Raw genomic sequence first — 57671 nt, 5'->3', positions numbered from 1 at the left:
CCCTGGCATAGAATGTACTTTCGAACAGAGGGGCGCCACTCATAGAGGTCTGTCTTGCGTCACTTGCATCGCGAAAAATGTAAGTTGTCCTGCCAACATTTGCGCCAGGTGTTCCAATAAATTCACTTACCGACGGGTAAACAACGATTGAGCCATCGAAAGGAACAAGATCGTTCGTAGGATTGGAGTTGACGGTGTTGTAATTTTCGTAGCCTGAAATCTGACCGTTTATTATATGCCCACTTCCGTCAGATTGGCATAACCCCCAGTAGCGGTGCAACTGGGTGTTAGTAAAATATGCGTTTAGCAAATAAGAGTTGAAACGGGCTGTATTGTATTGGTACGTTTTAACAATTGGAGTCGCACTAATTCCATCATAGCTCTTAATGGAAGTGATACGAAGGCCGCCTGCCAATACTATATTGTTATTTATATCAAGATATCGGTTGGTCTGATATGTAAAGTCTGTATGACCGCCTGTTGGATAAGCGATGCTCGTGAGCATGCACGCCTGCATGTAGGTGGAGTCTGGATCCCGGTTGTTGGCCACGCTGCTACCGATTGTATAAGTATTGGTGCCGCCTGCCCAGGATGCCGTATACGTCATATGTGGAACAAGCGCATCGCTGGTTGTTTTGCCGTTGTAATAATCCCAATAGTCTTTCGCGAAAGAATCATAAGCAGGCATAGTAATACTTGTGTTATACGTGAACCTATAGTGCTGCATAATACTACCGCCGGCATCTAACACTTGTATCGAATCCAACCGTAGCCTCTTTTGATTTTCATTACCAGAAGGATTGAAATAACTTTTATAAAAAACGATACTCTTTTGCAGTTGGTAATTTTTAGTACTAAAATTAAACCCGTATATTTTGATATTGGCAAGCCCGTAGATCGAATTGGTTGTGGGCACGTCCTGACGTATGGAAGCGTCTTTTTGAAAAACTACTTTTCCGTTTTTGAAATTAATCTGTGATACGTCGTTTTCTACAATATTTGATAGTGTGGTAGAATTGTTATGCGCTCCCGGAGCGTAGTAATTATTATAAGGGTGCGGACCTTGTCCGCTTACATTATCGGTTATTACATCATATTGTGCGGTTAAACCCGGATTAGCGACAGCTTGAGTAGTGTAAGACCAGGTAACAGTATCCTTCCTGTCCTGCGACATCATACTTTCCAGCATCCAGGCGGAGGTAACCGTTTTGGTGACGTTAGGTGTGGTCGTCATTGTTGTTTCCCGGTTATTATAGCCGAATTTACTGACGTTTCCATGCTCATCGGTAATCGTGAAGTTAGGAGTCTTAGGATATGGTAAACTTGGGCCACCAACGGCATAGGCGGTGTTAACGATGGATATTGGTGAAAAAGGAATTAACGCCGGCTTGTAACCGTTACTGCCTTCAAAGAAAAATTTTCCGCTATAACCGGGAAAGTCATAAGAGAATATGTCCGGTCTCGAATCTGTGTTGCCTTGTACCACCATAGAAGCCCAAAGTATGTCGCTATTGTCAGTATTTAGGTCAATGGTGAGCGGATCTTTCCAATTACCCGCAAGGTATCCGGATGAATTTTCATCCTCGAGCCCCATTACCCGCCTCGTTATACTTCCTCCACTTGAGACCGACCATCCCAAACCCGCCCAGCTTGCCACATCAGAAACCCTGATGCCGGATGCATGATACGATAACGTAATCGGGATTTGCAGGCTTCCGGACTGTACGGTGTAAAGCGGTATTGAGATATCCGGAACCCCCGTAAAATAACTTACCTTGTAATCGCCATATTTGGCAAAAGCCGCGCTATTAGGCGAATTGGGAAAAGGGTTCGGAACAAAATACCTGGATCCGGAGATTTGCGCATAGGATTTGGCGCAGGTTAACAGGATAAAAAATATCCATAAAAGTTTAACTTTCATCGAAAAGGCTTAAGCGATTAGTGAATTGGTTTAGTGGTACATTTCAATTTGGTTGCTACAAAAAAGATGCTGCCTCTTTGCAATGTGCGGCGAACAGATAGCAGAATTCTTTATTACATGTTATACAAAATCAATATAACAGGTTATGCCGTCAACGATTGCTAATGTGGTCTGTTGAGAATATTTTCCATTGTGACTCGGTTTTTGGTTTTAGTAACTGGTAGCACTAATATAGATTATCGCAATGATATTAAAGGTCAAAACTTAACTTTTACTTTATTGATAGTCAATGGGTTAGTTTTTTACAAAAAGCGCAACGTTGTTTAATAAATAACTGTAAAATGATAATTTTACGAAGACGGAAAGAATAAATTAGTGCATAGTTTGCAGCTTGTGTAACAACGCCTGCCGATTTTTCACCTGCGTTTTTCGGAATGTATTATATATATGTTTTTTTACCGTTTCCTCCGAAATGAATAAGCTTTCAGCAATTGTTTTATTGTCCATTCCTTTAAAAAGCATTTGTACTATTTCAATTTCAGTTTTGGTTAATCCGTAACGTCGGAAGTTCTCCAAAAACATTTCGGGTGATTTACCATCCATAGATAGCTTCAGAAGATAGCTTCAGAAGACGCTGGTACTCATAGCGTGCTTTTTTGATCGATTTCCATATAAATAAGAAACTGATGGCAATTATACCGGTGTTTGTGCACAGGACTTCAACAAGTTGACTTTTTTCAACAAAACCAAATACGGTTAAAGCAGCCCAGGGACTTATAGCAAGATACATGGCTATCTCTTCAAGATATTGATTATTGTTTCTTTGGGTTTTATGTTTTTTCCTGATTGCTTTAAACATGACCCAAAGCAACACGAGCGCATAAATGAAGGGCACGATCATGCCGTATTTTATACTGATGTCGAGATTTCCATAGAGCGTATAGACAATTACAAAAAAAATCACATATGGCAGCATCAGGAGCAGCGGCACCCTAAATAACGCATGCCACCGCAATGACCGGAGATTGAACGCCTTATAAAAGTAGTATGGGAAGTATGATGCCATTAAAAAGCCGCTGCCGTAAGCGATCATTAGCTGGGTGGCGACTGAAAGGGTAAATTGCGGATCTGGAAAAAGGCCTCCTGTAATGTTATAAAAAAGCAGTAAAGCCAACAATATCAGGTATAGTAACCGGTTTTTATCTTCGGGCCGAAATAAGTAATAAGAGACCTGGAACACTAACATGCCGGGTTATTTAGATAGTCAAAAATAATTTCGCCTGTAATTTCGGTTCATTTGGAGGGGGCAAAAGCGATCAGGTCGGCCATTGCCCTGCGGTTATCCTTAATAAATTCCTTTGCAATTCAGAAGTCTTTTAATGTTTTTCGCCGAATGATATCATTAAACAGTTTTTTCAATTAACCGTCAGCTGATAATATTTTCATCAAAAGACATTTTTAGGAAGATGCAATATTTAGTATCTTTACAGCATGAGATTTGTAAATAATCTGCATCAAATAGTGGTGAGTAATTCGGTGCGTAGCTAAATTAAACACACATAAAATATTGTAAGCCAGTAGATAGTGAGTCGTGTTCGATTCCCCTACGGGCTACTAAAAGCAATATCGAAAGATACTAAAAACCTGCAATCAAACGATTGTGGGTTTTTTTGTTTATATCAAAACACCAACTTTTCTGGGATCCGGGATCAGGGATCAGTCCGAAAAGTTGGGGGTGGATAAATAGTTAAGCATATAATTTAGCAAGCCTGAATAGGAAGAAGGTGGTATCTCTAACGCCTCTTGAAGTAGCCCTGAAAGCTTTGATCTTGGCATTAAAGGATTCGGCAGAAGCATTTGTACTCCTGTTGTCGAAGAAGTTCAAGATAGACTCATAATGCGTTTGAACAGACCTTGCTACGGTTTTAAAAGCATCAATTCCATGCCTCTTCTATATCGTTATACCAGATAGCCAATATTTTGAATGCCTGCTGCTTGTCTTTACAGATGGTGAAGATCTGTCCCAGCCGGATGGACAGGTTGTAAGCTTTGAGCAGCAAGGGATACCTTGGAAACAACAGATCAGCTCTTTCTTTTTGTGATGCTGTCCATTTGGCCTGATGCTTAAATAACAGATATCTGCTCCTGGCCAGTAACTGTTTTAAAGTATCTCCATTGCTAAATACTTCGGGCTGATGACTTTGCTTATTCTTTTTAGCCTCCTCTATAGCTTTGTTCTCTTGTTCTAATGCTTCCCAACGATATTTGATCCTTGCTTCCTGCACGGCATCATAAGCCAGCTTTTGTACATGAAACCGGTCAATAACGCGTACTGCATTAGAAAAGCATCTGCGGATAGCTTTGATCATGTTCGCTGCCATGTCCATCGTCACTTCTTTTACCCTATTTCTTTTACGTACCGGGATTCGTTCCAACACGGTCATGATCTGTTCGGCCTGTGTACCCCTGAGCATCGCCACGATCGCTTTTTTACCGCCTTTTGCTTCCTTATTGGTCACAATCGTATACAGTTCCCCATTACTCAGAGCGGTTTCGTCTATGCTGAGCGAGGGGCCAATATTGTCAGCAAACAGCATCCATTCATCTGCATGATCTTTCTGGCCCCAACTGTGAAAGTTACTGAGATGGTCTTTATATTGTTGTTGTAACTGCTTGCCATCCAAAGAATATAAATGGCCTAAAAGGTGGCAACTGATCGGGCTATTATCCAAATATTCCTTTTAAAAAAGTGCCGAACTCTGTCGTCATCCGTGCGCCTTTTAGTACTAAATTCCAATCCCTTGTAATGATAGCCCCGGTTTGCTTTACTTCCCATCTCCGCCTTTTAATACAAAGCGCTACCTTATGTCCACGGATCGGAAAATCTTGTATAGCCGTTTCGGGTAAGAAACCTTTTGATTCCAGTTGTGACTTCTCATACCCCGAAGGCGGCAGGTTCTTTTCTTCCAAATGGATATTCAATTGCCCATTCTCTGACGAGCGGACATCGGTAAGTTCAAAGTATTCTAAGATGCCTTCAGGTAAAATCAGGCGGACAAGGGTTTCGTGTGCAGCGGATAAGTCTGTAAATATTTATTATCCTACAAAAAAACAAACTTTTTTTATTCATCCCCTCTACTATTCTGCTTGATCCCCAAAATCGGATCAAGCAAAAAAATCTTGTCAAATAAAAAAGCCTCAAATTTTTCAACTTGAGGCTTTCATTTTCAATGTAGCGGGAGCAGGACTCGAACCTACGACCTTCGGGTTATGAGCCCGACGAGCTACCAACTGCTCCATCCCGCACTGTATTGGTATATGTTGCATTCCGTCATAACCTCGGAAAGATGCTTCCAATCGTCAAAATGCAATTTTGCACTCCGTTTTAATTGGACTGCAAAGATATAATTCGTTTCTTTGCAGTCCAAATATATTTTTAATTATTTTTATATGAGTCACCAGGCAGGTTTTGTAAGTATAATTGGTAAGCCCAATGCTGGTAAATCAACCCTTATGAACGCCCTTGTTGGCGAAAAAATGTCAATTATCACCCCAAAAGCGCAAACCACCAGGCACCGTATTTTGGGAATTGTTAACGATGATAACTACCAGATTGTGTTTTCGGATACGCCCGGGGTTATCAAACCACATTACGCATTGCACGAAAGTATGATGCACCAGGTAGACGGATCAATTGTTGATGCCGACCTGATTTTGCTGGTTACCGATATTTACGAGGAGTTTGACGAAACCGACGTTTTAAAAAAACTGGAAGGTTCGCTGGCCCCAATAGCAGTGCTTATTAACAAGATTGACCAAAGCGACGAGGAAACCGTAAAAAAGAAAGTGGAGTTTTGGCAGGAGAAGTTAAACCCTAAAGCCATCTTCGCGATATCGGCATTGCTGGGTCATAATATTAAAGCCATTATGGATTTTGTGATCGGCAATTTGCCTGAGCACCCGGCGTATTATGAAAAGGACCAACTAACTGACAGGAACGACCGCTTCTTCGCTTCAGAAATGATCCGTGCACAATTGCTTAAACAATACAAGAAAGAGATCCCTTATAGTGCCGAAGTAATTGTAACTGCTTTTGTTGAAGGAGAAAAGCTGCATCGCATCAGCGCCGAAATTATTGTAGAACGCGATTCGCAAAAAAATATCATTATTGGCCAGGGCGGCAGCATGCTTAAAATAGTAGGCACGTATGCCCGCCGCGATATGGAAGAGTTTTTTCAGAAAAAAGTATTCCTGGAGATGTTTGTAAAAGTGATTCCCGACTGGCGCAGCAAAAAAAATTACCTTAAAAAATTCGGATACGAATCATAGATATGAGAATTGAGATGTGAGATTTGAGACAAAATTTAACATCCAATTAAAGCAAAAAAATTAATTTAGATGTAGAATAAGATCGGCGCAGACGTAACTCTCTGTCTCATATCTTAAATCTCACATCTCAAATCTAAACAAAAGCATGAGTAACATAGTAGCCATTGTTGGCCGCCCTAACGTAGGCAAATCAACTTTATATAATCGCTTAACCGAAACCCGCAAAGCCATTGTTGACGATTTTAGCGGTGTAACCCGCGACAGGCACTACGGTGTATCTGAATGGACCGACCACCAGTTTACCGTAATTGATACAGGCGGCTATGTAGCCAACTCTGCTGATATTTTTGAGGCTGCCATTCGTGAGCAGGTAGAAATAGCTATTGAAGAGGCATCGGTTATTCTGTTTATGGTTGATGTTACCACAGGCATTACCGACCTTGACGATGAAATTGCCACCATGCTGCGTAAAAGCAAAAAACCGGTTTTTGTAGTAGTAAACAAACTGGATAACAACGCGCTATTATCTGATGCTACCGAGTTTTACAGCCTGGGCCTGGGCGAAATCTACAGCATCTCATCCATGACTGGTTCTGGCACCGGCGAGTTGCTTGATGAAGTTGTAAAGCATTTTGACGACGAAGTACTTGAAGAAAATACCCGCCCTAAATACGCCATCGTAGGCCGTCCAAACGTTGGTAAATCATCTATCATCAATTCGTTAATAGGTAAAGACCGCAATATAGTAACCCCCATTGCCGGTACCACCCGCGATTCTATCCACATCCATTACAACCAGTACGGGCACGATTTTATGCTGATTGATACTGCCGGGATGCGTAAAAAAACCAAGGTTAAAGAAAATATCGAGTTTTACTCGGTGATGCGCACTATAAAGGCCTTAGAAGAAGCCGACGTAATTATTTTAATGATTGATGCTGTTGAAGGCATCGAATCGCAGGATATCAACATCTTCCACCTGGCCGAAAAAAATAAAAAAGGCATCATGGTTGTGGTTAATAAGTGGGATTTAATTGAGAAAAACAACAAAACCGTTAAGGTTTTTGAAGAGATGATCCGCGAGAAGATTGCACCATTTACGGATGTACCCATCGTATTTACATCAGTTACCGAAAAGCAACGTGTGTTAAAGGTAATTGACGTGGCCAACCAGGTTTACCAAAATCGCGCCCGCAAAATAGCTACCTCCAAACTAAACGAGGTAATGCTGCCCATTATCGAAAATTATCCGCCGCCATCTATCAAAGGCAAATACGTAAAAATTAAATACATTACCCAAATTGCAGGTTCATCGCCCATGTTCGCTTTCTTCTGTAATTTGCCGCAGTATGTTAAAGAGCCCTACTACCGCTTTATAGAAAACAAGCTGAGGGAAAATTTTGATTTCAGCGGTGCGCCGGTACAGGTGTGGTTCAGGCAAAAATAAAGCTTTACAGATGTGCAGATTTCAGATTCAAGATGTGCAGATGAGCCACAGCACTGTTATTCAGTCAGCCATCCAGACAAAAACATCTGCATATCTGAAATTTGCACATCTGCACATTTTATTCTGCACATCAAAAATTGTAAAATTTTGTATCATTTAAGGTTTTGCACGCGTAATATAGCTAAACCTTAAGCTGTTATGTTTGCTAAAAAATCATCCTGCATTGTTTTGTTGGCTTTGGCCCTTGGCTCATCATGTAAAAAATCGACCCTGACCGGGGTGCAAAATGATAATGGCTGCATAAGTCGTATCCAGCGCGATTACGCCGATACGAATAAACCCGAACTGACGGCGTCGATAAAGTTGTTAACGGATAACCACATTGCTACCAATGACCTTGTTGTAACAAGGGCAATTTTAAACGATACCATTACCACCAATGGGCCCCTGCATGTGCTTCAGCACGTAATTGCGCAGCAATACCGCAATGGCTTGCCCATACTATTTGCCCAGGTAGGTTATCATTTTAACAACGGCATTTATTATACCACCAGCGGGTACATATATAGCAATGTAACATTGAGCACAACGCCACGCACAACACTGCCACAACTACGTTATTTGTTTGTACATGCTGCTTTGAAAGATGCTTATTCGGTTAATCAAAAAATAGCCGACTCATGCCTGGCTGCCGAATTTGGCTATTATGATGTCAGTCCCGATTCGCACGGCCAGCTGATAAAAGCATGGCGGATTACCCCCGCAAACCACGATTATCCTTTTGCCATTATACAGGATGATAACGCCAAACTATTATTTTACAATAACGGGATACTTACATTAAACAAAAGCCGGAATTGAAATACAGATTTTAGATGTGCAAATTTCAGTTGTACAGATGATTGGTTTATAAGACATGGGGAACCATAAAAAGAGGGGATAATGATTTAATTGGCAAATCATTACCCCCTCTTTTTATCTGCACATTTGAAATCTGAAATCTGCACATCTCCCCTACTGCTCCAATGCTTTTTTATAAGCCACATCATTGGTGTTCATCACTTCCTGAAAGGCGTTATCGCCCCATTTAAACCGCGCTGCGCTGGCTTTCAGGATGCTTTTGATATAATCCCTTGATTGCAACAACTCGCGCGAATCCATTTCTTTTAGGGTATGGGATGAGTATAGGATGAAATTGCGGTAATCATCATCGCTGACGACGTAATGTTTCATAAAATCTTCGCCTGTGTTGTATTTGCCGAGTAAGGGTTGCATTTTATCAACCACATAGGCCGAAAACAGTTGCAGTTCGCCAAGGTTTTGCACCACCTGCGTATTTTGCGACGTATCAGCAGGTACAAAAACATCGGGCATAATGCCGCCGCCACTGTAAACTTTGCGCCCACCTGAGGTATGGTATGATGATCCTTTGAAAACCGTGTCGTTCCGGTTACTTTGTTCAGAAAACAGTTCGCCTTTTTGCATGCGCTGGGCCAGCTCGTTCCGGTAATTGCTTACGCCCTCTTTGTATGATTTTTGTATCGACCTGCCCGATGGTGTATAGTACCTTGCCACCGTTAAGTTAATGGCCGAACCATCGCCAAACGGGAATTGTTGCTGTACCAGCCCTTTACCAAATGAGCGGCGGCCAACAATGGTGGCCCTATCCAGGTCCTGAAGGGCTCCGGCCAGTATCTCGCTCGCCGACGCCGAATATTCATCTATCAGCACAGTAACCTTTCCTTGCTGAAACGCACCCGAATCGGTAGCAAAATAATCGGTGCGGGGTTCGTGAACTCCCTGGGTATATACAATCAGCTTGCCTTTACTCAAAAACTCGTCGGCCATGGATGTTGCCGCGCTTAAGTAACCGCCGCCATTGCCCCGCAAATCAAGCACCAGTTTATTCATGCCATCTACCTTAAGCTTTTTAAGCGCCGTACGGAAATCAACATCGGTAGTAGCGGCAAATTTGCTTATTTTAATATAGCCGGTATTGGCATTGGCCATATACGCCGCGTTTACACTGCTTATATCAACCCGGCCACGTTTCATCGCAAATGCCCTGGTGCCTTTGCCATCAGCGTTTGCCACATCCATTACAATGGTGGCATCTTTTTCGCCTCTGAAAATGTTATTAACCTTATCGGCCGTTAGTTTTGTGCCCGAGAATTTTTTATGATCAACATTAACAACCTTGCTACCCACAGGCAAACCCGCTTTGGCTGCCGGCCCTCCGGCATATACCTGGGTAATTATCAGTGTATCGCGCAGCAGCTGGTATTCAATACCAATGCCGTTAAAGCCACCTTCTAAACGTTCATTGATGTTTTGCGCCTGCTGCGGCGGCAGGTAAAGCGAATGCGGATCGAGGTTTTGCAGCAGTTCATTGATGGATGCGCCTTCAATGCTGTCAACATTTACACTATCTACATAGCTTTCGCCAACCAGGGTTAGCACCTTAGATAGTTTATCGTCGCCAGAAAATGAAAAACCAAGGTTACGGTCGCCACTGTTCCTACTAATGTATAATCCAATAGTAATCCCCACCAGCAACAGGATCAGCGTCCTGAAAATTACACCCGCAGTCTTTTTCATATTCAGCAAACAAAGTTAATCAATGCTTAACCAATAATTTTTATCGGCAGCCTTGCATTTGATGTTTTTTAACGAATTTTGTTATAAATTATTAAAAAAATAATGGAACGTACCACCGAAAGGGAATCGCATTATAAAAACCTGGAGCTGCAATCGGTAAAAGAAATCCTGGAAAACATAAACCGGGAAGACCAGACGGTACCGTTGGCTGTGGCCAAAGCATTACCCCAGATTGAAGCACTTGCCACCATAACTACCGAACGGATGAAGCACGGCGGCCGCCTTTTTTACATTGGCGCCGGTACCAGCGGCCGCCTTGGTGTAGTTGATGCATCAGAGTGCCCGCCAACATTTGGCGTTCCGTTTGATATGGTAGTTGGGTTGATAGCCGGGGGCGACGGTGCAATTAGAAAAGCGGTTGAATTTGCGGAGGACAATACCGAACTTGCCTGGCACAACCTATTGGAGTATAACGTAACCGAAAAAGACGTAGTTGTGGGTATTGCCGCATCGGGCACTACACCCTATGTAATTGGGGGCCTTAAAGCGGCCAACAATCATAATATGGTTACCGGCTGTATAGTTTGCAATAGCGGCAGCCCGGTTGCGGCCGTTGCACAATACCCGGTTGAAGTAGTTACCGGGCCCGAGTTTTTAACCGGATCGACACGGATGAAGGCAGGTACGGCCCAAAAATTGGTTTTAAATATGCTGAGCACCAGTGTAATGATTCAGCTGGGCAAGGTAAAAGGGAATAAAATGGTTGATATGCAGTTAAGTAATGATAAGCTGATTGACCGTGGCACCCACATGGTAATGGACGAAACCGGCCTTGCCGAAGCCGAAGCCGCCACCCTGTTAAAAAAATACGGCAGCGTAAGGGCTGCTGTTGATAATTATAAAAATTGATGTGCAGATATGCAGATTTCAGATGTGCAAATGATTGAATTTGCATTTTCTCATAATCTGCACATTTGCAACATCTGAAATTTGCACATTGGAAACATGCACGAGATAGAACCATATTACCGCTGGAGGGATGATTACATAGCAGCCGAAGACGAATATTCGCCTTTTTATGCTACGGAGTATAGTGAGTTTGAGTTTGATAAGCAGGTATACAACTATTTGTTGCATCCGCAATGGGATTCGTTTGGCTCCAATACGCTGTACATGAAAGTACTGTATGCCGATTATGAAAAAGGCTATACTATTATTGAGTTTATAGGCGAGTGGAATGATGCCATTAATAATGACATCATGATGCTGAAACGCGAGATACTGGAGTTGATGATTGATAATGGCATCAATCATTTTATACTGATAGGCGAAAACATCCTCAACTTTCACTCGTCAGATGATTGTTATTACGAAGAGTGGTTTCAGGAAGTTGAAGACGGCTGGATAGCAGGCATCAACTTCCGCGAGCATGTGATTGACGAATTTAAACGCAATAATATTGATTACTACATCAACTTTGGTGGCCAGTTAGATGATCTGGGCTGGCGTAGCCTTAAACCCATACAGGTGTTTAAAAAGGTTGAGGAACAGATGGTGAGGAGACTGAATTAACTGGGGGAAAAGAGTCAAGAGGTTAGAATCAAGAATTAAGACTTTTTTGTAGTGTTACTACAAATGGGACAACAAAAATTGCTTTTCTTTATAAAATAGCAGATAGCAACAAAACGCGGCACCTTACTGTTCAGCAAAGCCTATTGCCCTTCAAATTCCTCGTCTACGCTCTCGCGCAGGTCATATAGCAGCCATTGCTTGTTGGCTATGGCCTGGGTTTTTGATTGCAGCAGCTTGATAAAATCGTTAACGCCGGTAGGTTCGTTGCCGTTGCCATGTATCAGCACAATACTGCCAGCCTGGGGTTGCTGGCCTTTGGCCAGCCAGGCATCCGTTCCAACCGGGATCAACCCAAAATCGGTTATCTTGTAAACCAATTGCTGATCAGACACCAAACCCGGGAACCTGAAAAACACCGACGGCAGCAGTCCGTTTTTGAGCATGGCCTTTTCTGTTTCTAACACTTCGTAGCTAATATCGGTACCCGGTTCCAGCAAAAAGTTTTCCTTAAGCGGCGCTTTCAGGCTTACGCGATGGTTAAAGGAATGATTTATCCAGGTGATGTAAATTTCGCGTTTAGCCTGCATTTGCTTAAGCCATTCCAGGTCCTGTGGGTGCTGCCGCATCCAGATGCCTGTTACCGACAAAGCCACGGGTACCGGCCGTTCTACTTTTTTAAACTCGTTGAAAATATCTGTAAAAATACGTTTATCCAATGGCCGGTGAGATGGGCAAAGATCGGCCGTCAGGCTGATGCCTGTTTCTTTTGGAACGCCGCTTTCAATGCCCGCATCCTGTATGGTTACCGATTGTTTTTCGGCTTTTCGCAGCGCCTTTTGATAAGGTGTATTTTTAAAAAAAGCGCGGGCATCGGTTAGGCTCATTGGCTTTACCTGGTAAAAATTTGGCTCTTCAATTTTTGTTTCCAGGGTTTGAGGATTTACCAGCAGGTAATAGCTTTTGCCCTCGTTTTCAAACGAGCGGATAATCATCCAATCCTGCGGATAATGGTGCGCCCATCCATAAAAGACTTTATAATTTTCTATTTTACGATAGATAGCCTGGGCGTTTGCAGTGATTGATGTTGTGGTCAGTAACAAGATAAACAAAAAAGACCTGGTGAGTAACTTCATAATTAATTGCAAATAAATCAATCCTAAAATTGTTTCGGGTGTTTTAAGTAAATGGTGATATTTGCCGTTGCAAAAGTAATCATAGCCCATGACCCGTTTATCTGTCAATGTCAATAAAATAGCCACACTGCGTAATTCGCGTGGTGGTAACAACCCCGATTTGGTACAGGTTGCCAAAGATTGCGAACGTTTTGGCGCGCAGGGAATCACCGTACATCCACGTCCCGATGAAAGGCACATCCGCTACCAGGATGTTTTTGACCTGAAAGCAATAGTTACCACCGAGTTTAATATTGAGGGCAATTGCCAGGAACAAAAGTTTATTGACCTGGTATTAGCCAACAAACCAGAGCAGGTTACCCTGGTACCTGATGTATTAGGACAAATAACATCCAACCATGGCTGGGATACCATTACCAACTACCATTACTTAACAGATATGATAGCCGTTTTTAAAGAAGCCGGTATCCGTGTATCTATTTTTGTTGACCCGGTTGCCAAAATGGTTGAAGGAGCCGCCAAAACCGGCACCGACCGTATTGAGCTTTATACCGAAGGCTATGCTACCCATTATCACCAGGGTAAAGAACTGGCTATCGCGCCATATATCGAAGCTGCTAAAGTAGCGCATGAGGCCGGCCTGGGCATTAACGCAGGCCATGACCTTGATTTGCACAACCTGAAATACTTTGCCGAAAACATACCCGCTTTGGATGAAGTGAGCATAGGCCACGCCCTTATTTGTGATGCGTTATATTACGGATTGGAAAATACCATCCAGATGTATTTAAGGCAGTTGGTCTGAGGTGCGTGGTCTGTGGTCTGATAATTGAAATGCGCACCGTATTTTCCTTTCAGGCCTCCCACCTTTGGTTCCAGACTTCCGGCTTACCTCAAAATGGTTAAGCTGCCCGATAACAGGTTACAGTTTTTATTCAGGTTGATGATATAGTAATAGGTGCCTACGGGCAACGCTTTGCCATTATAGGTACCGTTGAACGGTGTTGCATATCCTTTTGATTCAAAGAGCTTTTGGCCGTTGCGGTTAAATACCTGTACCACTGCGGAAGGGTAGCTTTCAATATTGTTAATTTTCCAGTAGTCGTTATGACCATCACCATTGGGGGTAAAAGAATTGGCGATGCTGAGCGGAGATAAGCCTACCGACACTTTTACCTCTGTTTTTGGGCTTTCGCAGGTACCATTTACCTGGCTTACAAAAAAACTGCGGTTAGCGGTTACAACTATTTTAAACCGCCCACCGGTTTGTTCGCTTAATGGCGATGTGCTATCAGCCTGGTCGTACAAACGGTAAACTACGTCGGCCGCCGCGTTGTTTACCAAAAGAATGGCATCTCCCGGACTACAAACCTGGATATCACTTACCGACGGAGCTGCCAAATCCTGCGGAATGTTTTGAATTTGGTAGTTAACATTTATACTCCCGCATCTGCTATCAGCAATATTTAAGGTATACGCACCTGCCGCCAGGTTTGAAATGCTGCTTGTTGTACCTATTGATGCACTGCCGGCATTAAGCCAGGTGTAGGTATAAGGTGGTAATCCCCCTGCAACAGTTACGTTACTTACGTAACCGCTTTTCAACCCACATTGTTCGTTGCCTGTTTGCCCGTTATCCGTAACTTTTAACTCGGGCAGCTCATCTACCCGGTAGGTGTTATAATAACTTTCGCACCCATTTTGGTCGGTCAGATAAAGCTTGTAGTTACCGGCCGCCAGATCTGTCGCGCCGTGGTGCATGGCAACGTCAACCCCGGCAGCGTTAACCCATCTAACAGCCTTTATCAGGGCATCCTGGTTTACCTGTAATGCCCCATTAGCTTTTCCGTAACAGGCATCAATATGGTTAACGGTATAGGTTGACGGAAATACGGTACCTGACTGCTCGGTTACCTGGTAAACCTTTGATTGTTTTTGGCAAAAAGCGTTGGATACCGTTAACTGGTAAGCACCACCCGGCACATTTTTTAAATCAAGGCTGGTACCTGCCAGGTTTCCATTGGTGTCCCGCCATTCATATTTAGTTCCTCCGGTTGCGGTAACCCCGGTCACCGCGCCGTTTGCTTTACCGCAACTGGCAGGTGTTGTGGCATTAAGCGATTCTGTAATGCTTATGCCGTTAACTTCTGTTATTTCAATTTCTTTACTGTAAACGGGGCCGCATTGGCTATCGTCGGTTACCTGCAGTGTATATTTGCCTGCTGGCTGGCCGGTTAAATCCTGTGTATAGGCCACTTCCTGCTGTTGGACGTTTTTCCAGGTAAAATGCCGTGTGCCGGTACCGCCGGTAACAATAATGTTTGTTATGGAGCCTATGGTTTGGCCACAGTTGGTGTTGGTGACGTTGGGTTTTGAATCGTCGATAGTAGGGCCGGTGGTGTTTTTAAGTATAAATGGGCCATATTTTTTTACACAGGTTGCATCGAAGCTTTTGATAATCAAAGTATATTTTCCCGCCGGCAGATTACTTACGTCAACGTTGTTGCCCCAGATCTTGTTGGCTGCATCGGTCCAGGTTATTATGGGAGTCTGATTATCGTTATACGCAAATTGGATGCTTGAAATTGAACCTGTAGCGCCATTACAAGAAGGTTGCACTTTTATTATTTTAGTGGTATCAACCAAAAAACGCTGTTGAATTTCAAAGTATGATGTCGAATCGCCACAGCCTCCATTTTTTACTATTAACTTATATTTTCCGGGCTTTACACCTATTAAATCAGCATCGGTTGAAACCGTTTTCCCGTTTTCATTTACCCACCTTATTTCCGATGCGCTTTGGGGTACAGCGCCTATTATCGAGCCTGTATTATCGCATGCATTTATCACTTTAACATTGTCCACATTGATAGTCGTCTTCGTAAAATCTGATGTGTTTTTATCATTCGTAGCCGACGCTATTATGGTTCCATGAATACTAGGCCCCGTATATTTCCAGTTTCCCTTTGCATCTGCCGTGGTTGAAGCAAAATAAGTTTGCGGCGAACAGGTGCCGCATTTATCATCATAAAAAAGCTCAATGGTTGAATTGGGTGTTGCAGTACCACTAATTACGGTTGGCAATATTTTGGTAATGTTTACCTGGGGGGCATCAAATTCCCCATAGCCAACGTAATGCATAGGTTGCACATAAGTTGGGCAGTAAAAGCTGTTTTTATTTATTTTGGCGTTAGTGTAGGGCCATACTATTACCGGTACGCAATTGGTTATATAGTTAGCATCGGCAGGGTCGCTGCTACCTATAGAAACCTGACCTGTACACGAATATAAAAATATTCCTCCCGTTTTAAAAGTCCTTGTACGTGTTTTGTCTGTTCCTATATAATTTCGCCTGATATTTATCTGGCGCCCCATGTTAATGGGATAGATAGCGTCGCCAAAGATCGCGTTACCTGTAATCACGTTATCGTCAATATCTAAGTAATTGGAGCCGTCAGGATCTACCGTTGAGGCAAAGATTCCTGCTGATGTGAGTATTTCTTTAGTAACGCTATAATTAACACCTATCTTGTTATTTCTGATATAAAAATGAGCGGTAATGGTATCATACGATGCATAACTGTTTTGCTGGCTAATTACCACGCCATTAGCTAATACATTACCTTCTATCTCGGTCCCGCCAACTTTTATCGATCCTGTCAGGTACGCAAGCCCAAGGGCTTGTTCCTGTTCAACAGGCAATGTTTCTCCATCTGCATCAATACTGAAAAAGCTGGCTTTAATGGTGATATTGCTGGAATAATTGGCATTGTTTGCGGGTAAATAACTGGTTGTAAGGGATTGCGAAAACCCAATGACTACATTACCTTTTAAAGCCTGCCCGAAAATAATATTATCACTATTTACAATATAAATGCCTGTACGGTAATTTAAGCCGGCGGAATCGGGGCCGCTGCTTTTAAAATATTTAAGGTAAAGTCCTAATATCGTGACGTTATGTTTGTTGATAATGCTTAAACCGTTTAGAGGGCCATTATTACCCGGATTAAAGAAAAGGGCTACTTTAGCAGTACTTACGCCAAAATAAGTGCCCGTTTGTGTACTCCCATCAATAACCAGGTTAGAGGAAATATCCGGAAGCTGTGATTTAAGATATAAAGTTCTACCGGCCTCACTAATATCAGTTAAGCTAAAATTAATATAGTCGGTTTGGGTACTGTCATTAGCAGCTGCCAAGGTTAATGCCTCGCGTAAAGTACCCGGGCCGCTATCGGCATTGCTGGTTACCACAAAGGTGTCGGCAACCGATCTGAAACAGATAAACAGAAATAAAAGTAGTAATAATGCCCGCCTGCCCATGTGTTTAGGTAATCGCATCTAAAATACATTTTTCCCTTGTAAATGCTTTGTCAATATGATATTACCTAATTGTTACTCATATTGTAAAACCGTACCTTTGCGGTAAATTTAAGGGGACGACTACTTCATGAAGCTAAACGCAGATTACCAGGAACAATTCCAGTCAAGGCATATTGCTCCTAATGAGGCCGACACGGCAAAAATGTTAAAAACCATCGGTGTTAGCTCACTTGATGAATTGATTGCGCAAACAATTCCAGACCAGATCAGGCTCAAAAAACCGCTCGATTTACCGCCTGCCAAAAGTGAGTTTGATTACCTTACCACGCTTAAGCAAACATCATTAAAAAACAAGGTATTTAAGTCGTTCATCGGCAAGGGATATTATGATGTAATTGTGCCTGGCGTTATTCAGCGTAACATCCTCGAAAATCCCGGATGGTATACCCAATACACGCCATACCAGGCCGAAATTGCGCAGGGCCGTTTACAGGCTTTGTTAAATTTCCAAACCATGGTTATCGACCTTACCGGTATGGAAATTGCCAATGCATCGTTATTAGACGAAGGCACCGCCGCCGCCGAGGCCATGTTTATGCAATACACCCTGCGTAAAAACAATGCCGCCAATGTGTTCTTTGTGTCTGAAGAACTGTTCCCGCAAACTATAGATATTTTAAAAACCCGCTCAGAGCCTTACGGCATCGAACTGCAAATAGGCGACCACCGCACGGTTGAATTAACCGACAATATGTTTGGCGCCATTGTACAATACCCTGCCGGTAAAGGCGCGGTGTACAACTACAAGGATTTTGCAGCCGCCGGTCACGAAAAGGGCATTAAACTAACCGTTGTTGCCGATATTATGAGCCTGGTGCTGTTAACCCCTCCGGGCGAATGGGGTGCCGATATTGTTGTTGGTACTACGCAACGTTTTGGTGTACCAATGGGCTTTGGTGGTCCGCATGCCGCGTTTTTTGCAACTAAGGAGGAGTACAAACGCTCTATCCCTGGTCGTATCATTGGTGTAACTATTGATAGCGCCGGCAACTATGCATTACGTATGGCCTTGCAAACCCGCGAGCAGCACATCCGCAGGGATAAAGCAACTTCAAATATTTGTACGGCGCAGGCCTTGTTGGCTATTATGGCTGGCATGTATGCCGTATACCATGGCCCTAAAGGTGTTAAATTAATTGCCGAAAGGATCCATGGCTTAACCATCCTGTTAGCTAAAGCCCTTGGCGAATTAGGTTACAAACAACTGAACGAAAGCTACTTTGATACCCTGAAGTTTGATGTAGCCCACTTAGCCGGCCCTATCCATTCTGAAGCGTTAAACAACGAAATGAACCTGAACTACGAAGGTTCTATCGTTACTATTTCTGTTGATGAAACTACATCGCCCGAGGATATTAAAACCATTGTACGGTTTTTTGCCAAAGTATTGGGCAAAACCATTAACGATGTTGATTTTGACGGGTTGAAGGCTGACCTGGAAACGGTGATCCCAACCGAATTACAACGTACATCTGCTTACTTAACCCACGCGTTATTTAACTCGCACCATTCCGAACATGAAATGCTGCGTTATATTAAATCATTAGAGGCCAAAGATCTTTCGCTTTGCCACTCTATGATCGCTTTAGGTTCATGTACCATGAAGCTGAACGCTACCACCGAAATGATTCCGGTTACCTGGAACCATTTCAGCAAAATTCACCCTTTTGCACCAACCGACCAGGTTGGCGGCTACATGCAACTGTTTGACGAAATTAACAAATGGCTGAGCGAGATCACCGGCTTTGCAGCCATGAGCTTGCAGCCAAACGCAGGTGCACAAGGCGAATACGCCGGTTTAATGGTTATCCGCGCTTATCATCATGACAGGGGCGATACCCACCGTAATATCGCGTTAATTCCATCATCGGCACACGGCACTAATCCTGCATCGGCAGCGATGGCCGGTATGAAGATAGTGGTTGTTAAGTGTGACGATAACGGCAACATCGATGTGGCCGATATGCGTGCCAAAGCCGAGCAATATAAAAATGAGCTGTCGTGCTTAATGGTTACCTACCCATCTACACACGGTGTATTTGAAGAGTCGATCATCGAGATTTGCCAGATCATTCATGAAAACGGCGGCCAGGTTTATATGGATGGCGCCAACATGAACGCACAGGTAGGCTTAACCAGCCCCGCCAATATTGGTGCCGATGTTTGCCATTTAAACTTACATAAAACCTTCTGTATCCCTCACGGTGGCGGTGGCCCTGGTATGGGCCCTATTGGTGTGGCTAAACACCTGGTGCCTTACTTACCAGGTCACGCTGTGGTTGATATTGACAGGGGTAAATCTATCCACGCGGTATCTGCAGCGCCATGGGGTTCGGCATCTATCCTGATCATCTCACATGCTTACATAGCTATGATGGGCAGTGAAGGGTTAACCAATGCGACCCGCTATGCTATCCTGAATGCCAACTACATTAAAACCCGTTTAGAAAGTCATTTCCCGGTATTATATACCGGTGCCAATGGCCGTTGTGCGCACGAAATGATATTGGATTGCCGCTCGTTTAAACCATTCGGTATCGAGGTTACGGATATTGCCAAACGTTTAATGGATTACGGTTTTCACGCACCAACTGTATCGTTCCCGGTTGCCGGCACGGTAATGGTTGAGCCAACCGAATCTGAGCCTAAGCACGAGCTTGACCGTTTCTGTGATGCCATGATCGCTATCCGCCATGAAATTGCCGATGTTGCCAGTGGGGTGTTAGATAAAGCTGATAACCCATTAAAAAATGCACCGCACACCGTAGCCGTAATTACAGGCAACGAATGGGAGCATCCATACACCCGCCAAAAAGCGGCATTCCCGCTGCCTTATGTTGCAGCCTTTAAATTCTGGCCTTCGGTAGGCCGGGTTAATGATACGTATGGCGATAGAACGCTCATTTGCTCATGCCCGCCGTTAACAGATTACGAGTTTGAAGAAAGCGAAGTAACCACTCCCGAATACGGAACCTGAGACCGGAATTAAAACCGGAGGATATTATAAAAAAGAAAAAGACCGTCATCAAAAGTGGCGGTCTTTGCTGTTTACTATGACTGTTAAAATCCCTGCTGCCTTAGCTGCGGGAGAAATTACCTGTTTGTGGTTTGTTTATTGCGACGCAGCATGCTCAAAAAAACGGGCGTAATGCCCAGGTACGATGCAATTTGCTTTTGCGCTATCCGCTGCTCCAATTTGGGGTATTGCTTTTGAAACTGCAGGTAGCGCTCTTCGGCGGTTTTTGAAAGATTTGAAGTAATGCGGCGTTGGTATAAATTGAACCCGTTTTGGGTAAGTATCCGAAAAAAACGCTCGAACTTAGGCACCTCGATAAATAGCTTTTCAATAGCCGCATGGCCCAGGTAAAACACATCGGTATCTTCCAGCGCGCTTATCGAATAAAATGCGGGGCTTTGTCCAAAAAAGCTGGCAATATCTACCGACCACCAGTTTTCCGGGCAAAATGATATGTTGTACTGGTCGCCCTCGCGGTCTATATTAAAAATGCGCAGGCAGCCTTTGTTTACAAAATATATTGCCCGGCAAATGTCGCCGGCGCTCAGCAGCAATGCATTCTTTTTTACCACCTTATGCTGCAATACCGATTGAACATAATCCGCCTCTGCAGGAGTTAATGAAATGTGCATGGCAAAGTTTGCCATTATGAGGTCGAACATACGGTCTTTTTAAAGTAAAGATAGGGTTTGAATTTACAGTTATCAAAAATCACCGGTAATTGAAAATCGCTGCCAAAAGCAAAAGAGGCTAACCTGTTAAGGCAGCCTCTTTTACTTTTCTAATGACAGCAGATAGCTAAATGTGCTACTTCCAAATTGATTTTAACCCGGTAATGGCAAGGGTGTTTAATTTCAGCTTTCCATCTGCATTTATAGCCAGGCCTGTGAAATCCTCATTGGGGAAATAAACAGCAGTCATGGTGGTTAAGCCTCCATCGGCAAAAAGCTCAACGGATGCTTTATCAACTACAATAGTCAGGTCCGGGCTTTTTGATGTGCTCAATCTTGGCGCAGTAAACCGGCCCGGAAAATCTTTTTGAAAATCTACCTTGCCTGATTTTGTCCTGTCGATAAAATACTGATCCTTAACATCATCGTAACCGATTAACACTTCCTCTCCTTTTTTGTTGGATAGCTTAATGGTGAGGCCTTTTAACTGGGCGAGGGTTAACTTTAAAATGTATTGGCTTTTTAACTTATTCACCTTGTCGGTTAACTCAAGTGTTTTATTAACTGCTACGTTTTTTGATACAGCTGTATTGGCACTTATATTAACTAACTCAGGAACCAGCGCCGATGCAATGACGATGCCTTGTTTACTTTGTTTTAAGCGTAAATCGCGCGGAATGGTCATGGCGTTGCGCCATTTTTGAGTGGGTACTTGATTGGCATATTCCCAGTTGCTCATCCAGCCCAGGAAAATTTTGCGGCTGCCGGTATTGCTCCAGGTAATGCCCGCATACTCATCGGGGCCATAGTCCAGCCAGCGGGTTTGGGTATCCATTGGCGTAAATTGGTGCCCATTAAAATCACCCACAAAATATTGCGTGGCCGAACCGCCATTAGGGCCGCCTGGGTTAAGGTTTACCACCAGTATCCAATATGTTTTGCCGCTCAGCTTTAAAGGGAACAGGTCGGGGCACTCCCATACCCCACCGTGCGCTCCCTCTCTTAAACCAAACTCACTCTCCTTTTTCCAGGTTTTTAAATCAGGGGCCGAGTAAAAGGTAATATGATCTTTAGTGGCCAGGGTCATTACCCATTTTTTTTGTTTGGCGTACCACATCACTTTAGGATCTCTGAAATCCTTAATCCCCGGATTTTTAAGTACCGGGTTGCCGGCATATTTTGTCCAGGTGTTGCCTTCATCCAGGCTGTAGGCAATACTTTGGTTCTGAAAAACGTCAGTACCTGCTTTTTCTCCCTTCGGATCATGGTGGGTAAAGATTGCTACCAGCGGTACCTGCCCCTTTTTGCCAAAGCCCGAAGTATTATTAGAGTCAACTACGGCGCTGCCCGAAAATATATACCCCAAACTATCCGGATATAAAGCGATAGGCAATTCTTTCCAATGCACCAGGTCCTTACTTACCGCGTGCCCCCAATGCATTGGCCCCCAAATAATATCCTTTGGATAATATTGGAAAAACAAATGGTAAGTGTGGTTAAAGTAAACCATCCCATTGGGGTCATTTACCCAGTGTTGTTCCGGCGAAAAATGCACCTGTGGGCGGTGGGGCTCCTGGCGGCTTATTCCCGATTTATCCTGCGCTTTACTAACCATGGTAATCATCATAAAGGCTGTCAGTAACCTGACGCCGGTTTTTGTTTTCATAATTGAAGTTCTTTTAATTTAGGCAGATGAACTTTAGCGTGTATTAAAGGCGCCCCGGCATAATTATAAAACCGGGGCCCCAATATATCTTAACAAATTTAATACCCCGGGTTTTGTTTGTACAACCCGTTGGTAAATGTAATTTCTGATTGTGGTATAGGCAGGTACTCGTCCCGGCCTGCCGTAAATTTAGCGGTAGCCAGGAAGGTTCTCCTCCCCTTTTCAATATTGATATAGTCGTTCAAGGTTTTTTCGGCAATACCCCATCTTACTAAATCAAAAAAACGTGCTCCTTCGGTGGCAAACTCCAGTCGTCTTTCCCATTGCAGCGCTTTGCGGGCATAATCCTGTGTCCAATTAGCGATACTATAAGCTTTAACGTTATAGTTGGATGGAAAGGTGCCATCTATTTTTTTAAGCCGACCGGTGCTTGCCGCCGCGCGGTTTCTTATTTGATTAATGAGCGGTAATGCACTTGCCTGCTGCCCCAGTTCAATATAGGCTTCGGCCTGCATGAGCAATACGTCATCGTACCTGATGATATCATAATTTTTTGCCGACCCCATGAACGGACCAAGCTTGAAGTATGATGAACTGGTAGCCAATTGCTGGTTACGCATGGTGTGGAAGTTTCCGTAAACACCAGGATCACGCACCCAGCTGTTGCTAAATGGTCTGGTGTTGTCGTACTTATACGGATGGCCGTCAATACCAACGGTATGGTCTAACCTGGGGTCAACGGTCACTTTTGTTAAATCGGCTATATTGGTGTTAAATGTATCAAAATTAGGCAGTCCATTAACATCGGTGGTATATGCGTTCACCAGGTTCTGGCTTGCAGCATGAAAACCGCAGCAGCCGTACTGGGGGGCGCCATGAGGGTAATTTAAACCATCCTCAAAATTCATACGGCCTGCAGTAGTTCCGTCATTAATGGTAAACTGTATCGCGAATACAGACTCAGGGCCGTTTTCGGTTTCAGGTAAAAAATTATCAGCAATATCGCTGCTTAATGAATATTTACCCGAAGCAATTACAGCCTGTGTAAGATCAACTACCTGCTGTAGCCTTGTTTTATTGATATTGGTTACATGATGCTTATCATCCTGTTCATAAGCCTGGTATAACCTCAGCTTCGCTAAATAAGCCTGGGCGTTTAATTTATTTGCCCTCGCCAGTTCGGGCTGAGTAACCGGCAAATTATCAATAGCGTATTGAAAATCGGCTGCAATTTTATTCCATGCATCCTCATTTGATAACGTGTTTGAAACTTTCAGGATATCGTCCGCAGTTGCATTTTCGTCAAAAATGGGAATATTTTTATACAGCAGTTTCATGGTGAAATAGCTATGGGCACGTAAGAATTTAAGCTCGGCCAATCGTGTTTTCTTATTAGGATACTCGGCATCAGAGAGCGAATTAACGGCCCTTAACGCCACATTTGCCCTTGATATAGATTTGAACAAATTTTTCCAGGTACGCGAAACAAACGAATCCATCGATGGGGTTACCAGGTTGTAATGCTCCAATGCATCAACCTCGCCCACGTCGCCGGTACCGCCGCCCCCTTTGTAGGCATCATCTGATCGAACGCTGCCATACGCCCAGTTGCTGTATATAGGGCCTATCATATCGCCATTGCCAATAGCGGCGTAGGCTGCGGTTACCAAGCCTTCAATAGCGGTTGGTGTTTTTAAATCTGATGAAGACAACACACCCTTTGGTGTATAGTCTAACGCTTTTTTACAGGAGCTGAAGATGATCAGTCCGGATAAAACAGCTGTGAAAAATATTTTTGTTTTCATACTGAATAGTTTTTATTGTTAAAATGATGCGTTGATACCAAAACTGAAAACTTTAGGGATTGGAACCGGCCCCAGGTCAATCCTTTCAGGATCGGGGCTTAAGTAGCTTTTGCTTTTCAACGTAAACACGTTTTCGGCCATCGCGAATACCCTTAGCCTGGTAAATACAGCCTTAGGCACAATAGTGTATCCAATTTGAATATTGCGTAATTTAAAGTAAGAGGTGTTTACAATAAAGTAATCAGAAGTACGGCCTTCATTATTATTGTCTTTTAGTGTTAATGCCGGTACGTTGGTGTTGGTATGCGTGGGTGTCCATCCATTAAATACACCAGGGCCAACGTTTTCGCGGCTATGCATCAGGTTATTGTACAGGGTATATACATCAAACCCTTTCCTGCCGGCAACGCCTGATCCAAATAAAGACAAATCGAATTTTTTATAGGTCAGGTCGATTCTCGCACCGTACTCCAAAGCGGGTAGCGTAGTTCCTATCCAGGTTTGATCGTTGGCATCAATTTTTCCGTCGTGGTTTACATCAACATAACGGATTCTGCCCGGCCCGGCACCTATTTGTGTTGGGGCCGCATTCACTTCCGCCTGGGATTGGAAAAGGCCTGCGGTTTTATAGCCAAATATATCAAACTGCGAATGTCCTATAATGGTATTATCTATATTACCCGGATAGGCCGGTCTGACATTTTCAGGCAAATCGGTGATCTTGTCTCTAAAGTGAGAAAAGTTTAAAGTCACATTATAATTAAAATCGCCAGATTGCTGGCCATGATAGGTTACTAAAAACTCCCAGCCTTTATTGCTTTTTGAGGCACCGTTAACCGTTTTTGATTGCCCTTCGCCTAATGCCGATGCAACAGGAGGGGTAATCAAAATGCCGGTAGTTCTGCGGGTGAAGTAGTCAAATGAGCCAGAGATCTTATCATTAAGGATGGCAAAGTCAAGCCCGGCATTTAGCTCTTCGGTAGATTCCCATTTAAGGCCGGGGTTTGCAGCCTGGGTTTGTACGAAGCCCGAAGGTAACGAGCCTGTATTGGCACCAGAAAGCGAATAGGCTGTACCAACATTCATGTACTGCTCCCAAAAACCTGGAGTTAACTGATTTTGGGTGGTGCCGTACCGGGTATCATAAAGCGCAAAGCGCGATTGGTCGCCAATTTCCTGGTTACCTACACGGCCCACACCAGCCCTTAGTTTTAATTCCGAAAAAATGGTGTTGTTTTTCATGAAGCCTTCCTGGTCAATTTTCCAGCCGAGGGAAGCTGCCGGGAAAATACCATACTGGTTGTTTGAACCAAACCTTGATGAACCATCGCGGCGGATAGTAACCGAGGCTAAATATTTACCGGCGTAATTATAATCTAACCGCGAAAACTGCGAAAACAGGCTATTCCCGGTTGAGCGGCCGGTAACAATGGTATTGCCTGTACCGGCATCTAAAGTAAAATAATCTTCAGTTTGTATGGCGTATCCTTGTTTAAGGGTGGTCTGGAAATCGGTAAAGGTTTTAATATACTCGGTACCAACCAATAATTTAAAGTGGTTGTTGGTTGTTAAATCATAGTTATACCGCAAGGTGTTTGAAAAAGTAGTGCTCAGGTAATGATTCTGATCAAAAAACAAGCTATTGGTTGTACGGGCCAGGGCACCCTCCTGGAAAGTTGGCGTTATCACCTTGCTCAGGTAATTTGCATTATCGGCACCAAAGTTCGATTTGAAATACAGGTTTTTAATGGGCTGTATTTCTAAAAAAACGTTACCAAAGGTATTTACACGGTTAGCGTTGTTCCACTTGGCCAGGTCCTGCATATGCAAGGGGTTATTCCTGTCAGAGTATCCCGCACCAGATTCACCGGCGTAAGTAACGCCATCTTTTTGATATACCGGGATAGTAGGTGCCAGCGTTACCGCCAAAAAGGTAGTTGCCGCTCCACCCAAATCTGTGGTAGTTAGCGTTTCATTGGAGTTGGTTATTTTTAAGTTTACCCCAAAGGTAGCTTTGTTATCAAAGGCACGTACCACCCCGTTAATGCTACCCGTTGTACGGTTGTATTTGGTAAACCTTACAAGGCCGGTGTTTTTGATGTTGCCAAAGTTAATTTCAAGCGATGCGTTCTTGTTACCAACCGACGCTGTGAAATCGTTGTTATAAACCATGGCTGTTTTATACAGTACGCTTTGCCAGTCGGTATTGCCGGCCGGGGTATTAGGGTCGCCGCCTACAAATTGTTTGGGGGTGACACTATTTAAAACCGGGTTGTTATAATCACCATTCCAGTTAAAGGTATATATGTCGCCATAACCTGCAGCCGGATCCTGGCCATCGTTTACAGAGGCCTGCCATAGCGCCTTGCCCCTATCTGTCGAATTCAGCATCTTAAAACGCAGTGATTTTTCGGACTGAACGGATGTACTGTTATTAAACTGAAACTGTACTTTGCCCTGCGTATTGCCGCCGTTTTTAGTGGTTACAATGATAACGCCATTGGATGCCCGCGAGCCGTAAATTGATTCGGCCGAGGCATCTTTTAGCACCTGTACCGATGCAATGTTGGAGGGTGACAGGTTTTGAAACACTTCGGGCCGGGTGGTCGGTATACCATCGATAACATATAAAGGGTTGTTGTTGCCCAATGTATTTGCACCCCTGATCAGGATCCTGCTGGTTGAGCCGTTGGCCGATCCATCTTTTTCGATATACAAACCGGCAACCCTGCCCTGCAAAGCCTGCATGGTATTGCCCGAACTGTTGTTTTTTACCGGGGCCAAATCCACAACCGCTACCGCGCCTGTCAGGTCTTTTTTCCTTTCGGATGTGTAACCGGTTACTACAACTTCATTTAAGGTGGTGGCGGCATCTTTAAATACCACATCAAGCACTTTGGTATCGGCGGCAACTGTTAATAGTATGGGCTTGGTGCCTACATACGAGAACCGAATAGATTGGCCGGTTGTTGCCGTGATGCTGAACTTTCCGCTGGCATCTGACAAAGTTGATTTTTGGGTTTCAACAACCACAATGGTAACGCCATCCATCGGTTTTGATGCGTTGTCCAGCACGGTCCCGGTAATAACGCGGGATTGCGCGTATCCCTTACTTATGAGCAGTATAAGCAGGGAACAAATAAGTAATAATTTTCTCATTGGTTGGTTTTTAAGTTTATCAGGTATGGTTTATTTAAAATAGTTGGTTTTTAAAATCTTGATATTCTGCGATGTTATAATCGGGGCAACCTCCTTTCTTTGTTGCAATAAAGCCACCCATCGCTATTGCGTTTTTTAATAAGGTTTCCGGCGGTACGCCGTTATAATGGTTGGCAATAAACGCGGCCAAAAATGAATCGCCGCTGCCAATAGTATCTGTAACTTTTACCTCGCGGCCGGCAACATGATATGCCTTATCCTGCTTGTAGTACGATGCTCCAAACTCACCTTTGGTAACCACGATCTCGGGAATGTTAAAATGGTCTTGTATAAACCTGATCTGTTCCGATTCTTTCCAGAATGATCCACGGAATAATCCCTGCACCATTTCCAGTTCGGCCTGGTTAAATTTTACAATATCTGCTTTGCGCAAAAGTTCTTCCAACAAGTCGCGGCTAAAAAAAGGCGGGCGCAGGTTAATGTCAAATACTTTAATCGCATCACCGTCCAATAATTCAAGCAGGGTATTACGCGATACGTTGTTACGTGAGGCCAGGCTGCCATACACCAGGTACGTTGATGGCTGCAACTGGCTGATAATATGCTCGCTATCGTTAATAAAATCCCAGGCCACCGGGAAAACAATCTCGTACGACACCTCGTTGCCATTGTTCATTTTAGCAATTACCTGGCTGGTTGGGTGCTCCGTATCGGTTTGTAGTAAATGTTTGGGTATTCCCCAGCCGTCCATCAAGTTTTCCAGCTTGTGGCCGTTTGCATCGTTGCCTATTTTACTTACCAGGCTGGTGGGCATGCCCAGTTTATTCAGGTGATACGCCACATTAAGCAATGCGCCGCCGGGCTGCGGGCCATCGGGCAATACATCCCATAGGATTTCGCCGTAGCAAATGGCCGGGGTTGTTATGTTTGTTTGCGGGGTCATCGTCATTTCAATTATTAATGCATTACCATATTAGTTTCTATCTGCTCCAATGAACGGCCTTTGGTTTCGGGCATAAACTTCCAGACGAAGATGAGCTGGCATACCATCATCACACAGAAAAAGGAAAAGGTAACCGCCCCGCCCAATGACTCGGCCAGGTAGGGAAAACAAAAAGCGATGATTGCAGCCATTACCCAATGAGTAGAACTGCCAAGTGTTTGTCCTTTGGCGCGTACCTGGTTGGGAAAAATTTCGGAGATAAAAACCCAGATTACCGCCCCCTGCGAAAAGGCGAAAAAGGCGATGAACATCATCATATAAACAGGGATTGCAAACCCGCTCATGTGCCCCGAGTAAAAGGTGAACGCCACCATAAATAGCGATGCTATTAGCCCGAATGAGCCAACCAGCATTAATGTGCGGCGCCCCACCTTATCAATAATATTGATGCCCAACAGGGTGAATATGAAATTGATTAGCCCTATACCAACCGTGGATAGCAGCGAAGAATGCGCGCCAAGCCCGGCCATTTCAAAAATGCGGGGCGCGTAGTATATGATAGCATTGATGCCCGATACCTGGTTAAAAAAGGCAAAGAGCACCGCCAATATTACAGGAGTTTTATATTGGCCCGAGAAAAGATTGCCGCTTGAAACAGTGTCATGAAGGGTAGAATTTTTGATAGCAGCCAGTTCCTGCTCGCAATTGAGCGGATTGATTACACTCAATATTTCCAATGCCCTGCCTGTTTCGCCTTTTTTGAGGATGAGCCAGCGGGGGCTTTCGGGTATAAAATAAATGAGCGCTAAAAACAGAGCTGAAGGGAAGGCCTGCACGCCCAGCATCCAACGCCATGAAGCTTCGCCGCCCTGGCTAATGAGGTAGTTGGATAGGTACGAGATAAGGATGCCCAGTACTACATTGAACTGAAACAAGCCAACCAAACGCCCCCGCCTATCCGCAGGCGAAACTTCTGAAATATAAATAGGAGCTGTTACCGATGATATGCCTACACCCAGGCCACCCAATAACCTGAACACCAAAAACAGGTACCAGTTATCGGCGAGCGCGGTACCTAATGACGATAGCAGGTAAGCTGCAGCTACAAAGTATAACGTGTTTTTTCTTCCGAAGATATCTGATGGCCTTGCACCGAACAATGAACCAATTACAGTACCGATAAGCGCGATAGATATAGTAAGCCCATGCTCCATTACAGACAGGTGCCAGAAGTGCTGAATAGATTTTTCGGCGCCCGATATCACAGCGGTGTCAAACCCGAAAAGGAAGCCACCAAGGGCCACCACCATGGACCAGGCCAGGACGGAATGTTTTCTCATAATAATTATAAAAGGTGTTAATTGGATTTACGGTTGCAAAGTAGGGCGATATGCAAAGCGGCAGTTATTGATTTTATTCCAAAACAGTACAAAAATTAAAATGGAGTTAATTTATTGATTATCAATGCAATAAAATTTATCTTTAATTCTGTACCATCCGGATGTTTGATTTTGATACACGGTATTTCCAGTTTTGATACATTATGATACAAGGGATAGCCTGCGACAGGGGGTTGTTATTTGTATTGTAAAAACATTTATCGATACTTTTGTATACATCCTCCCCAAAAAGAATTGTATTAACCAATAAAACCGTGCTTAAACGTTTACTTAATATTTTTTAATGGCTTTGCTTCATCAATTGCGCAACCTGTTATTGCCAACCATATGCATACTCATGGTGCTTACCGGCTGTAAAAAAGCCGACAAAACATCGCAGTATACAATAGGCTTTTCGCAATGTGTAGGCTCCGACTTGTGGCGGCGCAACATGCTGGACGAAATGAAAATGGAGCTTTCGTTACATCCCGATGCCCGTTTCATTTATGCCGATGCCGATAACAGCAGCAAAAAACAAATTGAACAGGTAAAGCAAATGCTGAATGAAGGCATCGACCTGCTCATCATATCGCCAAACGAAGCACAGCCTTTAACGGGTATAGTTGAGCAAACCTATAATAAAGGCATCCCGGTAATTGTAATTGACCGTAAAACATCATCAGACCTTTATACAGCCTATGTGGGCGCCGATAATTACCAGATTGGTAAAATGGCCGGCGAATATATTGGTAGCAATTTAAAAGGCACAGGCAACATTGTAGAGGTAATGGGCTTGCCCGGCTCTTCGCCTGCAATTGAAAGGCACAGAGGTTTCAGTGATGCCCTGGCTAAATTTAATAATATCCATATTAAAGCCCAGGTATATGGCGATTGGCTGAAAGACCATGCCCAAAAACAACTTTACCAGGTACAACCCGAATTAAAAACAGCCGATGCCCTGTTTGCCCATAACGATGTTATGGCAGGTGCATCCAGGGAGGTGTTAAACAACCTGCATTTAAACCACCACGTTAAAGTGTTAGGGGTCGATGCTATGCCCGGCGCCGGCGGCGGCCTGCAAATGGTAGCGTCAAAAACTATTGATGCCAGTTTGGTATACCCCACCGGCGGCAAAGAAGCCATTACCACCGCGTTCAGGATCCTAAACAAAGAGGCTTTTGCCAAAGAAAACATCCTGCAGTCGTTGGTTATCGATTCAACCAACGTGCAGCTCATGAAAATGCAGTGGAACAAAATTAACAGCCAGCAAAAGGATATTGAAAGGCAGCAATCGTTACTGGAAGAGCAGCGGCAGGTTTACAACAGCCAGCAGTTAGTTTTAAATATTATTGTAATAACCCTGGTATTGGCCATTGTTTTTGGTGGGCTTGCCTTTTACTGGCTGATGGAGAACCGAAAGATTAACAAAAGTCTTGAAGTAAAAAACAACGAAATTTTGTTGCAGCGTAACCAGCTGATAGAAATGTCGGCCAGGGCCGAAGTAGCCACCGAAGCCAAGCTGAACTTTTTCACCAATATCTCGCACGAGTTCCGTACGCCCTTAACGCTCATTCTATCGCCGGTTGAGGATATGATGAAAAACGAGAAGCTGAATATTATAGGCGGCAAAAATTTAAAGCTAATCCATAAAAATACGTTCAGGCTGTTAAGGCTGGTTAACCAACTGATAGACTACCGCAAAATTGAATACGATAAACAGCAAATTAATGCGGCGCCAAACAACCTGGTAGCTTTTGTTACCGACATCATGGATAGCTTTCAGCACAATGCCCGCAAACGGAACATCAGCCTGAGCTTAACATCGGCAGAGAAGAATATAAATGTTTGGTTTGATGCCAATATGCTTGATAAAGTTTTCTTTAACTTATTATCCAATTCCCTTAAGTTTATTAAGGATAATGGCCGCATCCAGGTAACCTTTACCCTAAACACCGACCATGTTGAAATTGCCGTCCAGGACAACGGCATTGGCATGGAGCCGGAAGAAGCCGAACATATTTTCGACCAGTTTTACCAGGCCGACAACGGTAATGCGAAGGGCTCGGGCCTGGGGCTGTCCTTATCCAAGGAGATTGTTTTGCTGCATCATGGTAGTATTAAGGTAAGCAGTAAAAAATGGCATGGAACAATTTTTACCATTACACTGCCACTGGGCAACCCTTACAATTATAGTACCGGTCAGCATGGCAAGCCAGTTAGCACGGCTGCCATTGACGAGCGCTCGCGCATTTATACTACCGACCTTGAACAAGACGAAATAAAAACCGATGCGACCGGCCTTGGCAGCCCTAAAGAGCAATCCGTCCTGATAATTGAAGATAATACCGATTTGCTGGGCTACCTTGCCGATAAACTGGGTGCCGATTACGAAGTGTTCACAGCAGATAATGGATTACAGGGTTTGGCGGAAGCGTTTGAAAAAGTTCCCGACCTTATTATATCAGATGTGGTACTGCCAGGCATGTCGGGCAAAGCAATCACCGAAAGCCTTAAAACAGATATCCGGACATCGCACATTCCCGTTATTTTACTTACGGCGCAGGCCAGCGTTGAGCAGCAAATTGACGGCATTGGCAGCATGGCCGATGTATATATGGTAAAACCCTTCAATTACGATCAGCTATTGGCAACAGTAAAAAACCTGATCAAAAACAGGGTAATACTTAAAGAACATTTTACAAGCGATGTAAGCCACGGCAAAATACCTGCATCAAAATCGCTCGATAAAAAATTCCTCAACGATTTTGCAGGTATTGTTGAGCAAAACCTGGCCAACGAAAACTTTAATGTAGATGATATCTGCAAAACTATCGGCATATCGCGGGTGCAGCTGTACCGCAAAGTAAAAGCGCTGTTAGGCTGTAGCATTACCGATTATATTTTAACCCGAAGGTTAAAAAAAGCCCGGTACCTGCTCACACACGAAGGCTATTCCATCTCCGAGATAACCTACATGGTAGGCTTTGCCAGCCCCAATTATTTTTCAACCGTATTTAAGGCGCAGTACAATTGTACTCCAAGCGAGTTTAAAAGGAAGCAGGCTTTATGAGTTGAAAATGGGAATATGCGCTTTAGATAAAAGGTTGATATCGGTATATTTGTCTATATGGAAAGCATTCTTATACATCCTGAAAGTGCAGAGCAACTGAAAACAGTTAAAGCTGTATTGAAAGCATTGAAGGTGCAGTTTGAATCAAGCACTGTTACATTCCCTCCCCATGTTTCAGAAAGTATCAGCCGCGGAATGCAACAATACGAAGCCGGAAAAAGTATTACACTGGAAGAATTTACTCAAAAACACTTATCGGAACAATGACCTCCATCTCCGACAGCGATAAAAACAAGAAATCCCGGCAAGTTTAACTACCGGGATTTCTTGTTTAAAGTCAACCTCTCAAAAGTTGTCGCGGGCTTTTATTTCGCGCTAAATATCAAGCCTGTAACACCGGCCGTCAGGGCGCCCGGTTTTACCGGTTTATAAATAAAGAACAGCTTGTGCATTTTACCATCGGTTACCGGGGTAACCGCTACATGCGCCATGCCTCCTTTTTGGTCTTTTGCAGGCGTTGGCATGCCGCCTTTGCCAATCAGTTTACCATCCGGCGCATCAGCATGAAGTTCAAAATTGAAACCATACGTTGGCGCAGCCTGCCAGAAAGTTGTGAGGTTTACTGATTTTACACCGGTAAGGTCAATATCATCAACCTCAAACCAACCTTCACCCGGCGGAATGATCATCAAATTCATGCCGTTATACTTAAACCCGGTGAAACCGCTTGTTTTTTCGGCGCCTGTGAACAGGTAGTTGCTGCTGTTTAATGTAGCTACGCCGGTACCGGTTAAGGCTTTAATGGCATCGGTGCCATCGTCGGTATACTTAGCTGTTAATACCAAAGTGGCCGATGGTGTTTTGCCCGGATCGGGCATAATAGTGCCTGTTGGCGGCAAGGATTTTTTCTGACTATCCTTTCCTAACGACATTACCCAACCGATAATCTGCTCCAGATCGCCTTTTTTAATACTTGGGTGGGCCGACATGGCGGTTTCGCCCCAAACGCCCGCGCCGCCTTTAATAACCTTCTGGCTTAGCTTATTCATGGCATCAGGGTCTTTCTGGTACTTGTTGCTTACGTCAATAAACGCAGGGCCTATTGATTTACCAACCTCTTTATGACAGCTTTTGCAATCCATGCTCAGCATAAGTGTTTTACCCATATTCTCGGGGGCTGTTTGCTCCAACTGAGATGCTTCAACAGGCTTTTTATAGCCATCAATATAATCAACGTTAACTATAATACGCTTTGCATCAACCTTACCGGTTGCCGCGCCGTCGGTAACGGTAACCGCATAAGTAAGGGGAACACCCGGCAGGTAAAACGATTTATTGCCACCGGTTAATTTCACCGAAACAACGGGCTGCTCATTACCTGCATAAACATTAACGGGGCTGCCTTTGCTTGCAGCGCCTTCTGCGTCTTTGGCTTCAACACTTATTTTATAATCTCCTGTTTTGGTGTAAGTATAGCTAAGTTGCGGGGCATCGGTTTCTTTAGTGGTACCGTCGCCCATTTTCCAGCTATAGGTTATTTTGTCGCCTTCGGGGTCTTTGGCCTGGGCAGTTAATTTTACTGTGAAAGGCAACAGTCCTGTTGTTTTATCAACCTTTACACTGCTTATTACTGGTGGCCTGTTCCCTTTAATATAATCTATCCGGAATAAGCCTGCATCGGGGTTATGCGTAAACCAACCGCTGCCATATTCCAGGCCATACAGCCTGCCATCGGGTCCAACCTCCATATCAATCATCGAATTTGATTTAAGACCAGGAAAAAATGGCTCCATTTTATCAAAATCACCTTCGGGGGTTAGGCTCACGGCTTTAATCCAGCCGCGCATCCATTCGTAAGCTAAAAACTTGCCGTTGTAATAATCGGGCAAACGGGTTTCGGCAGGGTACATATCGGTATAATAAACCGGGCCTGCCATGGCGTTACGGCCACCTGTACCAACCTGAGGAAAATCGGGCGACGGGCCGTAAGGATACCAGATAAATGCCGGTTGCGCCGGCGGCAAATCTGTTAAGCCTGTATTATTACGTGAATTATTTACCGGGTGCTTAGGGTCAAATGCAGGGCCCGATTTGCCTGTGGCGTAATCATAAATATGATATGGTTTGTTATCGCCCACAAAATACGGCCAGCCAAAGTTACCTGCATGGCGTGCCTGGTTTACTTCATCGTACCCCATTGGCCCACGGGTGTCCAGGCTATCGTTATGTGCATCCGGGCCAACTTCACCCCAGTATAAATTGCCATTTTTTTGATCTACAGAGATCCTGTACGGGTTCCTGTCGCCCATTACATAAATTTCGGGGCGGGTTTTTGGCGTGCCTTTAGGAAAAAGGTTGCCTTCGGGGATATCGTAAGTACCATCGTCCTTAATTTTGATACGCATAATTTTACCGCGCAAATCGTTGGTATTCCCTGCCGACCGGCGGGCATCAAACTGTAAGTGACCGGACCTGTCGTCTAAAGGCGCATATCCACTGGTTACATATTTTTGCCCTTTTTCATCAAACGGGGTTGAGTTATCACCTGCCGAGAAGAACAGAATTTTATCCGGCCCTGGCCCAAAGGCTATTGAACCACCGGTGTGGCAGCAAATTTCGCGCTGAGCTTTTACTTCAAGAATTACTTTCTCTGTCTTTTTATCCAGCGTATCATTCTTAAACGTAAAGCGCGACAGGCGGTTAACCGAGCTATCGGCAGGGCTGTAGTAAATGTACACCCAGTTGTTGTTTGCAAAGTCGGGGTCTTTCGCCAGGCCAAGCATCCCTTCTTCGGCATTTACGCCCGGGGTGTGTAGTGTTTTCCAGTATACATCAAAAAAGCCTACCTGTTTCACTTTTTGGGTAGCATGGTCATAACGCATAATCTCGCCCCGGCGTTGTATCACCAGGATATCCAGGTTGGGCAGTACGGTCATTTCGGTTGGCTCAAAAAATTCACCGGTCGAAAGTTGGGTTTTAACAAACCTGTCTTCTTCCGGTGGTGTTTGGGTTTTAGCTTTTGTGTAGTCCAGCTCTTTATTTTCGCCAATGGCATATTTAATACCGGCGGTCAGCATTTTAAGGTAATTATCGTCCTTATAAGTTTCGTCGGTATGGCCCATGGCGGTATAAAAGGCGCGGCCCCCGTCAAAATCATGGTACCAGGTGGCAGGGTGCAGCCCCATACGTTTACCACCTTTGTAGGTACTTTCGTCAAGGGTAATTAAAACATGTACGTCGGCTGCCAAAGCCTTTTTAAAGCTGTAAAACTCATCGGTACGTTTCCATACTTTGGGCAGATGCCTGGTGGCATCGTTGTCGGCGTCAACTACGTTGTAGGTGCCTGGCTGCACGTTCGGGTTTTTATCGTGAATGCCTGGGTGGTCATAAAACCAATCGCCCATCAGGCGGCCGTACCATCCCCAATCATACTCGGTGTCGGCTGCGGCATGGATGCCCACGTAGCCCCCACCAGCCTGTATATAGCGTTCAAAAGCTGCTTCCTGGCGATAATCAAGCACATCGCCGGTGGTGCTCAAAAATATAACTGTTGCGTATTTTTTAAGGGTTGTATCATTAAACATTGCGGAGTTTTTGGTGGTATCTACATCAAATCCGTTTTGCTCCCCCAGTTTTTGAATTGCGGCTATCCCTGCATCTATGGATGCATGGTGAAAGCCCATGGTTTTTGAAAATATAAGCACGCGCGGTTTACCGGGCCTGGTTTTGTTACATGACAAGTAAATGCAGCTTAGGGCTACAAGAACAAACAGGGCGATTTTTTTCATATCGACTATTATGAATTTTGGGTTAAACTGGTGTTTAGAACTTGGTTTTAGGAGCTATTGTGACAAAATGATACAATCTATTGGCACTTATCAAATTTATAATTAAATATCGATGTGTCAATACCTATTGTGTAACAATGACACAATATTTGTCAGAATCAGAATTTACAGAATTCCCGAATTTACAGAATCCAAAATTCTGAATATTTAAAAATTCTGTAAATCCTGATTCTGACGATTAAGCGTTATGGATTGCAGCGTATACCGGTCAATGTCATTAAGCTAAGGAAAACAAAAGGACAAATAATATCGAATACTGAATTTCGAATGCCCAACATCGAAGTTTTTTCTTCATTATTCGATATTGGACATTCGGTGTTCGATATTAAAAACTCCTTTAATCCAAACAACCGAAGAAAAAACCATTAGAAACAGCAAAGCCCCTGATGGGCAGGGGCCTTTACTAACCAATTATAAACCTAAATTATGAGAAGAGCTGTAGGAGAAGGGGTCGAACCTTCACGGAGTGGTTATTTTTATTGCTAAAAGTTTCCCAATTTCTCCGCCACCGCGACAAGGAGGTGTGTCTGCCAAAAATTTCACCATCCTACATTATATAAATCCCGTCTTTCATGGATTTGCTGTTGGGGAAGGATTCGAACCTCCACAGAGTAGTTAGCCCGCTTCGGGTTTTCTATGATCTCCGCCACCGGGACAAGGAGGTGTGTCTGCCAAAAATTTCACCACCCAACATTGTTTTTCTTTAAAAGAACGCTCAGCATTTGTCACTTGCTTGATACAAATTTAAGAGACCTATCAATTCCTTGCAAATATTTCAACAAAAATATTTTATTTTTATTCAAATTTTAATTAAACTTGTATTTCAATATAGATATTCAAATTTATGTCCCACAGAAAAGCTCAAAATTTAGAAATTGATAATCTCGATATACAGATTTTATCAATATTAATGAAAAATGCTACCACGCCATACACCGAGATAGCTAAAGAGTTAATAGTTTCTGGCGGAACCATACACGTGCGGATGAAAAAGTTGGAGGAGATGGGTGTAATTAAGGGTGCCAGTCTGGAGGTAGATCCGCAAAAGTTAGGGTATGATATTACCGCTTTTTTGGGTATTTACCTGGAAAAGGGATCGCAATATAACGAGGCTGTAAAACAATTAAAAACTATAAAAGAGATAGTTGAGTTGCATTATACTACCGGCGAGTGGAGTATTTTTGCCAAAATTGTATGCCACGATACCACCCACCTGCGCGAGGTTTTAAACGAGCAGATACAGGGTGTAAAAGGCATTCAACGTACCGAAACCTTCATTTCGCTTGAAGAAAGCATAAGGAGGCAGATTACCTTAGAATAACCATTACCAAACGATTCGCGATTTTTTTAAGAGAGGCTGTTATGCCGGGTTCAGGCCCGGGATAACGGTCTTTTTTATGGAATTGATTGTCTGAACCGGAATTTTTCGAATTAAAGAATTAACAGAACTTAATTACAAGCCATACTTCGGAAATTCTGTTAATTCAAAAAATTCGTTGAATTCCGGTTCAGATTACGCCGCATTCGATATATATTTCACCAAGCTTCTTTTTGCCACGGGTAATAAAGTCTGCTCCAACGGAAAAGTAATATCGCTGTGCACATAATATACCGCCGGGTTGGGCATAAATTTATTGCGGTTGATGAGTTTTAGCTTCATGGCCTCGGGGGTGTTTGCGATGCTGTATTCGTAATTTTCAAGAAAATTAATGTTAATACCACGGTATTTATCATCCTTTCCCTCAAAAATGGTAATCTGGTATTCGTAAATGAAACCGGTACGTTCTTTACCGTTACGTAACGAGAAATAGCCATGATATGGCATCAGCGGCATAATACCTATCGGGTTGATATTAAGGTGGCTCTCTACAAAGTCATAAATTTCCTTACCTATTTGTATAGCTGGGTTCATCTGGGCCATAGCATAGGCGATGATCTGCTCTATCTCCTGCATACTTTGGTCGTCCTGGATAATTTTTTGGTAGGTGAGCTTAACGGCATCAATATCGGCCTGGGTAAGGCGTTGCGGAAAGGCCTGCTGCATGAGCGATTTATTTTTCTTAAAATCTACCAGGTTATTGTAATGGAATATCAAATCGGCAAGGTTGGGATATAGCCTGCTTTTATCAAAATGGCGGTTAATTTCCTGCAGGTAATTTAGCAGTACATACTTTTTGTGTTCAAAATCAATATATCCTTCAATAAACCAGTTAACGCCCAGTGGTTTCATATTTTTCAGGCTCCTTTCAATAGCTTAAATTAAACAAAAAACACCAACTTTGCAATATGCCCTATGGAACCCTTTATTTAATACCCGTGCCCCTGGCCGAAGAAGCGGCCGCAAAATCATTTACCCCCTATCTGGTTGATACTATTAACAGTATTAAGGAATATATTGTTGAAAATGAGAAAACCGCCCGCAAGTTTTTAAAAGAAGCCGGTTTAAAAACTCCGCAAAGCGAACTTACCATACACGATTATAGCAAACATAACCGCGACATGGGCAAAGCCGATTTTTTTAAAGGCTTACAAGCCGGTAACGATGTTGGCCTGATGAGCGAAGCCGGCTGCCCCGGCATAGCCGACCCGGGTGCCGAAATTGTAGATAAAGCCCACCGCATGGGTATTAAAGTAGTGCCCTTAGTTGGGCCAAGCTCTATTTTATTAGCACTGATGGCTTCTGGCTTTAACGGCCAAAGTTTTACCTTTAATGGTTACCTGCCTATTGATAAGCTACTGCGAAGTAAAAAAATAAAAGAGCTGGAAGGCCTGGCAACCCGGCTTGACCAAACACAGATTTTTATTGAAACACCTTTCCGCAACAACTCTTTATTGGAAGAGGTGCTAAAAACAGCATCACCAAAAACAAAGCTTTGTATAGCTACAGATCTGACTGCTACTACCGAATTTGTGCAAACCAAAACCGTTATGGACTGGCAAAAGAAAGTGCCCGAACTACATAAACGCCCAACTATATTTTTACTCTTCCACGGATAAAGCATGCAGATTACGCAGCAACATACCCAGGTGTTGATAGTAGGCGCCGGTCCATCGGGATTGATGATGGCCGCCCAGCTATTGCGTTATGGGGTGCAGCCCGTAATTATTGATAGTAAGCAGGGGCCTACCGATAAATCGAAAGCGTTGGCTGTACAGGCCCGTTCGATGGAGATTTTCAGGCAGATGGGCGTTATTGAACGGGTAATTGCCGCCAGCAAAGCAGTTGCCGGGGCAGTTATTAACCAGGAGGGTCTCGAAGTAGCTTCCTTAGCCCTTGATGGCATTGGCGATGGGCAAACTGCCTTCCCCTACATTTACATGTATCAGCAAAGCAAAACCGAGCGCCTGCTGCTTGATTATTTAACGCTTAACTGCTGCCCGGTTTATTGGAACACTACTTTACTAAGTGCGGAGCAGGATGCCTCAAAAGCGACGCTATTGTTGCAAACCGGCACCGATACACAAACCCTTACCTGCGATTGGTTGATAGCCGCAGATGGCGCACGCAGCCCCATCCGCAAACAATTACAACTAACTTTTAACGGCGACACTTACCAACACCAGTTTTATGTAGCCGATGTTAAAATAGAGGATATTTTGGGCGATAAAGTGAGCCTCTACCTATCAAAAAAAGGTTTCGCAGCTTTTTTCCTGATGCCCGAGGAGCATTATTGCCGTATTGTGGGCAACCTGCCCAATGAGTTTGACAACCGCGAAGGGTTGCAAATGGACGATGTAATACCTTACCTGGATACCATAACCAAGGCTGGCATTAAAATAGCGCACACCAACTGGTTTGCTACCTATAAACTACACCACCGCATGGCGGGCAAATTCAGGGAGCAGCGTTGCTTTTTAATAGGCGATGCCGCGCACATTCACTCGCCGGTTGGCGGGCAGGGTATGAATACCGGTTTGCAGGATGCCTATAATCTGGCCTGGAAATTGGCAGGTGTTGTTAATAATCAATTAAAAGAATCCATTTTAGATAGTTATGCAGCCGAACGTATGCCCGTAGCGCGGGAACTGCTAAACACTACCGACCGGATTTTTAAAATGATCCTGTCGCGCAATTGGTTTGTCGGGCTATTTAAAAAATGGCTGTTGCCGGTATTGCTAAAAAGGGCATGGGGCAAGCCCGCATCACGGCAAACGTTTTTTAAGCGGGTATCGCAAACCGGTATCAGCTACCGTGATAGCCAGATTAGCCTGAACCTGAGCCATGCTAACCAAATTAAAGCAGGCGACAGATTACCCTACCTCAAAGTTTTCGACGAGAAGAAACAACAGGAAACCGACCTGCACGAATGGTGCAGCAAACCTGGCTTTACCATCATAGCGCTTGGCAAGCTTCAGGAAATTGACCTTTTTACCCTTGCCAAGTGGATAACCCAGAAATACCCTGCAAACCTCAACTTTTTTTACCTGCCCCCATCAGCCAAAAACCAGCTGGTATTTGATATTTTCGAGATTAAAGGCAATCAAAAAAAAGCCATCATCGTACGCCCCGATATGCACATCGGTTTTTTAAATGATGTGGTGGATATAGATATGATGGATAATTATTTGCAAAATGTGGTGGGGTTTGTGAGTGGGCAGTAAGCGGTTTTCAGTGGGCAGTTTGCACTAATTGGAACACCAAAAAAAAACCTGTCAATCCTGCCCCATCCTAAAAACGGCGAAGCCCTCTTGAGCACCTTTGAACATAAGCTATATGCGAAAAATCCTGTTAAAAGAAAGCGCCTGTGTATCCTAAACACAGACGCCTTATCGAAACTATTATGAAAAAAGGGTATGTTAACCCCAACTTTGCCCTGCAAACGCCGCTGGGATAACGATGTAAAGATGCGGCAGAATAAGCCATCAACCAACCGTGTATCGGCGAACAGGCATTTTGTATAGATGAATAAATAAAAACGGTGTTATTAACGCGACTTCATCCAGTTTCTGACAAAATCAAGATAGCTTTCGCTCACGGGCAATTCGATGTCGGTGAGTTTAACCTTGCGGTTCTGGATCGACCGGATCTTGTTCACCGGTACAATATAACTCCGGTGGATGCGCTGAAATTTATCTGCGGGCAGCTTTTCCAGTACTTTTTTTAATGGCATCAGCGTAAGCACCGTTTTGGCATTGGTAACATGAATTTTTATATAATCTTCCATGCTTTCAATATATTCAATGGTATTTAAATCAACCTTTACCATCCGGTATTCCGAGTATACATAAAGGCTTTCTTCGGCCTGTTCCGCGGCGGGCCTGGTTTTGTATTGGTGATAATCAACCGCTTTTTCAACTGCCTTTTCAAAGCGTTTAAAGTCGATAGGTTTCAGGATATAATCAATCGCCTCCAGTTCGAAGCCTTCAAACGCGAAGTTCTTATAAGCGGTGGTAAATATCACCATGGGTTTAACTTTTAGGGCGCGCACCAGGTCAATCCCCGTAATATCGGGCATATTGATGTCGATAAAAAGCAGGTCGATTGGCGTATTTTTTAAAAATTCAGCACCCGAAATGGCATCCTCAAAAGTATTCAGCAACTGCAAAAACGGGAAACGGGCAACATACCCGGCAATAAGTTTTAATGCCAGGGGTTCGTCGTCAATTGCGATACATTTAAGCAGCATAGTTTTTACTTATAAAAATGAATTAACCGTGTATAGTCTCGCTTTTCCCGTAGTTCTGGATCACTTTAGCTTCGTAAGCCAAAAACTCTTTCCAGCGCATTTCTACATCTATTTCCACGGCATATTTTTTGGCCAGCCGTATAAACATCGAATAATGTGTAGCCTCGCTTATCATCAGTTCATGGTAAAATCCGGATAGTTCGATATCGTTAATATTTTCTGACAGTACTTTAAAGCGTTCGCAGCTGCGTGCTTCAATCATCGCCGAAAACAATAAGCGGTCTATCAGCTGCGCTTCGCGGCCGCCACCTATGATAATAAACTTGCGCAGTTCGTTTACATAATTGTCTTTACGCTCGCGGCCCATTAAAAAACCACGTGCTACAATAATGTCATGTACCCGTTTAAAGTGGTCCATTTCTTCCTGTACCAACAGGGCCATTTCCTGCACCAAGTCGGATAGGTTGGGGTTTTGTACAATGAGGGTAATAGCATTACTGGCGGCCTTCTGTTCGCAAAAAGCATGGTCGGTCAGCAATTCTTCAATATTGCTTTCCGCCACATTTTTAACCCAAAGCGGATCGGTAGGTAGCTGTAATTTAAGTATGGTTTTCTCGCTCACAAAAGCAAATATAGTGGAAGTAGGTGAAAGGTTAAAGGTTATTCTTCTGGCCCGAATGCCGGATTGTTAGCTATTAATCGGGAATGATGGTGGATGGAAAGAATATAGATTTTTTCGGAAGATGCCACCTTATAAATTATCCTGTAATTCTGAAAAATCAGCTCTCTGTAATTCGGATCTTCCAATTCGGGAACAACCCGGCCAATTAATGGGTGTAAAATTAATCTGTTTATGGTGCCCTCAATTTTTATTCTTTCCAGCCGCGCATATTTTATAGAATCGCGTTTTATGTAATCTATAATGTCTTTTAAGTCTAATCGGGCTGTTTTGGATAGTATTATTTTAACCACAGATCCATCTCTTTTTTCATGTCCTCCCAGTCTATTCCCTCGCCATCCTCAATTTCTTTCTCGCCATTTTCAATTTTCTGCAATAAGATGACTTTATCTACCAGATCATCAACCGAAAAGGTTTCTGGCATGTGATCTATCAATTCCTTTACTTTATCTTTAGTAAGCATATCTCGATCTCCTTTTTATAAATATACAACTTTACTTATACAAACTCTTACTCTCAATAAATTTCAAAACAGGATCGGGCACAAAATACTGTACGTTCTTTTTCTCGGCGATGGATTTGCGGATGAAGGTTGCCGATAACTCCATCTGCGGTGTCATGGTGATGGTTACGGAAGGATGGTCGGCCAGTTCGGCGTTTTCGTAGCCGGGGCGGGGATACACGTAAATGCGGTAATCGCGCAGGATAAGCTTATAATTCTTCCACTTATGCAGGGTACCAAGGTTATCTGAGCCCATAATGAGGGCAAACTCATGCTCGGGGTATTTTTCTTTTAAATGAGCAAGGGTGTCTATCGTATAAGAGGGTTGAGGCAGCCTCAGTTCCACGTCGCTTACAGTAATGTTAGTGGCGTTATCAGTAGCCAGGCGGGCCATCTCCAACCTGTCGTAGGTATTAATCAGGTCGCCATATTTTTTGAGCGGATTTTGGGGCGATACTACCAGCCAAACCTTGTCCAAAGTAGTATGGTTGGCCATGTAGTTGGCAATAATAAGGTGTCCTATATGTATTGGATTAAATGAACCAAACAGTAAGCCTATTTTCATTTCAGTGGTGCCCCCTAACCCCCTAAAGGGGGAATAAATTAAAGTTTTGTTATTAATCTGTAAGCCCTGGCCAAATTGAATTTAGCACTCCCCCTTTAGGGGGCCGGGGGGCTAATAAAGTTCCTCACCAATCCTTCTGCTTCTTTGCAAGCCGTTTCAAGATCGTAATTTTTAAGGATAATATCAAACTGGGGAGCGTATTTTAGTTCTTTTTCGGCTTTGGCAAAGCGTTCTTTCAATTTTTCTTCGCTATCGGTACCCCGGCCGGTTAAACGCTCAATTAAAACCTCTAATGATGGAGGCTGAACAAAGATAGCCAACGCCTGCCCATCGTATTTACGTTTCAGGTGAAGGCCACCTTCCACGTCGATATCAAAAATCACCGTTTTACCTTTTGCCCAGATGCGCTCAATTTCGGCGCGCAAGGTGCCGTAAAATGTACCGGTGTAAACTTCTTCAAATTCAACAAACTGTTTTTTGGCAATACGGTGTGTAAATTCGGCCAGGCTAATAAAGTAATAATCCTTGCCGTCCTGCTCATCGCCCCGGGCCTGCCGGGTAGTTGCCGAAATGGAAAACTCCAGCTCGGGAATTATACTCAGCAGGTGGTGTACTATTGTAGTTTTACCAGCACCCGATGGTGCCGAAAATATGATGAGTTTACCGTTTTGGCTCATTGGTTCATTAGTTCATTAGTTCATTAGTGATTGGTGGCGCATAGTCACCAGCTTACTACCAATGAACTAATGAACCAATGACCCAATGAACTATAATACGTTTAACAGTTGTTCTTTAATTTTTTCCAATTCTTCCTTCATGCCTACTACCAGCTTTTGGATATTGGCATCGTTGGCTTTTGAGCCAAGGGTATTTATTTCCCTGCCTATCTCCTGCGAAATAAAGCCCAGCTTTTTGCCATTGGCATCAGCATTTTTAAGGGTTTCGATAAAATACTCGCAGTGAGTTTTAAGGCGGATCTTTTCTTCGGTGATATCCAGCTTATCTATGTAATAAATAAGCTCCTGCTCAAAACGGTTTTGGTCAATGGCTTCACGATTGGTGGCTTCGGCCAGGAAAGTATTCAGCCTTTCGCGAATCAGCGGTACCCGTTTAGGGTCTTCCAGTTCAACCAGTTCAAGGTTTTTAAGGATGATACCAATGCGGTATTTTACATCATTCTCCAACACATTGCCTTCATCAGCCCTGAATTGCTGAAAAGCGGCCATGGCCTGCTGAAAGGTTTTTTCAACCTGTTTCCACTCATCTTCAGATACGGTTTCCTCATCGTATTTAACAACTTCGGGCAAGCCCAGGGCAAGTTGCATCAGGTTGGCGGCGGGCTCGTTAAGCTCAACGCTTACATCCTTAAGTTGCTGATAATAGTGCTTAAGCAATACTTTATCAATACCGGCTGCTTTTACAGAGGCGTTAACCTGCTCTACATTGATAGATAAGTTTACCTTACCACGCTCAATCAGTTTACTGCAATCGTTACGCAGCTGAAATTCCTTTTCAGAGAAAATTTTAGGCAAACGAAGCGAAAGTTCAAGAAATTTACTGTTCAGGGATTTAATTTCAACGGTGTATTTAGTATTACCCGAATCAAAACTGGCAATTCCATACCCTGTCATGGATTTTATCATGTGCAAAGATAGGGTTTTAGCGGGAAAGTCTAAAGTCATGAGTTTTAAGTCTTAAGTTTTGTAAAAACCCGGGGTTAACTATCTGTTAATGACTTTGAACTTATGGCTTAAGGCGGCGAATTTCAACTACCTTTAACACTTTTTCACACTTGGTGTAAAATACTCTGTATATATTTACGTTCTTATTTGTACTAATGCGCATTCGTTTTACCCTGCAGTTACTCGTTTGCTTTTGCTTTGTTTTAAATGCATCAGCACAGGAATTTACCCTAAAAGGGGTGATATCCAAAAAAAGCACGCCCGAACGTGTTGGTCAGGTAATGATCAAAAACTTAAGAACCAATGTTACACTCATGAGCGATGACCTTGGTTGGTTTACAGTTAAAGTTTCGGTTGGCGACACATTGCTGTTTTCGAAAGAAAAATTCACACCGCAAAAAATAGAAGTACTGAACAACAGCGATATGCCTGTTTACCTGCAGCCCCAGATTGTATTGGCCGAAGTAAAAATTACCGGCCAAACCAAGCGCCAGGAGGTTAATGAAATTATGGGCGATTACCGCAAACAGGGTACTTTTTACGCTGGCAAGCCCCCTGTAACATCGTTTATTACCAACCCTCTAACAGGCATTTATGAGCTTTTTGGCCAAACACCAAACAGGGCTAAGCGCTTTGCCCAATTCTCAAAAGGCGAGATTGAACAGGCCGAAGTAAACCGGCGGTATAATATCAATTTTGTAAAACAGGTTACCAAAGTGCAGTCAGATGCAGAGGCGCAACGCTTCATGAATTATTATACGCCAACCTTCGACGAATTGAAAGGCTGGAATGATTACGACCTGATAAGTCACATCCAAAAATCGTACGATTACTACAAAAACAGCGGGGAAAAAGAGAAGCTGGAATTGCTGAATTCGCCAACGTTTATCAAATCCGATTCTACCAGGCTATCAAAGCCGGGGCAACACTAAAGAAAGATGTAGTGTTAAGTCAATAGTATTAAGTCGGAAGTCTAAAGTTAATTTTTTCTTTTTCGACTTAGAACTTAAGACTTTGGGCTAAAGACAATCTGTCAATTTCGTTGACACTACAGTATTGTTAAATGCCCAGCGTTTCGCAGGCTTTTTCGGCGGCAAGCTTCTCGGCATTCTTTTTACTGAACTCTTTGCCCGAGCCTGTTATTTCGCCATCAACCAGGGCCTGTACAGTAAATAGTTTGGTGTTTTCACCTTCCTGGTTCGTTACCAGTTCAAAAGTAATATCGCGGCCATGGCGCTGGCACCACTCAATTAATTTACTCTTAAAGTTGGTTTCGGTTTGCTCCAGTTTATGAATATCTATATGCGATTTGATGATGTGGTTTATCAAAAAGCTTTTGGTAAAATCATATCCCTTATCCAAATAAACGGCGCCAATGAGTGCTTCAAAGGCATCGCCAAGTAATGAGCCCTGCCTGCTGGAGTTTAGCATACGGCTATCGTACTCAATTAATTTATCAAAACCAAGTTTGCGGCCAAGGGCATTCAGATTATTACGGCTCACAATTTTTGATCGCAGCTCGGTTAAAAACCCTTCATCCTCATAAGGGTACAGTTTAAAAAGCACTTCGGCCACTACGCTGCCTAAAACGGCATCGCCGAGGAACTCCAATCGCTCGTTACTGTTTTTTACCCCTTTTTTTACGTTTTGGGCAACAGACTTATGCCTGAATGCCAAACGGTATAAAGACAAATTGCCCGGCACGAAACCGAGCAAATTATTTAAAACCTTAACATATTTTCTATTGGGCGATATATAAAGCTTGTATAACCGGCTGATAGGCATTAAACCACAATTAATCTACGTATTTCTTGAATATCACAGAAGCATTATGGCCGCCGAAACCAAATCCATTGCTTTGCACTATATTAATATCCCTTTTTTGAGCAGTGTTAAAGGTGAAATTAATTTTAGGATCAAACGATGGATCATCGGTAAAATGGTTAATAGTAGGGGGTATTATACCATTCTGTAAAGCCAATATAGAGGCAATAGCTTCAACCGCGCCGGCAGCACCTAAAAGGTGACCAGTCATTGATTTGGTTGAGCTGATATTTATACGGTAAATATCATCGCCAAAAACATCCTGTATCGCTTTAATTTCCTGCGGATCGCCTATTGGGGTGGATGTTCCGTGAACATTCACATAGTCAATATCTGCAGGGGTTAAGTTTGCGTCTTCCAGTGCCGACCGCATTACCAGTGCCGCGCCAAGCCCATCCGGGTGTGGTGCTGTCATGTGGTAAGCATCAGCGCTCATTCCGCCACCCATCATTTCGGCATAAATTTTAGCGCCGCGGGCCTTTGCATGCTCCAGCTCTTCTAAAATTATGGTACCAGCTCCTTCACCTGCAACAAAACCATCCCTGTCCAAATCAAACGGACGTGATGCCGTTGCCGGATCATCGTTACGGGTTGATAATGCGTGCATGGCGTTAAAACCGCCGATACCAGCTTCGTTAATGATTGCTTCAGAACCACCGCTTATGAACATATTAGCTTTACCCAAACGGATATAGTTAAAAGAATCGATAAGCGAATTGTTTGATGAAGCACAGGCAGAAACTGTTGAAAAGTTTGGACCGCGCAAACCATATTTGATCGAGATATGGCCGGGGGCTATATCCGCTATCATCTTAGGAATAAAAAATGGGTTAAAACGTGGGGTGCCATCGCCCTTGGCAAAGTTTACAACTTCATCCAAAAACGTTTTTAAACCGCCAATGCCCGATCCCCAGATAACACCTATACGGCTGGTATCCAGTTTCGAGAAATCTAAACCCGCGTCTTTCACTGCCTCTTCTGTTGAAAAAAGCGCGTATTGAACAAACGGATCTAATTTACGGGCATCTTTACGACCCAAAAAACCATCCGCATCAAAGCCCTTTACTTCACATGCGAACTTAGTTTTGAAATGTGTGGTATCAAAACTTTTAATAAAGGCAGCGCCACTTACCCCATTGATTAAACCATTCCAATATTCAGAAACGGTATTACCAATTGGAGTAAGTGCTCCAAGCCCGGTTACTACAACTCTTTTGAACTCCATTTAATCCAGTTAGGGAGTCTTATTTAACGTTTTTTTCAAGGTAAGCAACAGCCTGACCTACAGTACCGATAGTTTCAGCCTGATCGTCAGGAATAGCCACGTTAAATTCTTTTTCAAACTCCATGATTAATTCCACGGTGTCTAACGAGTCGGCACCAAGGTCGTTGGTGAAACTCGCTTCTGGTGTAACTTCACTTTCGTCAACACCCAGTTTTTCTACGATAATAGCTTTTACTCTTGAAGCGATATCAGACATAGTCTTTATAGTTTAATGATTAATAAAAATTCAGTGCAAAGAAAAATAAATTCTGTCAATAATCAAATCTAAAACTTTTACAATATAATTCGATAACAAAATTTTATTGAAGCGGTTTGGATTTGTATTTTTGATGCGGTAAAAGTAATGATTTTGAACAGGAAATTTTTAAAGTTTGAGATCGATTTTGATTTTGTGCTTATTGCGGTAACTTCTTCGTTAAAAGATTACCGTGTATGTTATCTTATCAACAAATTTTTAAATTTTAATTTTATTAAAACTGAAGATCTGTCTGTTGATATTTACCCCGGAAGCGAACCCGTTTTGTTCTCCAAATACCATTATAACTGGGAAACCACCGAAACCGATTTTTATTTTATTGGCAATAAAGGCTCTGAGGGCTATTTAGTGCCCGAAATGAAGAGTGCCGATTATTTTTTAATGGTGCGTAATTATATTGATGATACCGACCTTGATAACCTGATATCAACCCTAAATAAAATACCCGAAATTGTTGCCGCAGTAAAGATTGATCCGAAAAAAATAAAATCACGGGAAAATCTGTTATTTTAGCGCAAAATTTTAAAAGTGTTGGTATCACACCTAATGTGAATACAAAGCCAGTTTAACCCGATTAATATGAAATTATACTATAACCGTACTAAGATTGTTGCCACCATGGGCCCGGCATCAGCTAAAAAAGAAGTTTTATTAGCGATGATAAAGGCTGGTGTAAACGTTTGCCGTCTTAACTTTTCGCATGGACGCCCCGAAGATCATAAAGGAGTTATTGATACTATCAGGGAAATTAATGCAGAATACAAAACCAATGTTGGCATCCTTGCCGATTTGCAAGGCCCTAAAATTCGTATTGGTTTAGTAAAAGATGGCGGTATCCACTTAGTAAACGGTACCCAAATAAAAATTACCACACAGGAATGTATTGGTAACGACGAGCAGATTTATATCACTTACGATACCTTCCCACAGGATGTACAGGCCGGTGAAATTATTTTACTGGACGATGGTAAACTACAGTTAAGGGTAATTGAAACAAACAGGGTTGATACCGTAATGTGCGAAGTAGTGCATGGTGGTATATTAACATCGCGTAAAGGTGTTAACCTGCCCAACACCAAAGTATCTATCCCCAGCTTAACCGAAGAGGATTTGATTAACCTGCAATTTGCATTAAAATATGATGTAGAGTGGATTGGTTTATCATTTGTACGTACCGGCCAGGACATCATCGAACTTAAAGAAATTATTGCCAAAAGCGGCAAGGCTGCCAAGGTTATTGCTAAAGTTGAAAAGCCAGAGGCTATTGATAATATAGACGAAATTATTGCAGCTACCGATGGTGTAATGGTTGCCCGTGGCGATTTGGGTGTTGAAATGCCTTTGGAAGAAGTACCGTTGCTGCAAAAAATGATTGCCCGCAAATGCCGCGCGGCTTCAAAACCGGTAATTGTGGCTACCCAGATGCTGGAATCAATGATAACCACCCCGCGCCCAACCCGCGCCGAGGTTAATGACGTAGCCAACTCTGTACTGGATGGTGCCGATGCAGTAATGCTAAGCGGCGAAACATCTGTTGGCGAGTTCCCGGTTATTGTTATTGAAACCATGGCCAAAATTGTACGCAATGTAGAAGAACTGGGCTATCCTTATAATACATCAAAACAAGAAAAAGTTGACGCAACTGCTGCAAATTACCTGAGCAACGCGCTTTGTGAGTCGGCAGTTCACCTGGCACAGCGCACCGATGCGGTAGGTATTGTATCCATGACTACTTCTGGTTATACCGCTTTTGAAATATCAAGCCACAGGCCTAAGGCAAGTACCTATATATTTACATCAAACAAGCAATTGCTTAACGCGCTTAGCCTGGTTTGGGGCGTACGTTCGTTTTATTACGATAAGCTTGAAAGTACAGATGATACCATCAGCGATGTAAACAACATACTTAAAAGTGCAGAACTTATTAAAGCTGGCGATGTAGTTATTAACACAGCAGCCGTGCCAATTATTAAACAAGGCAAAACCAATATGCTTAAAGTAAGCGTTATTGAATAACAATAAAGTTTAATATTACAATGAGGGCGGGTAGTGTTTATGCATTACCCGCTTTTTTTTAATCCGGCTATGTTCAATCGTTGAAGAAAAACAAAAGCCGATTTTCTTATTTTTCTTTGCTTCTCAGCGTCTTTGCGAGTAACCATCAGGTAAGCCTGAAAAAAAAATATTATGCCGTGCAACGAAATATAGTTAAACCAATGTGCTAAACTACCGTCATTGCGAGGTACGAAGCAATCCCGAACTATGTGGGACTTAGCATGTCGGGGATTGCTTCGTACCTCGCAATGACGGTTATTGGATATTGATAATCAGCAACTCGAAATCATGTCATTATAAGAGAAAAAGCACCCGCTTAACAATTTTGCAATTTAGTTAACCAAGTCAATTTGCCGCCCTATCGCTTCCAGTTCATGCTGATGAAAGGCACTGGTATATGATAGTGCTTTATATTGCTCCATACCTGTTTTATAAATATTGGCCAGCCAAACCCCATGCATATAAAGCGAGTAATAAACCCCTTTGATGACCGAGTCGGATTTGGCGCGGATATTCAGATCAAACTGCTTGCCTTTTACGGCATATTTTATGTCGAATTTTTTCATAGATGTAAGTGATTGATGATTTAAACATTCAAAACCGGCGCTTTGTTTATTTAAACCATTGGTTTGTAGGTGCCTTTAAAATCACAATTTAAGAAAAATAAATAAATTAATCCTAATCATTGCAACGTACGTTTTAAATACATACCTTTGATTTAACATGAAAGATACAACCAACCAAACGATACCCACCAAAACCGAAATGGATGTACTACAGGTACTTTGGAAACACGGCCCATCAACCGTGCGTTTTGTGCATGATAAGCTTAACGAGCAAAAAGACGCCGTAATTTATACCTCAACCCTGAAGCTGATGCAGGTAATGAAAGAAAAAGGCATGCTTGACCGCGACGAAACCCATATGAAGCATATATACCGCGCCACGCTTGAAGAGGGCAAAGTAAAGGTAAACATGCTGGGGCGCTTTGTCGATTCGATGTACGATGGATCTGCAAGTAACCTGATGGTTGCTTTATTGGGCAGCGATAAAACATCAGACAAAGAATTGCAAAAAATAAAAGAGCTACTGAACAATTTTGATAAAGGCAAATAATTAAAAACCCAAAGTATGCAGCTGCTTACCACAACCACCGATACTGCCGGCCGCCTGATACAGGCCTTTAGCTGGATGCTTATCCACTCATTATGGCAGGGCTTGTTAATTGCTGTGCTGACCGTTATCAGCCTAATGCTGGCCCGCAAAGCAAGCGCGGCGGTAAGGTATAACCTGGTGTTTTTACAATTTTTATTATTTGCCGGTTCATGCACACTTACGTTTATTTGGATATGGAACAGCAACGCATTGCAACCCGCTGCAAAACCACTTGCGGGTGCGGTAGGCTATAATGCAGCACAGTTACTTAATTTAAATGCGGCAGGTATAAAAGCATTTACCCAAACCTGTGCCAACTACTTTACGGCCAATGCCCCGGTGGTGGTGTTGCTTTGGTTTACCCTGTTTGTGTTTAGGGCTATAAAAATGATGCGGTCGGTACTTTACATTCACCAGGCCAGACGCAGGTATATATCGGCACCTGCCCAATACTGGCAACAAAAGGTAACTGCGCTTTGCCAAAAGCTGCAATTAACAAAAGCTGTGCAGCTTTTTGAGTCGGGCTATGTAAAAGTGCCTTTGGTAGTAGGGCATTTAAAACCCATCATATTAATACCTGTAGGTTTGCTTGCCGGCTTACCGGCGGGCCAGGTTGAAGCTGTGCTGCTGCATGAGCTGGCCCACATCAGGCGTAATGACTACGTTGTTAATTTTTTACAAGTGCTGGTAGAAACCGTTTTCTTTTTCAATCCCGGCCTCCTGTGGATCTCTTCGCTGCTGCGCGATGAGCGCGAAAATTGCTGCGATGATATAGCCCTGGCCCAAACACAAAACAAACGCGAGTTTGTGCAGGCGCTAATCAGTTTTAAAGAGTATTCTTTGTATGGCACGGCATACCAGGTAGCCTTTCCCGGCAAAAAAAATCAATTGCTGCAACGCATCAGCCGGATACTTCAAAACCAAAATAAGGGCATCGGCGCATCCGAAAAAATTTTCTTCCTGGCGGGTATTATCATATTATCGTCAATGGTGGCAACAGCCGCCATTAGCCAGGTACGGGAAATAACCCGGCACATAGCCAAAACTGAAGTTGTGCACAGCAATTCGTTTGACCATAAAGTTACAACATCCGTTAAGTTAACCGATGCCACAGCGCTAAGTCATCGGGCAAAAACGGAGGCCACCTGGCCAAAACATCAGCAGTCTTTCGCCGAACCGGCAAGCCCGCCAATGCCAAAGGCGCCTGCCGAAATGAAACCAATTGACCCACCGCAACCTCCCCCAGCCGCCGAAATGCAGGAGAAGTTAAAAAAAGATGCCGCCCGGGTGGCAGCTGATGCAGAAAAAGTGATTGCCGACCGCGAATTACTAAACAGCCATGATACCCCGCTTAAACCGCGGCAAGCAGAAGCGGCAGAGCAGGCCAAACACGATCAGGAACAGACCCGTAAAGACCAGCAACAGGCCGCACGCGACCAGGAGCAGGCCAGGCGCGATCAGCAGCAGGCTTTGATAGATCAGCAACAAGCCCAAAGAGACCAGGAGCAGGCCAAAAAAGACCAGGAACAGGCCCGCAAAGATCAGGAGCAAGCGTTTAAAGACCAGCAGGCCGTGAAGAAACCGAATAATGTAAGTGTACAATTATAAACATACCCGCTAACACCCGTTAGCAAAGGGAAAGCGCGCCCCTTGCTGCAGGCTTAGCATTTTTAAAACCCAACAGGTTATGCATTTTTAAAACTTGCCGCAAGGCGGGCCGGAATTGTATTGCCATTTTTTTAACCCACAAAACCGTCAAAAAAAAATGAAAACAAACTATTTAAAACACGGCATGCTTATAGCCGCTATTACCTTTACAACTACAGCTTATGCACAAAAAAAAGAAAAGCTAAGCGACGAAGATTACAAATACAGTAATTACGCCCAGGTAGTAAACCGCAACGGCAAACAGGTAGAAGAATTTAAAACCAACTGGAATGGCACCGTTTACAAGGCAGAACTGATAGCCGGAAAACTGACAGAACTTTATGTAGATGGCGAAAAAATACCTGCAGCTAAATGGGGCGAATACAGCGCAGTAATAAGCAAAATAAGGGAGCAGATAAGATTGGATAAAATTCAGGCAAAAAAAGACCAGGAACAGGCCAAACGCGACCAGTTACAGGCTAAAAAAGATCAGCAACAAGCCCTAAAAGACCAGGAGCAAGCCAAACGCGACCAACAGCAGGCCGTGCGCGACCAGGAACAGGCTAAACGTGACCAGGAACAAGCTAAGCGCGACCAGGAAAATGCCGCTAATGAGCAAGTGCAAGCCCGCCACGACCTGGAAAACGCTGCCCGCGACCAGGAGCAAGCCAAAAAAGACCAGGAACAGGCCATGAAAGACCAGCAACAAGCCCGGCTTGACCAGATACAGGCTAAAAAAGACCAGGCACAAGCCAAAGAAGACCAACGTTTGGTGAAGCAATTAATAGCCGATTTGGTGAGCGATAATATTGTAGCCAATGAAAATAGCGTTCATGATTTAACGCTGAATGCCGATGAGATGACGGTTAACGGCAAAAAACAACCCCAGGCGGTTTTTAATAAATACAAAGAAAAATACAAACGATTTACCGTAAGCAATTTTAGCTACGGCAATCAATCGGGAGTACATACTTATAATGGGCTGCATATTAGTCACTGAGCCGGGCTATTGATGATTAAATTATAGTCTTCGGATGGTTACAGGTTACATTGCTTTTTCAGGGGCCCGCGAGCAAACGGGCCCCTTACTATTAATGCTGGTTTTGGGCATATTGTTCAGCACCTGTTTTGGCCATAAGCACAAACCTTAGATGCCCTTAGTTGGTGCAAAACGTCAATTTTAATGTTAACCATGAAAAAAATTAACATATTGTATATCAGATACTTGTAAATTAAATTTTAAAAATGTGTTAAGTTATGTTAACCATGTTTATATGCGTTGGCCTGGTTGAACGCCCTAATATTAAGCGCTGCAAATTCAAAAATAAACCCTAATTTTAAGTTAATAAACCACCATTCGAAATAGCCGGTTCCGAAATGAAGTATTACACCATTGCTCCGCCCGAAATATTGAAACCTTACGTGAGGTTTTACTGGGTGCTGGAGCATGAACTAACGGCGGGCGAACCGGAGTATGTTTACCGTTCCATTGCCGATAGCTGCACCGAAATGGTTTTTCATTACCGGTCGACATTTGATGAATTAACCAATAACGGGATCGAAAACGGCGGGCCATCAGGCATCCAGTTTCAAAGCACACGGTACCGGCGGTTTATCACCAAACAAAGCTTTGGTATTTTCGGCGCGTATCTTTATCCTTTCGCGGTGCCCTTGTTATTTAATACTCCAAGCAGCCAAACCAGCAACCTGGCTTTAGATTATGATACCTTTTTAGGAACTTCAGGCCGTCTGCTGGAAGAACAGATTATGCTTGCACCCAATAATCAGCAGCGGGCCGATATTTTATCTGCCTATTTAATAAAACAACTCCGGGCCAGTAAATTAAAAAACGACAGGATTATTACCTGTATAAAACAGGTTATCCATACCAACCCCAACAAAACTGTTGCCCAGCTTGCCGATACCTATAACTTATCGGCAAGACAGTTTGATCGGTTATTTAAAGAACACGCCGGTTTTAGCCCCAAAACCTACCTGCGCGTGGTACGCCTGCACGATGCCATTCAACAATATGACAGCAGCAAATCCCTCACACAAATTGCGCTGGATTGCGGCTATTACGACCAATCGCATTTTATACATGATGTAAGGGCGTTTACCGGCTACCACCCCGGCTTTTACTTTTCTGGTAAGGCCGAGGGTTTTATCAGCATTGGTTGAAATCATAAAACATTATCGTTCCCAAATGGAATAATGTCCGGTTTTTACAATTTTGATTGCTCGCCACATTTTACTTTTGTTTAAAAACAAACCCAAATGGAACCTGAAAAAAACATCCCCGAAAACTATCAGCACATTATGCCCTACCTGGTTATCCCCAATGCCGATAAATTTATTGCGTTTATGAAAACAGTATTTGGCGCTACCGAACAATACAAAGCCATGCGCGATGAAAACACCATAATGCATGCCGAGCTTAGCATTAAAGGCAGCACCATTATGTTTGCCGGCTGCACGGATACCTTTACCCAGCAAAATGCAGGCATGTTTATTTACGTAGATAACTGCGACGAAACCTACCACAAAGCCCTTGATAACGGAGCCGAAAGCATTATACCACCGGCCAATCAGTCTTACGGGCGCAGCGCCGGGGTTAAAGATCCATTTGGGAATACGTGGTGGGTGACTAATGTTTTGTAAGCTTCAGGATCACTTGATTTAAATGAGGGGCCCTCACAACTTCAGCTTAAATATAAACCCGACCGGGTGAGTCTTAGCCGCCGTGCTTCCCTCCCCCTATCAAACCTCACAGCACCTGGTTAAACTCCAGCCTTTCCCCATCGGGTCCGGTGATGTTAAAATATTTACAGCCCTTTTCCCAGAACTGCAGGAACACCGGTTCGGGCTCAAGCACGTTAAAACCGGCTTTAGTTATCTCCTTGAAGGCCTCCTCGATATCGCTTACATCAAACGCTACATGATCTATATGCCCGTTGCTTCTTGACCGGATTGCCGGCAGGCCCGCATCGGGCAGCTGGTACAGCTCCATGATGATATTACCGCTTTGCATCATCACACAGGTGCCTGTGCCGCCGTTATCGGTAAACGGCGCTTCCATCACATTACTGAAGCCAAGGCGGCTATAAAAAAGCTGCGAGGTTTCCAGGTTGGTTACCGGCACGCCAATGTGCTGTATGGCGTTGATTTTTAAATTAATAGCGTTACTCATAACAGGTAGCTGTTTTATATTTTAGAATAGGTAAAAGTTACTTAACGAAGTTAAATCATTTTACACAGTGTTAACACATTTGCCATAAATTGCTGTTAAACTTGCATCGAAATCAATCATAGATGAAAATTGGAATCGTATGTTACCCAACCTTTGGCGGAAGCGGGGTTGTTGCTACCGAACTTGGTAAAGCCCTTGCAAACCGCGGTCACCAGGTACATTTTGTTACTTATAACCAGCCTGCGCGGTTAGACCTTTTTTCTGAAA

General features: G+C 43.5%; 50 protein-coding genes and 2 tRNA genes (2 of these 52 only partly in view). 21 read left to right on the top strand and 31 right to left on the bottom strand.

Going from position 1 to position 57671, the window contains the following annotated elements:
- The 7 genes from FSB76_RS15465 to FSB76_RS15440 all read right to left on the bottom strand — a co-directional run.
- Positions 1-1921, bottom strand: partial view of a DUF5977 domain-containing protein gene (locus tag FSB76_RS15465; RefSeq protein ID WP_147054804.1) — the 5' portion only. Its footprint begins 1832 nt before the window's first position; 1921 of the gene's 3753 nt are visible here — the first part of the coding sequence; the start codon lies at positions 1919-1921; its stop codon lies off the left edge, out of view.
- A 372-nt stretch (positions 1922-2293) separates the two neighbouring features.
- Positions 2294-2428, bottom strand: a complete 135-nt coding sequence (locus FSB76_RS32975) for a helix-turn-helix transcriptional regulator (RefSeq protein ID WP_394349436.1) — start codon at positions 2426-2428, stop codon at positions 2294-2296.
- 85 nt (positions 2429-2513) lie between these two features.
- Positions 2514-3167 (bottom strand): hypothetical protein, encoded by a 654-nt coding sequence (locus tag FSB76_RS15455; protein WP_147054800.1) that lies wholly within the window; start codon positions 3165-3167, stop codon positions 2514-2516.
- A gap of 501 nt (positions 3168-3668) precedes the next feature.
- Positions 3669-3809: a transposase gene (locus FSB76_RS32715; protein WP_317131375.1), complete on the bottom strand. Its 141-nt coding sequence runs from the start codon at positions 3807-3809 to the stop codon at positions 3669-3671.
- A gap of 46 nt (positions 3810-3855) precedes the next feature.
- Entirely contained in the window at positions 3856-4653 is a 798-nt protein-coding gene (locus FSB76_RS15450; RefSeq protein WP_262713511.1) for an ISAon1 family transposase, read from the bottom strand.
- On the bottom strand, positions 4646-4954 hold the full coding sequence (locus tag FSB76_RS15445) for an ISAon1 family transposase N-terminal region protein (protein ID WP_449406761.1): 309 nt from the start codon (positions 4952-4954) through the stop codon (positions 4646-4648). Before FSB76_RS15445 ends, FSB76_RS15450 begins: the two co-directional genes overlap by 8 nt.
- 200 nt (positions 4955-5154) lie before the next feature.
- Positions 5155-5227: transfer RNA gene (locus FSB76_RS15440), tRNA-Met, on the bottom strand.
- Positions 5228-5371: 144 nt separating this feature from the next.
- On the opposite strand from FSB76_RS15440, the gene era reads away from it, so the two are divergent.
- From era to FSB76_RS15425, 3 genes are all read left to right on the top strand, one after another.
- Positions 5372-6250: a GTPase Era gene (gene era, locus FSB76_RS15435; RefSeq protein WP_147054796.1), complete on the top strand. Its 879-nt coding sequence runs from the start codon at positions 5372-5374 to the stop codon at positions 6248-6250.
- Between the two features lie 145 nt (positions 6251-6395).
- Positions 6396-7697 carry a ribosome biogenesis GTPase Der gene (gene der / locus FSB76_RS15430; protein WP_147054794.1) on the top strand — a complete coding sequence of 434 codons (1302 nt, stop codon included), beginning with the start codon at positions 6396-6398 and terminating at the stop codon, positions 7695-7697.
- 198 nt (positions 7698-7895) lie between these two features.
- Positions 7896-8558 (top strand): hypothetical protein, encoded by a 663-nt coding sequence (locus tag FSB76_RS15425; protein WP_147054792.1) that lies wholly within the window; start codon positions 7896-7898, stop codon positions 8556-8558.
- 153 nt (positions 8559-8711) lie between these two features.
- Here the strand turns inward: FSB76_RS15425 and FSB76_RS15420 are convergent, their stop codons facing one another.
- Positions 8712-10295 (bottom strand): S41 family peptidase, encoded by a 1584-nt coding sequence (locus FSB76_RS15420; RefSeq protein WP_147054790.1) that lies wholly within the window; start codon positions 10293-10295, stop codon positions 8712-8714.
- A 102-nt stretch (positions 10296-10397) separates the two neighbouring features.
- Here FSB76_RS15420 and murQ point away from each other — a divergent pair, with 102 nt between their 5' ends.
- Together murQ and FSB76_RS15410 are read left to right on the top strand one after the other, a co-directional pair.
- On the top strand, positions 10398-11204 hold the full coding sequence (gene murQ / locus FSB76_RS15415; protein WP_147054788.1) for an N-acetylmuramic acid 6-phosphate etherase: 807 nt from the start codon (positions 10398-10400) through the stop codon (positions 11202-11204).
- A 96-nt stretch (positions 11205-11300) separates the two neighbouring features.
- Complete coding sequence (locus FSB76_RS15410; RefSeq protein WP_147054786.1) at positions 11301-11867, top strand: hypothetical protein; 567 nt, start codon at positions 11301-11303, stop codon at positions 11865-11867.
- Between the two features lie 140 nt (positions 11868-12007).
- Here FSB76_RS15410 and FSB76_RS15405 read toward each other — a convergent pair whose 3' ends face one another.
- Positions 12008-13000 (bottom strand): polysaccharide deacetylase family protein, encoded by a 993-nt coding sequence (locus FSB76_RS15405; protein ID WP_225976522.1) that lies wholly within the window; start codon positions 12998-13000, stop codon positions 12008-12010.
- An 88-nt stretch (positions 13001-13088) separates the two neighbouring features.
- On the opposite strand from FSB76_RS15405, the gene FSB76_RS15400 reads away from it, so the two are divergent.
- Positions 13089-13805, top strand: a complete 717-nt coding sequence (locus tag FSB76_RS15400; RefSeq protein ID WP_147054785.1) for a pyridoxine 5'-phosphate synthase — start codon at positions 13089-13091, stop codon at positions 13803-13805.
- A gap of 83 nt (positions 13806-13888) precedes the next feature.
- Here the strand turns inward: FSB76_RS15400 and FSB76_RS15395 are convergent, their stop codons facing one another.
- The gene (locus tag FSB76_RS15395) at positions 13889-17338 is read right to left on the bottom strand and encodes a gliding motility-associated C-terminal domain-containing protein (RefSeq protein ID WP_147054784.1); all 3450 of its coding nucleotides are present in this window, start codon (positions 17336-17338) and stop codon (positions 13889-13891) included.
- 109 nt (positions 17339-17447) lie between these two features.
- Here FSB76_RS15395 and gcvP point away from each other — a divergent pair, with 109 nt between their 5' ends.
- Positions 17448-20357 (top strand): aminomethyl-transferring glycine dehydrogenase, encoded by a 2910-nt coding sequence (gcvP, locus tag FSB76_RS15390; protein WP_147054783.1) that lies wholly within the window; start codon positions 17448-17450, stop codon positions 20355-20357.
- A 116-nt stretch (positions 20358-20473) separates the two neighbouring features.
- Here gcvP and FSB76_RS15385 read toward each other — a convergent pair whose 3' ends face one another.
- From FSB76_RS15385 to FSB76_RS15360, 6 genes are all read right to left on the bottom strand, one after another.
- Positions 20474-21058: a Crp/Fnr family transcriptional regulator gene (locus FSB76_RS15385; RefSeq protein ID WP_147054782.1), complete on the bottom strand. Its 585-nt coding sequence runs from the start codon at positions 21056-21058 to the stop codon at positions 20474-20476.
- Positions 21059-21203: 145 nt separating this feature from the next.
- Positions 21204-22733, bottom strand: coding sequence for a glycoside hydrolase family 32 protein (locus FSB76_RS15380; RefSeq protein ID WP_147054781.1), 1530 nt, complete (start codon positions 22731-22733; stop codon positions 21204-21206).
- Between the two features lie 98 nt (positions 22734-22831).
- Positions 22832-24538: a RagB/SusD family nutrient uptake outer membrane protein gene (locus FSB76_RS15375; RefSeq protein WP_147054780.1), complete on the bottom strand. Its 1707-nt coding sequence runs from the start codon at positions 24536-24538 to the stop codon at positions 22832-22834.
- Positions 24539-24556: 18 nt separating this feature from the next.
- Positions 24557-27697: a SusC/RagA family TonB-linked outer membrane protein gene (locus FSB76_RS15370; protein WP_147054779.1), complete on the bottom strand. Its 3141-nt coding sequence runs from the start codon at positions 27695-27697 to the stop codon at positions 24557-24559.
- A gap of 34 nt (positions 27698-27731) precedes the next feature.
- On the bottom strand, positions 27732-28640 hold the full coding sequence (locus FSB76_RS15365; RefSeq protein WP_158642906.1) for a carbohydrate kinase family protein: 909 nt from the start codon (positions 28638-28640) through the stop codon (positions 27732-27734).
- Positions 28641-28654: 14 nt separating this feature from the next.
- Positions 28655-29980, bottom strand: coding sequence for a sugar porter family MFS transporter (locus FSB76_RS15360; protein WP_147054775.1), 1326 nt, complete (start codon positions 29978-29980; stop codon positions 28655-28657).
- 343 nt (positions 29981-30323) lie between these two features.
- Here FSB76_RS15360 and FSB76_RS15355 point away from each other — a divergent pair, with 343 nt between their 5' ends.
- Together FSB76_RS15355 and FSB76_RS15350 are read left to right on the top strand one after the other, a co-directional pair.
- A complete protein-coding gene (locus tag FSB76_RS15355; protein WP_225976521.1) occupies positions 30324-33089 on the top strand; it encodes a substrate-binding domain-containing protein in 2766 nt (921 codons plus the stop codon).
- 57 nt (positions 33090-33146) lie between these two features.
- On the top strand, positions 33147-33356 hold the full coding sequence (locus tag FSB76_RS15350; RefSeq protein ID WP_147054773.1) for a DUF2683 family protein: 210 nt from the start codon (positions 33147-33149) through the stop codon (positions 33354-33356).
- Between the two features lie 98 nt (positions 33357-33454).
- Here the strand turns inward: FSB76_RS15350 and FSB76_RS15345 are convergent, their stop codons facing one another.
- Together FSB76_RS15345 and FSB76_RS31965 are read right to left on the bottom strand one after the other, a co-directional pair.
- On the bottom strand, positions 33455-36877 hold the full coding sequence (locus FSB76_RS15345; RefSeq protein ID WP_147054771.1) for a ThuA domain-containing protein: 3423 nt from the start codon (positions 36875-36877) through the stop codon (positions 33455-33457).
- 641 nt (positions 36878-37518) lie between these two features.
- Positions 37519-37630: transfer RNA gene (locus tag FSB76_RS31965), tRNA-Asp, on the bottom strand.
- Between the two features lie 151 nt (positions 37631-37781).
- On the opposite strand from FSB76_RS31965, the gene FSB76_RS15340 reads away from it, so the two are divergent.
- Positions 37782-38258: an Lrp/AsnC ligand binding domain-containing protein gene (locus FSB76_RS15340; RefSeq protein WP_076373882.1), complete on the top strand. Its 477-nt coding sequence runs from the start codon at positions 37782-37784 to the stop codon at positions 38256-38258.
- 192 nt (positions 38259-38450) lie between these two features.
- On the opposite strand, the gene FSB76_RS15335 is transcribed toward FSB76_RS15340, so the two are convergent.
- A complete protein-coding gene (locus tag FSB76_RS15335) occupies positions 38451-39167 on the bottom strand; it encodes a hypothetical protein (protein WP_147054768.1) in 717 nt (238 codons plus the stop codon).
- A gap of 56 nt (positions 39168-39223) precedes the next feature.
- On the opposite strand from FSB76_RS15335, the gene FSB76_RS15330 reads away from it, so the two are divergent.
- Both FSB76_RS15330 and FSB76_RS15325 read left to right on the top strand, forming a co-directional pair.
- The gene (locus FSB76_RS15330) at positions 39224-39934 is read left to right on the top strand and encodes an SAM-dependent methyltransferase (protein WP_147054766.1); all 711 of its coding nucleotides are present in this window, start codon (positions 39224-39226) and stop codon (positions 39932-39934) included.
- A gap of 3 nt (positions 39935-39937) precedes the next feature.
- On the top strand, positions 39938-41539 hold the full coding sequence (locus tag FSB76_RS15325) for an FAD-dependent oxidoreductase (protein ID WP_147054764.1): 1602 nt from the start codon (positions 39938-39940) through the stop codon (positions 41537-41539).
- A 323-nt stretch (positions 41540-41862) separates the two neighbouring features.
- On the opposite strand, the gene FSB76_RS15320 is transcribed toward FSB76_RS15325, so the two are convergent.
- The 7 genes from FSB76_RS15320 to FSB76_RS15290 all read right to left on the bottom strand — a co-directional run bounded on the left by FSB76_RS15320 (position 41863) and on the right by FSB76_RS15290 (position 45941).
- Positions 41863-42564 (bottom strand): LytR/AlgR family response regulator transcription factor, encoded by a 702-nt coding sequence (locus FSB76_RS15320; RefSeq protein WP_147054762.1) that lies wholly within the window; start codon positions 42562-42564, stop codon positions 41863-41865.
- 22 nt (positions 42565-42586) lie between these two features.
- On the bottom strand, positions 42587-43186 hold the full coding sequence (gene miaE, locus FSB76_RS15315) for a tRNA-(ms[2]io[6]A)-hydroxylase (protein ID WP_225976520.1): 600 nt from the start codon (positions 43184-43186) through the stop codon (positions 42587-42589).
- 38 nt (positions 43187-43224) lie between these two features.
- Positions 43225-43536, bottom strand: coding sequence for a type II toxin-antitoxin system RelE/ParE family toxin (locus tag FSB76_RS32970; RefSeq protein ID WP_158642905.1), 312 nt, complete (start codon positions 43534-43536; stop codon positions 43225-43227).
- Entirely contained in the window at positions 43524-43706 is a 183-nt protein-coding gene (locus FSB76_RS15305; protein ID WP_090638363.1) for a hypothetical protein, read from the bottom strand. The genes FSB76_RS32970 and FSB76_RS15305 overlap by 13 nt, the downstream gene beginning before the upstream one ends.
- A 31-nt stretch (positions 43707-43737) precedes the next feature.
- The gene (gene nadD, locus FSB76_RS15300) at positions 43738-44310 is read right to left on the bottom strand and encodes a nicotinate (nicotinamide) nucleotide adenylyltransferase (RefSeq protein WP_147054760.1); all 573 of its coding nucleotides are present in this window, start codon (positions 44308-44310) and stop codon (positions 43738-43740) included.
- 95 nt (positions 44311-44405) lie between these two features.
- Complete coding sequence (gene gmk / locus FSB76_RS15295) at positions 44406-44987, bottom strand: guanylate kinase (protein ID WP_147054758.1); 582 nt, start codon at positions 44985-44987, stop codon at positions 44406-44408.
- A 90-nt stretch (positions 44988-45077) separates the two neighbouring features.
- Positions 45078-45941, bottom strand: coding sequence for a YicC/YloC family endoribonuclease (locus FSB76_RS15290; protein WP_147060990.1), 864 nt, complete (start codon positions 45939-45941; stop codon positions 45078-45080).
- 206 nt (positions 45942-46147) lie between these two features.
- Between FSB76_RS15290 and FSB76_RS15285 the strand changes: the two genes are divergently transcribed.
- The gene (locus tag FSB76_RS15285; protein ID WP_147054756.1) at positions 46148-46924 is read left to right on the top strand and encodes a hypothetical protein; all 777 of its coding nucleotides are present in this window, start codon (positions 46148-46150) and stop codon (positions 46922-46924) included.
- Between the two features lie 127 nt (positions 46925-47051).
- Here the strand turns inward: FSB76_RS15285 and rnc are convergent, their stop codons facing one another.
- From rnc to FSB76_RS15270, 3 genes are read right to left on the bottom strand one after another with little or no spacing between them, the layout of a single operon-like run.
- A complete protein-coding gene (gene rnc / locus FSB76_RS15280; protein ID WP_147054753.1) occupies positions 47052-47777 on the bottom strand; it encodes a ribonuclease III in 726 nt (241 codons plus the stop codon).
- A gap of 10 nt (positions 47778-47787) precedes the next feature.
- Entirely contained in the window at positions 47788-49041 is a 1254-nt protein-coding gene (gene fabF / locus FSB76_RS15275) for a beta-ketoacyl-ACP synthase II (RefSeq protein ID WP_147054751.1), read from the bottom strand.
- 19 nt (positions 49042-49060) lie between these two features.
- On the bottom strand, positions 49061-49297 hold the full coding sequence (locus FSB76_RS15270) for an acyl carrier protein (protein WP_031266521.1): 237 nt from the start codon (positions 49295-49297) through the stop codon (positions 49061-49063).
- A 153-nt stretch (positions 49298-49450) separates the two neighbouring features.
- Between FSB76_RS15270 and FSB76_RS15265 the strand changes: the two genes are divergently transcribed.
- Both FSB76_RS15265 and pyk read left to right on the top strand, forming a co-directional pair.
- Complete coding sequence (locus tag FSB76_RS15265) at positions 49451-49870, top strand: IPExxxVDY family protein (protein WP_147054749.1); 420 nt, start codon at positions 49451-49453, stop codon at positions 49868-49870.
- A gap of 66 nt (positions 49871-49936) precedes the next feature.
- Positions 49937-51373, top strand: a complete 1437-nt coding sequence (pyk, locus tag FSB76_RS15260) for a pyruvate kinase (RefSeq protein WP_147054747.1) — start codon at positions 49937-49939, stop codon at positions 51371-51373.
- 371 nt (positions 51374-51744) lie between these two features.
- On the opposite strand, the gene FSB76_RS15255 is transcribed toward pyk, so the two are convergent.
- A complete protein-coding gene (locus tag FSB76_RS15255; protein ID WP_147054745.1) occupies positions 51745-51978 on the bottom strand; it encodes a hypothetical protein in 234 nt (77 codons plus the stop codon).
- Between the two features lie 157 nt (positions 51979-52135).
- On the opposite strand from FSB76_RS15255, the gene FSB76_RS15250 reads away from it, so the two are divergent.
- From FSB76_RS15250 to FSB76_RS15230, 5 genes are all read left to right on the top strand, one after another.
- A complete protein-coding gene (locus tag FSB76_RS15250) occupies positions 52136-52528 on the top strand; it encodes a BlaI/MecI/CopY family transcriptional regulator (RefSeq protein WP_147054743.1) in 393 nt (130 codons plus the stop codon).
- Between the two features lie 15 nt (positions 52529-52543).
- The gene (locus FSB76_RS15245; RefSeq protein ID WP_147054741.1) at positions 52544-54175 is read left to right on the top strand and encodes a M56 family metallopeptidase; all 1632 of its coding nucleotides are present in this window, start codon (positions 52544-52546) and stop codon (positions 54173-54175) included.
- Between the two features lie 157 nt (positions 54176-54332).
- Positions 54333-55214, top strand: a complete 882-nt coding sequence (locus tag FSB76_RS15240) for a hypothetical protein (protein ID WP_147054739.1) — start codon at positions 54333-54335, stop codon at positions 55212-55214.
- A gap of 377 nt (positions 55215-55591) precedes the next feature.
- Entirely contained in the window at positions 55592-56395 is an 804-nt protein-coding gene (locus FSB76_RS15235) for an AraC family transcriptional regulator (protein ID WP_147054737.1), read from the top strand.
- 96 nt (positions 56396-56491) lie between these two features.
- Complete coding sequence (locus FSB76_RS15230; RefSeq protein WP_147054736.1) at positions 56492-56875, top strand: VOC family protein; 384 nt, start codon at positions 56492-56494, stop codon at positions 56873-56875.
- A gap of 106 nt (positions 56876-56981) precedes the next feature.
- Here the strand turns inward: FSB76_RS15230 and FSB76_RS15225 are convergent, their stop codons facing one another.
- Complete coding sequence (locus FSB76_RS15225) at positions 56982-57404, bottom strand: VOC family protein (RefSeq protein ID WP_147054734.1); 423 nt, start codon at positions 57402-57404, stop codon at positions 56982-56984.
- A gap of 122 nt (positions 57405-57526) precedes the next feature.
- Here FSB76_RS15225 and bshA point away from each other — a divergent pair, with 122 nt between their 5' ends.
- Positions 57527-57671, top strand: the 5' portion of a protein-coding gene (gene bshA, locus FSB76_RS15220; protein ID WP_147054731.1) for an N-acetyl-alpha-D-glucosaminyl L-malate synthase BshA. It continues 998 nt past the right edge of the window; the window shows 145 of its 1143 coding nt (coding positions 1-145); its start codon is at positions 57527-57529; its stop codon lies off the right edge, out of view.

The sequence above is a fragment of the Mucilaginibacter ginsenosidivorax genome (genome assembly GCF_007971525.1).
Lineage (GTDB): Bacteria > Bacteroidota > Bacteroidia > Sphingobacteriales > Sphingobacteriaceae > Mucilaginibacter > Mucilaginibacter ginsenosidivorax.
The sequence above is the reverse complement of the archived record's forward strand: the minus strand, read 5'-3'. Positions and strand labels throughout refer to the sequence as shown.

Excerpts from the sequence above, each read along its gene's own strand:
- FSB76_RS15285 (WP_147054756.1), top strand. The coding sequence starts at position 46,148 with ATGCGCATTCGTTTTACCCTGCAGTTACTCGTTTGCTTTTGCTTTGTT.
- FSB76_RS15375 (WP_147054780.1), bottom strand. The coding sequence starts at position 24,538 with ATGAAAACAAAAATATTTTTCACAGCTGTTTTATCCGGACTGATCATC.
- FSB76_RS15345 (WP_147054771.1), bottom strand. The coding sequence starts at position 36,877 with ATGAAAAAAATCGCCCTGTTTGTTCTTGTAGCCCTAAGCTGCATTTAC.
- FSB76_RS15400 (WP_147054785.1), top strand. The coding sequence starts at position 13,089 with ATGACCCGTTTATCTGTCAATGTCAATAAAATAGCCACACTGCGTAAT.
- FSB76_RS15385 (WP_147054782.1), bottom strand. The coding sequence starts at position 21,058 with ATGTTCGACCTCATAATGGCAAACTTTGCCATGCACATTTCATTAACT.
- nadD (WP_147054760.1), bottom strand. The coding sequence starts at position 44,310 with ATGAAAATAGGCTTACTGTTTGGTTCATTTAATCCAATACATATAGGA.
- FSB76_RS15325 (WP_147054764.1), top strand. The coding sequence starts at position 39,938 with ATGCAGATTACGCAGCAACATACCCAGGTGTTGATAGTAGGCGCCGGT.
- FSB76_RS15410 (WP_147054786.1), top strand. The coding sequence starts at position 11,301 with ATGCACGAGATAGAACCATATTACCGCTGGAGGGATGATTACATAGCA.
- FSB76_RS15365 (WP_158642906.1), bottom strand. The coding sequence starts at position 28,640 with ATGACCCCGCAAACAAACATAACAACCCCGGCCATTTGCTACGGCGAA.
- era (WP_147054796.1), top strand. The coding sequence starts at position 5,372 with ATGAGTCACCAGGCAGGTTTTGTAAGTATAATTGGTAAGCCCAATGCT.
- FSB76_RS15270 (WP_031266521.1), bottom strand. The coding sequence starts at position 49,297 with ATGTCTGATATCGCTTCAAGAGTAAAAGCTATTATCGTAGAAAAACTG.
- FSB76_RS15230 (WP_147054736.1), top strand. The coding sequence starts at position 56,492 with ATGGAACCTGAAAAAAACATCCCCGAAAACTATCAGCACATTATGCCC.
- FSB76_RS32975 (WP_394349436.1), bottom strand. The coding sequence starts at position 2,428 with ATGGACAATAAAACAATTGCTGAAAGCTTATTCATTTCGGAGGAAACG.
- gcvP (WP_147054783.1), top strand. The coding sequence starts at position 17,448 with ATGAAGCTAAACGCAGATTACCAGGAACAATTCCAGTCAAGGCATATT.
- FSB76_RS15250 (WP_147054743.1), top strand. The coding sequence starts at position 52,136 with ATGAAAGATACAACCAACCAAACGATACCCACCAAAACCGAAATGGAT.
- FSB76_RS15370 (WP_147054779.1), bottom strand. The coding sequence starts at position 27,697 with ATGAGAAAATTATTACTTATTTGTTCCCTGCTTATACTGCTCATAAGT.
- FSB76_RS15320 (WP_147054762.1), bottom strand. The coding sequence starts at position 42,564 with ATGCTGCTTAAATGTATCGCAATTGACGACGAACCCCTGGCATTAAAA.
- FSB76_RS15225 (WP_147054734.1), bottom strand. The coding sequence starts at position 57,404 with ATGAGTAACGCTATTAATTTAAAAATCAACGCCATACAGCACATTGGC.
- FSB76_RS15380 (WP_147054781.1), bottom strand. The coding sequence starts at position 22,733 with ATGAAAACAAAAACCGGCGTCAGGTTACTGACAGCCTTTATGATGATT.
- FSB76_RS15255 (WP_147054745.1), bottom strand. The coding sequence starts at position 51,978 with ATGAAAAAATTCGACATAAAATATGCCGTAAAAGGCAAGCAGTTTGAT.
- FSB76_RS15340 (WP_076373882.1), top strand. The coding sequence starts at position 37,782 with ATGTCCCACAGAAAAGCTCAAAATTTAGAAATTGATAATCTCGATATA.
- gmk (WP_147054758.1), bottom strand. The coding sequence starts at position 44,987 with ATGAGCCAAAACGGTAAACTCATCATATTTTCGGCACCATCGGGTGCT.
- FSB76_RS15360 (WP_147054775.1), bottom strand. The coding sequence starts at position 29,980 with ATGAGAAAACATTCCGTCCTGGCCTGGTCCATGGTGGTGGCCCTTGGT.
- FSB76_RS15245 (WP_147054741.1), top strand. The coding sequence starts at position 52,544 with ATGCAGCTGCTTACCACAACCACCGATACTGCCGGCCGCCTGATACAG.
- FSB76_RS15290 (WP_147060990.1), bottom strand. The coding sequence starts at position 45,941 with ATGACAGGGTATGGAATTGCCAGTTTTGATTCGGGTAATACTAAATAC.
- FSB76_RS15335 (WP_147054768.1), bottom strand. The coding sequence starts at position 39,167 with ATGAAACCACTGGGCGTTAACTGGTTTATTGAAGGATATATTGATTTT.
- FSB76_RS15420 (WP_147054790.1), bottom strand. The coding sequence starts at position 10,295 with ATGAAAAAGACTGCGGGTGTAATTTTCAGGACGCTGATCCTGTTGCTG.
- fabF (WP_147054751.1), bottom strand. The coding sequence starts at position 49,041 with ATGGAGTTCAAAAGAGTTGTAGTAACCGGGCTTGGAGCACTTACTCCA.
- rnc (WP_147054753.1), bottom strand. The coding sequence starts at position 47,777 with ATGCCTATCAGCCGGTTATACAAGCTTTATATATCGCCCAATAGAAAA.
- FSB76_RS15330 (WP_147054766.1), top strand. The coding sequence starts at position 39,224 with ATGCCCTATGGAACCCTTTATTTAATACCCGTGCCCCTGGCCGAAGAA.
- FSB76_RS15405 (WP_225976522.1), bottom strand. The coding sequence starts at position 13,000 with ATGAAGTTACTCACCAGGTCTTTTTTGTTTATCTTGTTACTGACCACA.
- FSB76_RS15240 (WP_147054739.1), top strand. The coding sequence starts at position 54,333 with ATGAAAACAAACTATTTAAAACACGGCATGCTTATAGCCGCTATTACC.
- murQ (WP_147054788.1), top strand. The coding sequence starts at position 10,398 with ATGGAACGTACCACCGAAAGGGAATCGCATTATAAAAACCTGGAGCTG.
- FSB76_RS15455 (WP_147054800.1), bottom strand. The coding sequence starts at position 3,167 with ATGTTAGTGTTCCAGGTCTCTTATTACTTATTTCGGCCCGAAGATAAA.
- der (WP_147054794.1), top strand. The coding sequence starts at position 6,396 with ATGAGTAACATAGTAGCCATTGTTGGCCGCCCTAACGTAGGCAAATCA.
- FSB76_RS15355 (WP_225976521.1), top strand. The coding sequence starts at position 30,324 with ATGGCTTTGCTTCATCAATTGCGCAACCTGTTATTGCCAACCATATGC.
- FSB76_RS15395 (WP_147054784.1), bottom strand. The coding sequence starts at position 17,338 with ATGCGATTACCTAAACACATGGGCAGGCGGGCATTATTACTACTTTTA.
- FSB76_RS15425 (WP_147054792.1), top strand. The coding sequence starts at position 7,896 with ATGTTTGCTAAAAAATCATCCTGCATTGTTTTGTTGGCTTTGGCCCTT.
- FSB76_RS15305 (WP_090638363.1), bottom strand. The coding sequence starts at position 43,706 with ATGCTTACTAAAGATAAAGTAAAGGAATTGATAGATCACATGCCAGAA.
- FSB76_RS15235 (WP_147054737.1), top strand. The coding sequence starts at position 55,592 with ATGAAGTATTACACCATTGCTCCGCCCGAAATATTGAAACCTTACGTG.
- pyk (WP_147054747.1), top strand. The coding sequence starts at position 49,937 with ATGAAATTATACTATAACCGTACTAAGATTGTTGCCACCATGGGCCCG.
- FSB76_RS15350 (WP_147054773.1), top strand. The coding sequence starts at position 33,147 with ATGGAAAGCATTCTTATACATCCTGAAAGTGCAGAGCAACTGAAAACA.